The organism is Oscillatoria salina IIICB1, from assembly GCF_020144665.1.
Classification (GTDB): Bacteria; Cyanobacteriota; Cyanobacteriia; order Cyanobacteriales; family SIO1D9; genus IIICB1.
Genome location: NZ_JAAHBQ010000044.1, coordinates 1 through 57,671 on the forward strand (window position 1 = coordinate 1; position 57,671 = coordinate 57,671).

General features: G+C 41.2%; 45 protein-coding genes, 1 pseudogene and 1 CRISPR repeat array (1 of these 47 running past the window's edge). Of the genes and pseudogenes, 26 read left to right on the forward strand and 20 right to left on the reverse strand.

Annotated elements, in window-relative coordinates; all coding sequences use genetic code 11:
* Window positions 1-173: 173 nt before the first annotated feature.
* The 3 genes from G3T18_RS14285 to G3T18_RS14295 form a co-directional block, all read right to left on the reverse strand.
* The gene (locus G3T18_RS14285) at window positions 174-527 is read right to left on the reverse strand and encodes a DUF1257 domain-containing protein (RefSeq protein ID WP_224411239.1); all 354 of its coding nucleotides are present in this window, start codon (window positions 525-527) and stop codon (window positions 174-176) included.
* 106 nt (window positions 528-633) lie between these two features.
* The gene (gene ycf46 / locus G3T18_RS14290) at window positions 634-2,145 is read right to left on the reverse strand and encodes a stress-responsive protein Ycf46 (protein ID WP_224411282.1); all 1,512 of its coding nucleotides are present in this window, start codon (window positions 2,143-2,145) and stop codon (window positions 634-636) included.
* Between the two features lie 70 nt (window positions 2,146-2,215).
* The gene (locus G3T18_RS14295) at window positions 2,216-2,566 is read right to left on the reverse strand and encodes a hypothetical protein (protein ID WP_224411240.1); all 351 of its coding nucleotides are present in this window, start codon (window positions 2,564-2,566) and stop codon (window positions 2,216-2,218) included.
* Between the two features lie 79 nt (window positions 2,567-2,645).
* On the opposite strand from G3T18_RS14295, the gene G3T18_RS14300 reads away from it, so the two are divergent.
* On the forward strand, window positions 2,646-3,317 hold the full coding sequence (locus G3T18_RS14300; protein WP_224411241.1) for a hypothetical protein: 672 nt from the start codon (window positions 2,646-2,648) through the stop codon (window positions 3,315-3,317).
* Window positions 3,318-3,398: 81 nt separating this feature from the next.
* Here G3T18_RS14300 and G3T18_RS14305 read toward each other — a convergent pair whose 3' ends face one another.
* Both G3T18_RS14305 and G3T18_RS14310 read right to left on the reverse strand, forming a co-directional pair.
* Window positions 3,399-3,788, reverse strand: a complete 390-nt coding sequence (locus G3T18_RS14305; protein WP_224411242.1) for a RidA family protein — start codon at window positions 3,786-3,788, stop codon at window positions 3,399-3,401.
* A 2-nt stretch (window positions 3,789-3,790) separates the two neighbouring features.
* Window positions 3,791-4,225 carry an NUDIX domain-containing protein gene (locus G3T18_RS14310; RefSeq protein ID WP_224411243.1) on the reverse strand — a complete coding sequence of 145 codons (435 nt, stop codon included), beginning with the start codon at window positions 4,223-4,225 and terminating at the stop codon, window positions 3,791-3,793.
* Window positions 4,226-4,428: 203 nt separating this feature from the next.
* Between G3T18_RS14310 and G3T18_RS14315 the strand changes: the two genes are divergently transcribed.
* From G3T18_RS14315 to malQ, 3 genes are all read left to right on the forward strand, one after another.
* The gene (locus G3T18_RS14315; RefSeq protein WP_224411244.1) at window positions 4,429-5,382 is read left to right on the forward strand and encodes an NAD(P)H-dependent glycerol-3-phosphate dehydrogenase; all 954 of its coding nucleotides are present in this window, start codon (window positions 4,429-4,431) and stop codon (window positions 5,380-5,382) included.
* 40 nt (window positions 5,383-5,422) lie between these two features.
* Entirely contained in the window at window positions 5,423-6,817 is a 1,395-nt protein-coding gene (locus G3T18_RS14320; RefSeq protein WP_224411245.1) for an MFS transporter, read from the forward strand.
* A gap of 176 nt (window positions 6,818-6,993) precedes the next feature.
* On the forward strand, window positions 6,994-8,511 hold the full coding sequence (malQ, locus tag G3T18_RS14325; RefSeq protein ID WP_224411246.1) for a 4-alpha-glucanotransferase: 1,518 nt from the start codon (window positions 6,994-6,996) through the stop codon (window positions 8,509-8,511).
* Between the two features lie 14 nt (window positions 8,512-8,525).
* Here malQ and G3T18_RS14330 read toward each other — a convergent pair whose 3' ends face one another.
* Together G3T18_RS14330 and G3T18_RS14335 are read right to left on the reverse strand one after the other, a co-directional pair.
* Window positions 8,526-9,290, reverse strand: a complete 765-nt coding sequence (locus tag G3T18_RS14330; protein WP_224411247.1) for a helix-turn-helix domain-containing protein — start codon at window positions 9,288-9,290, stop codon at window positions 8,526-8,528.
* The gene (locus G3T18_RS14335; RefSeq protein WP_224411248.1) at window positions 9,287-10,078 is read right to left on the reverse strand and encodes a pseudouridine synthase; all 792 of its coding nucleotides are present in this window, start codon (window positions 10,076-10,078) and stop codon (window positions 9,287-9,289) included. The genes G3T18_RS14330 and G3T18_RS14335 overlap by 4 nt, the downstream gene beginning before the upstream one ends.
* 207 nt (window positions 10,079-10,285) lie before the next feature.
* On the opposite strand from G3T18_RS14335, the gene G3T18_RS14340 reads away from it, so the two are divergent.
* Window positions 10,286-10,981 (forward strand): LmeA family phospholipid-binding protein, encoded by a 696-nt coding sequence (locus tag G3T18_RS14340; RefSeq protein ID WP_224411249.1) that lies wholly within the window; start codon window positions 10,286-10,288, stop codon window positions 10,979-10,981.
* A gap of 124 nt (window positions 10,982-11,105) precedes the next feature.
* On the opposite strand, the gene G3T18_RS14345 is transcribed toward G3T18_RS14340, so the two are convergent.
* The 5 genes and pseudogenes from G3T18_RS14345 to G3T18_RS14365 all read right to left on the reverse strand — a co-directional run bounded on the left by G3T18_RS14345 (window position 11,106) and on the right by G3T18_RS14365 (window position 19,529).
* Window positions 11,106-12,020 (reverse strand): phosphatidate cytidylyltransferase, encoded by a 915-nt coding sequence (locus tag G3T18_RS14345; protein WP_224411250.1) that lies wholly within the window; start codon window positions 12,018-12,020, stop codon window positions 11,106-11,108.
* Window positions 12,021-12,202: 182 nt separating this feature from the next.
* Window positions 12,203-12,793, reverse strand: coding sequence for a precorrin-6Y C5,15-methyltransferase subunit CbiT (cbiT, locus tag G3T18_RS14350; protein ID WP_224411251.1), 591 nt, complete (start codon window positions 12,791-12,793; stop codon window positions 12,203-12,205).
* A 167-nt stretch (window positions 12,794-12,960) separates the two neighbouring features.
* A pseudogene (locus tag G3T18_RS14355) lies at window positions 12,961-13,466 on the reverse strand (Uma2 family endonuclease); the annotation flags it as partial.
* A gap of 241 nt (window positions 13,467-13,707) precedes the next feature.
* On the reverse strand, window positions 13,708-15,168 hold the full coding sequence (locus G3T18_RS14360; protein ID WP_224411252.1) for an aminotransferase class I/II-fold pyridoxal phosphate-dependent enzyme: 1,461 nt from the start codon (window positions 15,166-15,168) through the stop codon (window positions 13,708-13,710).
* Between the two features lie 10 nt (window positions 15,169-15,178).
* A CRISPR array of direct repeats spans window positions 15,179-19,011; the repeat unit is 37 nt; unit sequence GTTTCAATCCCTCATAGGGATTTTAGCTGATTTCAAC.
* Window positions 19,012-19,262: 251 nt separating this feature from the next.
* Window positions 19,263-19,529 (reverse strand): hypothetical protein, encoded by a 267-nt coding sequence (locus tag G3T18_RS14365; protein WP_224411253.1) that lies wholly within the window; start codon window positions 19,527-19,529, stop codon window positions 19,263-19,265.
* A gap of 216 nt (window positions 19,530-19,745) precedes the next feature.
* Here G3T18_RS14365 and G3T18_RS14370 point away from each other — a divergent pair, with 216 nt between their 5' ends.
* From G3T18_RS14370 to G3T18_RS14380, 3 genes are read left to right on the forward strand one after another with little or no spacing between them, the layout of a single operon-like run.
* Window positions 19,746-19,919: a hypothetical protein gene (locus tag G3T18_RS14370; protein WP_224411254.1), complete on the forward strand. Its 174-nt coding sequence runs from the start codon at window positions 19,746-19,748 to the stop codon at window positions 19,917-19,919.
* Between the two features lie 39 nt (window positions 19,920-19,958).
* On the forward strand, window positions 19,959-21,050 hold the full coding sequence (ychF, locus tag G3T18_RS14375; RefSeq protein WP_224411255.1) for a redox-regulated ATPase YchF: 1,092 nt from the start codon (window positions 19,959-19,961) through the stop codon (window positions 21,048-21,050).
* 26 nt (window positions 21,051-21,076) lie between these two features.
* On the forward strand, window positions 21,077-21,433 hold the full coding sequence (locus tag G3T18_RS14380; RefSeq protein ID WP_224411256.1) for a phage holin family protein: 357 nt from the start codon (window positions 21,077-21,079) through the stop codon (window positions 21,431-21,433).
* Between the two features lie 43 nt (window positions 21,434-21,476).
* On the opposite strand, the gene G3T18_RS14385 is transcribed toward G3T18_RS14380, so the two are convergent.
* A complete protein-coding gene (locus G3T18_RS14385; protein WP_224411257.1) occupies window positions 21,477-22,058 on the reverse strand; it encodes a DUF4126 domain-containing protein in 582 nt (193 codons plus the stop codon).
* 386 nt (window positions 22,059-22,444) lie between these two features.
* On the opposite strand from G3T18_RS14385, the gene G3T18_RS14390 reads away from it, so the two are divergent.
* The 6 genes from G3T18_RS14390 (at window position 22,445) to G3T18_RS14415 (ending at window position 31,516) form a co-directional block, all read left to right on the forward strand.
* A complete protein-coding gene (locus G3T18_RS14390) occupies window positions 22,445-23,569 on the forward strand; it encodes a DUF3466 family protein (protein WP_224411258.1) in 1,125 nt (374 codons plus the stop codon).
* Between the two features lie 101 nt (window positions 23,570-23,670).
* Window positions 23,671-25,095: a DUF2157 domain-containing protein gene (locus G3T18_RS14395; RefSeq protein WP_224411259.1), complete on the forward strand. Its 1,425-nt coding sequence runs from the start codon at window positions 23,671-23,673 to the stop codon at window positions 25,093-25,095.
* Window positions 25,092-25,721 carry a GDYXXLXY domain-containing protein gene (locus tag G3T18_RS14400; RefSeq protein ID WP_224411260.1) on the forward strand — a complete coding sequence of 210 codons (630 nt, stop codon included), beginning with the start codon at window positions 25,092-25,094 and terminating at the stop codon, window positions 25,719-25,721. Before G3T18_RS14395 ends, G3T18_RS14400 begins: the two co-directional genes overlap by 4 nt.
* Window positions 25,722-26,105: 384 nt before the next feature.
* A complete protein-coding gene (locus G3T18_RS14405) occupies window positions 26,106-27,326 on the forward strand; it encodes a peptidoglycan-binding protein (protein WP_224411261.1) in 1,221 nt (406 codons plus the stop codon).
* 116 nt (window positions 27,327-27,442) lie between these two features.
* The gene (gene tftA, locus G3T18_RS14410) at window positions 27,443-28,867 is read left to right on the forward strand and encodes a hormogonium tapered terminus morphoprotein TftA (protein ID WP_318013977.1); all 1,425 of its coding nucleotides are present in this window, start codon (window positions 27,443-27,445) and stop codon (window positions 28,865-28,867) included.
* A gap of 270 nt (window positions 28,868-29,137) precedes the next feature.
* Complete coding sequence (locus G3T18_RS14415) at window positions 29,138-31,516, forward strand: response regulator (RefSeq protein ID WP_224411262.1); 2,379 nt, start codon at window positions 29,138-29,140, stop codon at window positions 31,514-31,516.
* A 485-nt stretch (window positions 31,517-32,001) separates the two neighbouring features.
* On the opposite strand, the gene G3T18_RS14420 is transcribed toward G3T18_RS14415, so the two are convergent.
* Window positions 32,002-33,021 (reverse strand): EAL domain-containing protein, encoded by a 1,020-nt coding sequence (locus tag G3T18_RS14420; protein ID WP_224411263.1) that lies wholly within the window; start codon window positions 33,019-33,021, stop codon window positions 32,002-32,004.
* Window positions 33,022-33,119: 98 nt separating this feature from the next.
* Between G3T18_RS14420 and G3T18_RS14425 the strand changes: the two genes are divergently transcribed.
* The 5 genes from G3T18_RS14425 (at window position 33,120) to G3T18_RS14445 (ending at window position 45,087) form a co-directional block, all read left to right on the forward strand.
* Window positions 33,120-37,457 carry a PAS domain-containing protein gene (locus tag G3T18_RS14425; RefSeq protein ID WP_224411264.1) on the forward strand — a complete coding sequence of 1,446 codons (4,338 nt, stop codon included), beginning with the start codon at window positions 33,120-33,122 and terminating at the stop codon, window positions 37,455-37,457.
* A 135-nt stretch (window positions 37,458-37,592) separates the two neighbouring features.
* Entirely contained in the window at window positions 37,593-38,132 is a 540-nt protein-coding gene (locus G3T18_RS14430; RefSeq protein WP_224411265.1) for a response regulator, read from the forward strand.
* A gap of 406 nt (window positions 38,133-38,538) precedes the next feature.
* On the forward strand, window positions 38,539-40,056 hold the full coding sequence (locus G3T18_RS14435) for a tyrosine-type recombinase/integrase (RefSeq protein WP_224411266.1): 1,518 nt from the start codon (window positions 38,539-38,541) through the stop codon (window positions 40,054-40,056).
* A 919-nt stretch (window positions 40,057-40,975) separates the two neighbouring features.
* Window positions 40,976-41,350 (forward strand): response regulator, encoded by a 375-nt coding sequence (locus tag G3T18_RS14440; protein ID WP_224411267.1) that lies wholly within the window; start codon window positions 40,976-40,978, stop codon window positions 41,348-41,350.
* Between the two features lie 125 nt (window positions 41,351-41,475).
* Window positions 41,476-45,087, forward strand: coding sequence for a PAS domain S-box protein (locus G3T18_RS14445; RefSeq protein WP_224411268.1), 3,612 nt, complete (start codon window positions 41,476-41,478; stop codon window positions 45,085-45,087).
* 213 nt (window positions 45,088-45,300) lie between these two features.
* Here the strand turns inward: G3T18_RS14445 and G3T18_RS14450 are convergent, their stop codons facing one another.
* Together G3T18_RS14450 and cobU are read right to left on the reverse strand one after the other, a co-directional pair.
* Complete coding sequence (locus G3T18_RS14450) at window positions 45,301-45,717, reverse strand: hypothetical protein (protein WP_224411269.1); 417 nt, start codon at window positions 45,715-45,717, stop codon at window positions 45,301-45,303.
* Window positions 45,718-45,806: 89 nt separating this feature from the next.
* Window positions 45,807-46,361, reverse strand: coding sequence for a bifunctional adenosylcobinamide kinase/adenosylcobinamide-phosphate guanylyltransferase (cobU, locus tag G3T18_RS14455; protein WP_224411270.1), 555 nt, complete (start codon window positions 46,359-46,361; stop codon window positions 45,807-45,809).
* Window positions 46,362-46,379: 18 nt separating this feature from the next.
* Here cobU and G3T18_RS14460 point away from each other — a divergent pair, with 18 nt between their 5' ends.
* The 5 genes from G3T18_RS14460 (at window position 46,380) to hpsU (ending at window position 50,187) form a co-directional block, all read left to right on the forward strand.
* Window positions 46,380-46,784 (forward strand): hypothetical protein, encoded by a 405-nt coding sequence (locus tag G3T18_RS14460; protein ID WP_224411271.1) that lies wholly within the window; start codon window positions 46,380-46,382, stop codon window positions 46,782-46,784.
* Window positions 46,785-46,888: 104 nt separating this feature from the next.
* Window positions 46,889-47,563, forward strand: a complete 675-nt coding sequence (locus G3T18_RS14465; RefSeq protein WP_224411272.1) for a hypothetical protein — start codon at window positions 46,889-46,891, stop codon at window positions 47,561-47,563.
* On the forward strand, window positions 47,560-48,492 hold the full coding sequence (locus tag G3T18_RS14470) for a glycosyltransferase family 2 protein (protein ID WP_224411273.1): 933 nt from the start codon (window positions 47,560-47,562) through the stop codon (window positions 48,490-48,492). Before G3T18_RS14465 ends, G3T18_RS14470 begins: the two co-directional genes overlap by 4 nt.
* A 137-nt stretch (window positions 48,493-48,629) precedes the next feature.
* Window positions 48,630-49,592: a glycosyltransferase family 2 protein gene (locus G3T18_RS14475; protein WP_224411274.1), complete on the forward strand. Its 963-nt coding sequence runs from the start codon at window positions 48,630-48,632 to the stop codon at window positions 49,590-49,592.
* Window positions 49,576-50,187 (forward strand): hormogonium polysaccharide biosynthesis acetyltransferase HpsU, encoded by a 612-nt coding sequence (gene hpsU / locus G3T18_RS14480; protein ID WP_224411275.1) that lies wholly within the window; start codon window positions 49,576-49,578, stop codon window positions 50,185-50,187. The genes G3T18_RS14475 and hpsU overlap by 17 nt, the downstream gene beginning before the upstream one ends.
* Window positions 50,188-50,198: 11 nt before the next feature.
* On the opposite strand, the gene G3T18_RS14485 is transcribed toward hpsU, so the two are convergent.
* Complete coding sequence (locus tag G3T18_RS14485; RefSeq protein ID WP_224411276.1) at window positions 50,199-51,563, reverse strand: proton extrusion protein PcxA; 1,365 nt, start codon at window positions 51,561-51,563, stop codon at window positions 50,199-50,201.
* 145 nt (window positions 51,564-51,708) lie between these two features.
* Here G3T18_RS14485 and G3T18_RS14490 point away from each other — a divergent pair, with 145 nt between their 5' ends.
* Together G3T18_RS14490 and G3T18_RS14495 are read left to right on the forward strand one after the other, a co-directional pair.
* The gene (locus G3T18_RS14490; protein ID WP_318013978.1) at window positions 51,709-53,826 is read left to right on the forward strand and encodes a recombinase family protein; all 2,118 of its coding nucleotides are present in this window, start codon (window positions 51,709-51,711) and stop codon (window positions 53,824-53,826) included.
* Between the two features lie 371 nt (window positions 53,827-54,197).
* The gene (locus G3T18_RS14495; protein ID WP_224411277.1) at window positions 54,198-55,034 is read left to right on the forward strand and encodes a class I SAM-dependent methyltransferase; all 837 of its coding nucleotides are present in this window, start codon (window positions 54,198-54,200) and stop codon (window positions 55,032-55,034) included.
* Between the two features lie 148 nt (window positions 55,035-55,182).
* Here the strand turns inward: G3T18_RS14495 and G3T18_RS14500 are convergent, their stop codons facing one another.
* From G3T18_RS14500 to G3T18_RS14510, 3 genes are all read right to left on the reverse strand, one after another.
* The gene (locus G3T18_RS14500; protein WP_224411278.1) at window positions 55,183-55,650 is read right to left on the reverse strand and encodes a DUF29 domain-containing protein; all 468 of its coding nucleotides are present in this window, start codon (window positions 55,648-55,650) and stop codon (window positions 55,183-55,185) included.
* 29 nt (window positions 55,651-55,679) lie between these two features.
* Window positions 55,680-56,243, reverse strand: coding sequence for a Uma2 family endonuclease (locus G3T18_RS14505; RefSeq protein ID WP_224411279.1), 564 nt, complete (start codon window positions 56,241-56,243; stop codon window positions 55,680-55,682).
* A gap of 379 nt (window positions 56,244-56,622) precedes the next feature.
* Window positions 56,623-57,671: the 3' portion of a phosphoglycerate kinase gene (locus G3T18_RS14510; RefSeq protein ID WP_224411280.1), read on the reverse strand. 157 nt of this gene lie beyond the right edge of the window; 1,049 of the gene's 1,206 nt are visible here — the last part of the coding sequence; its start codon lies off the right edge, out of view; it ends in the stop codon at window positions 56,623-56,625.

A 57,671-nucleotide genomic window follows, 5' to 3' on the forward strand; every position in this document is an offset into this window, starting at 1 on the left:
AGTAAGCACAATGGCTTTGCCGGAGTGTCTAGAGGTTGCTTGGCGCAACCAAGAAGACTTTTTGTTTTCTGAATCCCTTTTCTTCTAGGAAGGGGAGTCGTCAAGCAGAAAAAAGGGTTAACCTGTGATTATTGGTTAACCCTTTTAAGCTTGGGAACGCGCATTAATTGCTCTTACTTTTGTACAACTAACTTAACGTTAGCGTTTTGCAGACCGCGTTGCTTGACTTCAGCCAAGGTTTTGTTAACGGCATACTTTTGATTGATCGAGTTGATCAACTCGGTTTGGTTGTGCTTCTTAGCAACACCCCAGAGATCGGCGATCAAGTCGAAAGTGCCATCGCTGTTGCGAGACCAGCCAAGGTCATATTCGCCATCGAGAACAGCAACGATGTCTGCACGAACGCGCTGACCATTGTAGCCGCGAACGTCAGCTTCACTCTTAACAGTAATACCCAGGTCGCGCAGAGAAGCGGTCAAGATTTCGGAATCGGCGATCTTAGTACGGAGAGTGCTGAAATGAGACATTTGGATTTCCTCCTAGAAAATGAGATTCAAAACGACAACGTTTGTTTTGGTGAAAACTGCTAGCATTTGCTAGCCTTTGCTCCCGTTGGGATCGGGAGAAAGCCTGTTAAAACTCCATGCGCTGATATTCAGCTACGGAGGCAGCCGCAGGTCTTGCTCGCTGTCTTGCCCAATCTCTCAGGGCTGTGACCTGCTCTGTCATTGTCCGGGACAGAGGTAAAGTGGCTTTTATTGCGGCGATAATATCTAGCTGCGTGAATTCGCGGTCTTGGGCGAATGCTTCGTACATGGCAGCTATGAGTGCCTGCTCTATCTCTGCTCCAGAAAAACCTTCTGATACTTTCGCAAGTTGGTCGATATCGAAACGAGCTATGTCTTCACGACGCTTGCGAAGATGAATTTTGAAAATTTCCATTCTTTCTTCTGTCGTTGGCAAATCAACGAAGAAGATTTCGTCAAAGCGACCTTTTCTTAAGAATTCCCCAGGTAGCCGTTCAACCCGGTTCGCCGTTGCCATCACAAATACGGGTGAGGTTTTTTCTTGCATCCAGGTTAAGAAGGAACCGAAGATGCGGCTTGATGTACCACCATCTGAGTCAGCCGAACCAGTGCTACCGGAAAAAGACTTATCTAATTCATCGATAAACAAAATTGCTGGCGAAATTGACTCTGCTGTTTTGAGGGCATTGCGTAAGTTAGCTTCTGACCTACCTACCATTGAGCCATCGTAGACTCTACCCATATCCAATCGTAATAGTGGCAATCCCCAGAGGCGAGATGTTGTTTTGGCGATCAGAGACTTACCGCAGCCTGGAACCCCTAAAATTAGCATTCCTTTTGGTTGAGGTAATCCGTAAGCCCTCGCTCTTTCTGTGAAAGCATTAGAACGCTGTCTCAGCCACCGCTTTAGTTCTTCTAGTCCACCGATCGAATCGATTGTTTCGTCTTCTTCGATGTATTCTAAAATACCATTGCGGCGAATTAGTTGCTTTTTCTCCGAGAGGATGACTTCTACTTCCTCTTCGGTCAAGCGTTTTGCTTGTACTTGAGCTTTGCGGTAAACTTTTTCCGCTTCATCCTTGGTCAATCCTAAAGCAGCTTTGAGCAGTTTTTCTCGTACCTCAGTGGTGAGGCGGCGATTTTTGCCCTTTTCTAACTGCTGGCTCAAAACTCGGTCTAACTCCGCCATGTCGGGCAAGGGAAAGTCGAGAACCACTACTTCTTTTTCTAGCTCGATGGGAATCTGCTGAATCGGCGACATTAAAATAATAATTTTTTCTGTGCCTTTAAAAGAAGCGATCGCATCTCGCAACCACCGAGTTGTCCCTGGTGAATCTATATATGGATGAAGGTCTTTAAATATATAAATACCTGGTTCTCGCTGTCTTACTACCCACTCGATCGCCGCTTCTGGCGATACTGTATTATGTTGGGTGACGTGGCGGGGTTGACCGTACTCTACGATGCCGTGTGTCACTGTCCATATATAGACGTGGCGATGGCTCGTTCTCATCTGGGCAATCTTGGCGATCGCTTGTTCGGCTCGTTCTTCCTCAGAAGTTACGAGGTAGATGAGGGGATATTGAGCTTGAACGAGAATACCTAGCTCTTCTTGCATAACCATCGACCTATCTTAAAACTACGTGCAATCACTGAAATCGCGAGCGAGGTCTTGCCCCAACCCCTACTCAGCAGGGAACTAATTCTTCCTCTCCTTCGGAATCGGTACTTCCTTTTACTTGTTCTCGTACCTTTTCTACCGGAAGCTCCTCAGCCAATACTCCTGGCTGATCTTTCAGGGAAACCATCTGCCCATCTTTGTTGACCAAGGCGCTGTTGCACTCAGGACAAGCATATACTTGATGGGTTTTTCCTCGATCTGCTTCTACCTCGTCTACCATCTCTGGATATTTTAAGTAGAAGACGATTGCTCTTTCTACTATTGCTGACATCGATTCTGTGTCAACCGCAGAGCGAATCTTTAGTTGGCGATGGAGTCCTGGTGGAAGATATAACGTGACTTTTTGCTTGTCTGGCATTTCACTCTCAATCTTTCTACCCAGGTTTCTTTTGTTAGCATATCGATTTGATTTCTGGCTGTCAAGCTGTTTCACCGTTATGACGGCAATATTGTTATATTTGTTTACATTTCCGGGTTGCCAAGTCGGTTCAGCGAATAAATCATCAGCACTAAATCATGATTTTCCCTTGGTAATTAAATTTCTGAAACCCTTGCAATTAAAGCACTTTGGTGATAATTTTCCCACTCGACAGGGGCGAGTTCTCATCAAGAAAATCCTTTCTGGAACTTTGTTAACATTAATTTTGTTTGGCTGTCGGAGTTCACAACTGGCGGTTTCTGGCTGGGAAATTTATCGTAACCAACGCTACAACTTTGAATTTCCCTATCCGAGTAACTGGATCGCCTTACCGATGCCCGATAATCGAGATGGACAAATTTTTCAAGATCCTAGCAACCCTAGCGTCGAAATTAGAGGTTGGGCAGGGAATAGCTTATCAGGAATTGAGATTGAGATCGATCCGCGATCGCACCACACCGATCATCAATCCATAAAAACTAAACCAGAAAACTTGATCACCGAACAAGGATTAACAGGAAAACTATATATCGAAATCGGCTCCGAGATTAGCCTCATGAAACTAACACTGTTACAAGGAGATATACAGTACAACTGGCGAGGAGAAGCCGAAAGCGAAGAATTTGCCAATTATTACCGTTTATTTGACTTTATTGCCACTCGCTACCGAGTTTTACCCCCAGAGGAGTGAGGGGGGAGACAAGGAGGAGGGGGAAGACAAACTGATAACTGTTCACTGATAACTGTTCACTGATGAACCTAATCCCCAGACTTAATCAATCATCGCAATACATTCAATTTCGACAAGAACATCTTTTGGTAAACGAGGAACTTCGACACAGGCGCGGGCGGGTGCAGTTGCTTCGTTAAAATATTGGGCATAAACTTGATTCATTGCGGCAAAATTTGGCAAATCGGTCAAAAAAACCGTAGTTTTGACGACATTTTCCCAAGTTGCGCCAGCCGCAGCCAGAACAGCTTCTAAATTCGTCATTACTTGTTTAGTTTGCTGGGTAATATCTCCCACACCGACAATTTCGCCTGTTTTGGGGTTGAGGGAAATTTGACCAGCAAGGAAGATCATTTTTCCTGTAGCCGCGATCGCTTGATTATACGGTCCAACGGGTGCAGGTGCTGCTTCAGTACGAATAACTTCTTTCATAGTTAATTTGTCAAATGAGGACGAATGCCATAATTTCGGTAACGCCAATAGTCGCGCAAAATGCGCTCGTGGTCAAAACAAAGATTTTTGGGTAACTCCCAAGAGGGAAAAATACCGAGATTTTTCGCATCGTCATTAGCTTTGGGTTCACCTTGCGCGCTAGCGAGAAAGACGACACTTAGAGTATGTTGACGAGGGTCGCGATCGGGGGCAGAGTAAACTTGGAACTGTTCGATTAGTTCCACTTGTAGGCTAACTTCTTCCTCTGCTTCCCGTTTAGCTGCGGTTTCTACCGATTCTCCGTAATCGACAAAACCGCCAGGAAGCGCCCAACCATGAGGAGGATTTTGACGTTCGATTAACACAATCGGTAGATGGGGTTTGTCAATTAGTTCGATAATGATATCGACAGTTGGGGTAGGATTTCGGTGAGCCAAAGTGTTTGGGTTCCTTTTCTGCTGAAGTGCGACCACAGGTTATTTTACCAGTTTGGGGGAATTGATAATTTTCGCGCATTCGGCGGAGCCGTTCTCGCAGAGTAGACGCTAAGACGCAAAGGAAGATCGCGAAGAAGTTCTTCTCAGGGAGAGAGTCAAAAAGTCTCGCTTCAGTTTAAATTAAAATAAACCGAAAAGTTGTGATGGTAAATAAGCGAAATGTAAATACTGCAAAGACTTTGACTGTTGTGGGGGCGGGTGCTTGGGGTTCGACTTTAGCGCAACTTGCTGCTTACAATGTTAAGGTACGATTGTGGTCGCGTAGCAGTGAAGAAAGTTTAGAGGATGCGATCGCTGGGGCGGATTTTATTTTATCAGCAGTTTCGATGCAGGGTGTGAGACCGACGATCGCTAAGTTAGAAAAGCTCGATTTGTCAGATAATCTAATTATTATTAGTGCTACAAAAGGCTTAGACCCGGTGACTACTCATACTCCTTCTTTATTGTGGCAAGAAGCTTTTCCTCAGAATGCGGTGGTTGTAATTTCGGGACCTAATTTATCTAAAGAAATTCAACAAGAATTACCTGCGGCGACGGTAGTGGCGAGTAAGAAGCAAGAGGCGGTACAACAAGTACAGGAAATTTTTGCCTCGGAGATATTTCGAGTTTATGCTAATAGCGATCCACTGGGAACCGAATTAGGTGGTACGCTCAAGAATGTAATGGCGATCGCTGCGGGTGTATGTGATGGTTTGCAATTGGGAACTAATGCTAAAGCGGCGCTTTTAACGAGGGCTTTACCTGAAATGGTTCGGATTGGCACTACTTTGGGTGCTACTGTCGAAACTTTTTTCGGTTTATCTGGTTTGGGCGATTTATTAGCCACTTGTAGCAGTTCCCTTTCCCGCAATTATCAAGTTGGCTACGGACTCGCCCAAGGGAAATCTGTAGAACAACTTTTGACAGAAATTGAGGGAACTGCTGAAGGAGTTTATACTACTAAAGTTGTTATCGATCTTGCCCAGCAACAGGATATTTCTGTGCCAATTTCCCAGCAAGTTTATTTACTTCTTGAAGGCAAAATTTCTCCTAGAGAAGCAGTTATTTCTCTTATGGAACGCGAGTTGAAATCGGAGTTTAGCGATTTATTTGCCTAAATTTTACTTGTTTTTAAATGTTCACTTAATTGAAGATTAAATGCCAACTCAGGAAAAAGAAATTACCCACGAAAAGCAAGAAAAAACCGAAAAACCAATTTTAAATTTTTTCCAGCTTTGGAATATGAGCTTTGGCTTTTTTGGTATTCAATATGGTTGGGCTTTACAGTTTGCCAATACCAGTGCTATTTATGAATATTTGGGTGCCGAACCCGAACAAATTCCGATGTTATGGTTGGCTGCTCCTTTAAGTGGCTTAATTGTCCAGCCAATTGTCGGTCATCTCAGCGATCGCACCTGGGGATTTTTAGGAAGAAGACGACCATATTTTTTAGTTGGTGCAATTCTGAGTTCGACTGCTTTAATTTTAATGCCTAATTCTTCCACGCTTTGGATGGCAGCAGGTTTGCTCTGGATTTTAGATACTTCGGTTAATATTAGCTTGGAACCTTTTCGTGCTTTTGTCGCCGATATTTTGCCTCTAAAACAGCGAACGCAGGGCTTTGCAATGCAAAGTTTTTTTATTGGTTTTGGCGCAGTTGTAGCCGCCATTTCTCCTTGGTTGTTGGCGAATTTTTTGGGCGTTACGAGAGCAGCAGATAATCAAAATGGTATTCCTTTGACGGTCAAGATTTCTTTTTATTTAGGGGCTGCTGTTTTTTTGATTACAGTGCTATGGACAATTGTAACTACTAAAGAATATCCGCCAGAAGATTTAGCAGCTTTTCGCAAAAAAAACTCAGAAAATGGCGGATTTTTCAATGGGGTAAAAGAACTTTTTCATGCTTATAAAACTATGCCAGAAACGATGAAACAATTGGGCTGGGTACAGTTTTTTACTTGGCTAGGAATGTTTTGCGTATTGTTATATTTTCCGCCCGCAGTAGCTAGATATATTTTTGGCGCGATCGATCGAACATCACCAATTTATACTTATGGTATTGAATGGGCAGGAATTTGTATTGGAGTTTATAATGGGGTTTGCTTTATTTTTTCCTTATTTTTAGCAAAAGTTACGCAATTAACAAGTAGGAAAATAACTCATGCTTTTTGCTTGTTTTGTGGGGGTGCAGCCTTGATGTCTTTACTCTTTATTCGCGATCCATATTTGTTATTTATTCCGATGATTTGTTTAGGGCTTGCTTGGGCGAGTATGCTAGCAATACCTTACTCGATTTTGGCAGATGCTTTACCTGCGGAAGAAACTGGGGTTTATCTGGGAATTTTTAATGCGTTTATCGTCATTCCCCAAATAATTGCTGCTTTAGGTTTGGGCTGGGTGATGCACAATTTTTTGGATAATAATCACTTAATGGCAGTAGTTTTAGGTGGTACTTTGATGATAGTAGCGTCACTGTTAGTTGCTGGAGTTGAGGACGTAGGTGAGGAGAAAGAAAGAGAAGTTGTCCGGGAAAAGTTGACAGGAGAAAGTTAGGTGACATACTCCCACTGTGCAATCTCTGATTACAAGGTAAATTTTTCCTTGTCTGGCGATAGAGGTGACAAACTGCTACCTCAGTGTATTAATCTAGTTGGTTGGCAGCGATCGACAATGTTTGAGTCGGTCGGCTTGACTGTTGTTCGCTAATTATTTTTTTGATAGGAAAGTGTATGGATCTTTCAAGAGCAAGCGGCATCTTATTACATCCTACTTCTTTACCCGGTCGCTTTGGCATTGGCGAGTTAGGACCGGAAGCATATCGCTTTATTGATTTTTTGGCAGAAAGTTACCAGCAAGTTTGGCAAATTTTGCCTTTGGGACCGACGGGATTTGGCAATTCTCCTTACTTATCCTATTCAGCTTTAGCAGGTAATCCTTTGCTGATCGACTTAGAATGGTTGCATTCAGAAGGACTTCTTGCAGAAGAAGATTTTGGTTTGCTACCAGAATTCGGGTGCGATCGCGTCAACTACGATTTAGTTTACGAAACCAAATTACCTTTACTCAATCAAGCTAGCTTAAATTTTCGGGCAAAAGCATCGCCATCTCAACGAGAAGCATTTGAGCAATTTTGTCAAGTTCATAGTTATTGGCTTGATGACTATGCTTTATTTATGGCAATTAAAGAAGCTCACGACGGTGCAAGCTGGCATACTTGGGATGAAGAGATTGCCAAACGCTCAACTACAGCGATCGCCAAATGGCAGTCTCGCCTGAGTGAAGAAATCTTTCGTCATAAATATCTTCAGTTTGAATTTTACCGTCAATGGTCAGAACTGAAAAACTACGCCAACGAAAAAGGGATTAAAATCTTTGGTGATATTCCCATTTACGTCGCCCATGACAGTGCCGATGTTTGGGCGCATCCCGATATTTTCTGCTTAGACAAAGAAACAGGCGAACCAGCACTCATGGCTGGCGTTCCCCCAGATTACTTTAGCGAAACAGGTCAACTGTGGGGAAATCCAGTTTATAACTGGGAGCAAATCCAAAAAAATAACTTTAAGTGGTGGATACAGCGCTTCAAAGCCACACTCGAATACGTTGACATCATCCGGATCGATCATTTTCGCGGATTTGAATCTTTTTGGGCAGTACCCCAAGGCGAAAAAGTCGCAATTAACGGCGAATGGATCGAAGCACCCGGAATAGCCTTCTTTGAAATACTGCGCGAACAATTAGGAAAACTGCCAATTGTCGCCGAAGACTTAGGAGAAATCACACCCGAAGTCGAAGCCTTACGCGATCGCTTCGATTTTCCCGGCATGAAAGTTTTACATTTTGCCTTTGACTCCGGAGTTGACAATCCTTTTTTACCCTTTAACTACACTTCGCGCAACTGTGTAATTTACACCGGAACTCACGATAACAACACCACTCTCGGCTGGTTTAACGAACGATCCCCCGAAGCCCAACAAAGAGTTTTACAATATCTTGGTTGCGTAGAGCCAGAGGGCATTAATTGGAGTTTAACCCGTCTTGCCCTTGGTTCTATAGCCAATCTAGCCATCTTTCCCTTACAAGACATTTTAGGCTTAGGAACGGAAGGCAAAATGAATACTCCAGGTAAAGAAGAAGGAAACTGGAGTTGGCGTTATCAAGCCTCTGCTTTAACGCCAGAATTGTGCCAGCGACTCAAGGATTTGACTTACCTTTATCGTCGCGCCCCTCAACAAATCACTCCCTAAATCGAGTCAGATTTTCATGACTTGGGATTAGCTTGATAAGTCACTTCCTGCACTTGATTTGGTGGACCGAGTTGCTTTGCCTTTTGGTCGTTAAAAGCAACCAAAATACCTCCAGCATTACCAGCGAGTACAGTTAATTTCTTATCTGCTACCCAAGTCCGTTGAGTACCTTCTTCGAGAGTACCTTCAAACTCGGTCTTGCCATCCGCGACAATTCGCAGCCAAGATTCGGATTTCACGGTGACACCAACCACCACAGGCTTAGATTCAGAATTAACTTGGTCTAACTTTTGTGGCAGCGTGTCAATCTGATTTTGTGGTTCGAGAGACTGCTTTTCTAATTGAACGCTATTGACCTGCAAAATAGAACGCTCAATCGTCATCGAAAGACTATTAACCGCAGCAACCACAATTACCACATATAACAGATAAAGATGTATCGGTCGCAACTGACCGAGACGAAAACTCTCCCACTTTGGCTTAATCCAGGGTTGGCTTGGGTAAATTGGAAAATCTCTGGCAAATTCTCCTCCTTTCAAGCCCAAAGCATCAGCAAATTGCTTGATTAACCCTCGAATATAAACTGGTTCCGGCAATAAATCCAGTCTGCCTTCTTCAATCGCCTTGAGCAAGCGCATCCGAATCATAGTTCTTGCTGCCACCTCATCGATGGACAATTTTTGTTCAGTGCGAATCTCGCGCAGACGAGAGCCAAGTTCTGTAAGTTTTTCGAGTTGTTCTTCTTGAGGATTAACGATTTGCTTCTTTTTTTTCTTCATACACGGTTCTCCTTGATGTCTGCTGGCATAGTTGATGATGCTAGATGGACTTGATTTTGGAGAAAACAAATTTCAAACTCTTTGAGAAAACGATAGTGACCGGATTTTACGATTGGCTCGTCCGCTAGTTGTAAACTAATCGGACCGATTGCCGTGCGATGCAGCGATCGTACTTTTAAGCCAAGTTGTTCGGCTACGCGACGAATCTGACGATTTCTACCCTCAGTTAGTACCACTTTTAAAAGTGTTTTGTCACGCGATCGTGCTCGAACTTCAACTTCTGCGGGCAAAGTTTTTTGGCCTGATAAAATTATTCCCTGTCGCCAAGCTTTTAGTACAGAATCTGGTAAATTACCTTCTACCCAGACCTGATAAGTTTTTGGCAGGTGATAGCGAGGATGGGTGAGACATAAGGTCAACTGCCCATCGTTGGTTAGTAACAAAGCTCCAGTAGAGTCGGCATCTAAGCGTCCTACGGGATGAATGCCTTGTTGATAACGTAGTTTTTTTGGTAATAGATCGATAACAGTAGTACGTCCTTGAGGATCGCGGCAAGTAGAAACTACAGATTTGGGTTTATTGAGCAAAATATAAACTAAGGTCGGGCGAGATCCAGATTTAATTAGTTTACCGTCCACTTCAAGTCGATCTTTGGTGGGATCGGCTTTTTGCCCCAACTCTACCACAGTGCCATTGAGATGCACGCGCCCTGCTGCGATCATTTTCTCAGCTTGGCGGCGCGATGCAATACCCCATTGGGAAATTATTTTTTGCACTCGTTCCTGCATGGGACTTACCTACTGTCAAGTTCTGTTGACTACAAGGAGAACAAGTCTAAGTCAAAATTGGTGACTCGGACTTACTATGTACAAATATTACACCGAATATCTTCTGCCTTTTTATCGGGTTAGGGGTGAGATTTTTCTTGATTTTGGGCAAATCGCCTGAATACAAGAATCGAATTAGTCTTCTCTAAGAACTGAGAGCGAACTTAGATGATTGATAAGTTACTAAATCGGGCTTTACGGCTTTGGTTACGCACGCAAGTTGAGCGGGTTGAACAGTTAGAAGTCAATGTGGGTGGGGAATCTCGCCAAATTCTTAGCGGTTATATTCCTAGTGTTTTCCTGGCAGCTAGTCAAGCTGTTTATCAAGGGCTTCATTTTTCTGAGGTGGAGGTTCTCGGTAAAAATATTCGCTTTAATCTGGCTCAGGTACTTAAACGTCAGCCTTTGCGACTTTTGGAAGCTGTTCGTGTTTATACTAAGCTACGGCTCGCACAAGCGGATCTCCAGGCTTCTTTAGAGTCTCCTTTGTTGGCTAATGCTTTGACTGATTTACTGACTGGGTTTTTAACCGCAGGTGGTAAAACTGTTTCTGCTCAATTTGGGGAAAACTGTCTTGTTATTTGGGAGGAAGTAGTCATTCAGACAGACAAGCTGACTTTCCAAGGTCAAATTACTGATGCTTCAGGTAAAGAAATATCTATCCTGATACGTGCTGGATTAGAATTGGCGAATTCTAACCAGTTACGCCTCGATCCGGTTCAGATTGATACTTCTAACTCGGATTTAGGTGTTTGCTTGTCTGAGTATCTCATTGATTTGGGGACAGAGGTTGAGATTGAACAATTAAGTTTAACTTCTGGTCAGCTTTTTCTTTGTGGCGGTTTGACTGTGATTCCTGAGTAGTTAACTGCTAAAAGTTACTAGTTGAGGTTCTCGGGTTTACCGCTTTGTCAGCGCGATTGGGAGGAAAACCCAGCGCCGAAAGGGGCGTAGCGATCGACAGCTAGCAGTTGCGATCGCTTTTCTCTTACAATGTTTGGGGTAGGAGGGGTAAAAACAAGGTGATGAAGTAATAAACTAATGGTGCAGTGAAAACGTAACTGTCGGTTCGGTCTAAAATACCTCCGTGTCCGGGAATTAACTGTCCTGAATCTTTTAAGCCTGCGTCTCGCTTCATCATTGATTCGGTTAAATCTCCTAGCAAACTAGCAATTCCAATCAGTAATCCTAAGAGAATGCCACTCAGTTGCCAAGAATTCCAGTTGAGATACCAAGCTCCTAATTCGGCGACGATTATACTACCGAGAATGCCAAAAATTGCACCTTCTACTGTCTTTTTGGGACTGATCTCGGAAAGACGAGTGCGACCAAAAAATTTACCCATTGCATAAGCGCCGATATCTGCTGCCCAGATACAACCAAATGCTAGTAAAGTTACTGTTAGTGCTTGAGGGAAGGTGCTAAAATTTGTCCAATCTGGGGGCCAATAGCTGTTCAAAAGAAAGTTATTGCTGGCAATCTCTGTTGTGTTGCTAGCAATTAAGGTGGAGGGGGAACCGGATAAACCTACTCGCAATCTTACCCAGTAACTAGGTAGCCAGCCGCCGTAAAATAAGCCCAAAATTGAAGTCGAAATATCGGCGATGGTAGAAAGTTTCGGCTGAAATAGCAAGTAAAAACAAATAAATGTTCCTGCTACGGGAAAAACTGCATCGGTGAGGCTGGGGACGATCGCCGCAGTGATGAGTAGGATTTGAGAGACGAACATGGTAATTTTAGCCGCAGGAGCAATTCCTTTGGCGCGAACCATTCGGAAATATTCGAGTTGTCCCAAAAAGACGATGACTCCGAAGCCGAGGGTGAAGTACCACCCCCCGACGATAATCATCCCTAACGCTAGGGCGATCGCGATTATTCCACTGAGAATACGAGACCAAGGCATAGGATCAGCTATTAGAGAAAACACGGTTAATACTAAACCGATGACAATGACAGGTTAAGAAATTCTTATGAAAGGTTAACAAATTTCTTGACTTTAATTTAGCTAATTTTCAACAAATCCGAATCTGTCTCTACACTTATTCTGATGGCGCTGGGTGCGATCGCGTTTTTCCGATTCGTTGTTTAGATTTTTTCGCCGCTTAAAATAAACATCGGATCGATCGCCGCAAAGGTTTGATTAATTCCTCTTGTCTCTAAACGATTAATCGAAGACTGTACTACTTCGATGTTCCGTGCTTGTAATTCGGCGAATCCTTCAGAAAGTGCATACAAGCTTTCTAAGTTACCTGCGGTAGCGACAACTCTACCTGATGGCTGTAAGAGTTGCCAAACTGCTGTTAATATTTCCTTAACTGTTCGTCCGCCTTCAAAGCAGACTCGGTGGGGTAATGGTTTAATTTCTGCGAGACAGTCTGGGGCGTTACCTTCGATTACTTTCACGTTGGTGACGTTGAAGCGATCGCAGTTACGCCGAATTAGGTTAGCTACTTCGGGATCTCTTTCTACAGCCACGATCTGTGTTTGCGGACAAAGTAAAGCAATTTCGATCGGGATAGTACCAGTACCTGCGCCAATATCCCACAAAACTGATTTTGCTTCCATCCGTAAAGAAGAAATTAGCAATAAGCGTACTTCTCGCTTACTTAATGGTATACCGGGCAAACGCTCGAAAAGTTCGTCGGGTATGCCAGGGGTGACGTATTGCCAGAGCATAAGAAAATTTAGTAATTAGTTAAGTTATTAAATGCAGTCTCGCTTGCTGATATTTCTTTACTCAGCTAGACCAAGCTAAAATGCCAGAAAGCGAGCAAGATGCTCGCACTACACAAGTTTAACTGGATTAATCATTGCTTAGTTATAACTTCCGTGAATCGTCAATTAATTTCTTCTTCAGACAAGCCGAAGCGAATACCTAAGCGGGGACTAACCCAATTATCCATCGGATCGATCGCTTCTAAACGTGCCGAAGAGCGTAACCAACCACTTGTGTCATTTTCTGGGGATCGTAGATATAATATTCTTCGACACCGTAGCGATCGTAAAACATCAGTTTTTTGTTCATTTCTGTCTCAGTATTACCAGGAGAAAGGATTTCCCAGACTACCTGCGGAGCAATATTCCCTTCCTTCCACTGCTGATAGGAACCTCTGTCGCCTTTACTAACTCCAAAGGCTACCATAACATCGGGAGCTTGACGAATTTTATTATTTCCTTCTACTGAATACCAAAGCAAGTCTCCACCAACAAAAACCCTGGCATCATTAGCAAATAACCACTGTAAGTTATAGTAAATGACTGTAATCCACCGAAACTGGATTGTATTATCTGCAATTGGTTTACCATCGCTATCGGGATAAATTATCTCTGGTTTGGTTTCCAAAACCATCACTATTTCCCTCGTAATTTTTCTTTTAATTTAATAGTTATTATAAATTATTGCCGAGATTTTTTATCCGATGTTTCTCTAGGCTTATTTGGCGTAGCAAATATTTTTTATGAGAAATCAACTAATGCCATAACTTATACTTTATTAGGTAATTAAAACTAAGAAATAGTCTATTTTTTCGGAAATCACCTGTATGTTTAAATGATACTCAAGTCAAATTTTAGGTGAATTTTAAGTAATTTTAGACAAAAACAATAGACACTTTTTTAAGACTAGAATCGCTACATCCTGTAATATTACCACCGGATTCTACAACTGTTTCTAAGTAATTAATTGCCGATACTGTAATTATTTCTCCTGGCATTAAAACCGGAATTCCTGGCGGATAAGGACAAATAGTTTCGGCACTTATGCAGCCAATTGTTTCTGCTATAGGTAAACTTTTTTTCGTCGCAAAATATGCTTCGCGAGGCGACATTGCCAGCTTAGTTTGGGGAAATTCAGGGATAAAAACAGTCTGATTTTCTTTCCCTTGATATTCTTTGCTTAAAGTAGTAAATCCTTGAACTAATTTATCTATGTCTGTTGCTGTGTTACCCAAGCTAATAATAAAAGTTAGATGTTTCTGCATGGGTAATTCCGCAGTTACGCCGAGTTTTTTATGTAAAATTTCGTCGGTTTCAAAGCCTGTCAAACCTAACTGAGTAACTAACACTGTTAATCTAGTTTTATCTAAAGTTTCAAAACCAAGTTTAGCTTGTTTAATTGGTTCGACAATTGCTAAATTTTCCAGTTGCTTTAGATGCTTTCTAGCATCATCAGCTAAAGATAATGTTTTTGACATTAATTCTTGACCAAATAATGCCATTTGTTGTCGGGCGGCATCGAGGGAAGCTAGTAATAAATAATTGGGACTGGTAGACTGTAAAAGTTGTAAAGCTTTGCTTATTTTTTGAGCATCAATTAAGTTACTTTTCAGGTGTAACATCGATGCTTGTGTCATGGCGCCTAAAATTTTATGAGTTGACTGTACTGCTAAATCGGCTCCGGCGGCAAGGGCGGAAATAGGTAATTCTGGGTGAAAGGCAAAATGTGCGCCGTGGGCTTCGTCTACGAGTAAGGGGATATGATATTGGTGACAGAGTGTGGCGATCGCCCGAACATCTCCACAAATTCCGTGATAGGTTGGGTAAACCATCATTACAGCTTTTGTCTCCGGATGCTCGTTTAAGATGGCTTCTAGGGCTTCTGGGGCGATACTCAGCGCAAGATCGGTGGTAGGATCGTATTCTGGGTTAATGAAAATTGGCACTGCCCCGGAAAGGATTAAAGCCGCGATCGCTGATTGATGTATATTTCTCGGTAAGATAATCTTATCGCCAGCGCCGCAGGTAGCCAAAATTGCTGCCATCACGCCGCAAGTCGAACCATTGACAAGAAACCAAGTTTGTGATGCACCAAAAGCCTCGGCTGCTAATGCTTGGGCTTCGGCAATTACTCCTTCGGGGGCAAATAAGTTATCTAATTCGGGTAATTCGGGTAAATCTGCCTGAAATACGGCTTTTCCGACTAATTCTGCTAGGGGTTGAGAAATACCTTGTCCCCGTTTGTGTCCTGGGGCGTAAAATGCAGCATGGGGTTTATTTGCTAATTCTCGTAGTTTAGCTAAGATTGGTGTTTTGCTTTGCTTGGCTTCTGGCATAAGTTGAAGCGTTTCAATCCCTCATAGGGATTTTAGCTGATTTCAACCCATGTGTGAAGCTACCGAGGTAATCGGCGCTATGTGTGGGTTTCAATCCCTCATAGGGATTTTAGCTGATTTCAACTAGCGGTCACTGTAGAAAATCGGTTTCTATCAGTGTTTCAATCCCTCATAGGGATTTTAGCTGATTTCAACCCCGACCGCCACCCCAGTAATTACAAGCCTTTCAGCTAAAGTTTCAATCCCTCATAGGGATTTTAGCTGATTTCAACCAGCAAAATTAGATCCGGATCTGCTCTCATTGTTGAGGTTTCAATCCCTCATAGGGATTTTAGCTGATTTCAACCTTTATTATTTTCAACTTGTCTGACTAGATCCAGGTTTCAATCCCTCATAGGGATTTTAGCTGATTTCAACAATATATAAGTGGGCAAAGGTTTGAACTGGCAATGTTTCAATCCCTCATAGGGATTTTAGCTGATTTCAACCCTATTGAGGAAATTTTCGTTAATTATGAATTGGTTGTTTCAATCCCTCATAGGGATTTTAGCTGATTTCAACGTTTCTCAAGAAAGGCGATCGCATAGCTGTTAGTGGTTTCAATCCCTCATAGGGATTTTAGCTGATTTCAACGCGATCGCTCTTATTTATCCTCCTTATTCAAAAAAAATGTTTCAATCCCTCATAGGGATTTTAGCTGATTTCAACGGTGATTATTCTAATTCATCATTCAAGTAAAGCCGTTTCAATCCCTCATAGGGATTTTAGCTGATTTCAACCTGATCGAGAAATTATTTCTCCGACTTTATTTTATTATGAGGTGTTTCAATCCCTCATAGGGATTTTAGCTGATTTCAACTAATAATACCTGATGTTTTAGCGGATAATCTGGTGTTTCAATCCCTCATAGGGATTTTAGCTGATTTCAACTTTTACAGCTAGGCGATCGCCGATCGTGTACTTAGTTTCAATCCCTCATAGGGATTTTAGCTGATTTCAACAGTTAACAAAGAGGTAGTATGTCATTTCAAAAACATGTTTCAATCCCTCATAGGGATTTTAGCTGATTTCAACAAGCGATCGCCAAACTAGAGACTATCCAGGAATCAGTCGTTTCAATCCCTCATAGGGATTTTAGCTGATTTCAACTAGTAATCTTCTTGACCATAGTTAATCCTTTGTTTGTTTCAATCCCTCATAGGGATTTTAGCTGATTTCAACAACTCTGTGGTAAACAAAAAGTTTATTTTAGGTCTTGTTTCAATCCCTCATAGGGATTTTAGCTGATTTCAACTTAAACCTGTAAAAGCCTTTAGTTTCCTGGTCACTGTTTCAATCCCTCATAGGGATTTTAGCTGATTTCAACGCTATCAGATTGTTCATGGCTGGATCATCTAGAGTTGTTTCAATCCCTCATAGGGATTTTAGCTGATTTCAACTCTTTTGCTTGATGCCATCTTAAATACCTCGATTGTTTCAATCCCTCATAGGGATTTTAGCTGATTTCAACTAGTAACGCACAATAAGTCTATCGCCTTTTACCTCGTTTCAATCCCTCATAGGGATTTTAGCTGATTTCAACATATTTTGGTTGTACACTCAGTTAAACTATTTCGTTTCAATCCCTCATAGGGATTTTAGCTGATTTCAACATTCCTGCATCAAGATACCCGGTCATAACTGTTTATCGCGTTTCAATCCCTCATAGGGATTTTAGCTGATTTCAACTTTCATTTAACACGGCGATCGATTCTATCTCACTAGTTTCAATCCCTCATAGGGATTTTAGCTGATTTCAACTTGGATAAGCCGATAAAAGCTTATTCCATAACTCGTTTCAATCCCTCATAGGGATTTTAGCTGATTTCAACGCTTTTAAAACTTGCGATCGCTATCGATTCTCTAAATGTTTCAATCCCTCATAGGGATTTTAGCTGATTTCAACATGCTAATGCAAAAGGCAGAATTGTCGATTTTGAAGTTTCAATCCCTCATAGGGATTTTAGCTGATTTCAACGCATTTCTGCCAGTAGATTAATTCATCCTCTAGTGTTTCAATCCCTCATAGGGATTTTAGCTGATTTCAACAACTTAGAAAGAGCTTTATTTGTTGGTGATGCCTCGTTTCAATCCCTCATAGGGATTTTAGCTGATTTCAACGGATTGTGATAAGCCACTATCGGATAAAGAAAGTGCCCGTTTCAATCCCTCATAGGGATTTTAGCTGATTTCAACATTGATTCGATATTGCGTCCAATTCAGTTAGTAAATGTTTCAATCCCTCATAGGGATTTTAGCTGATTTCAACAATTGAGATTTTACCAAGATCGGCGATCGCCCGATCGCCTAACTGTGTTTCAATCCCTCATAGGGATTTTAGCTGATTTCAACATCCGTTTTACGATCAACTAATCCCTAATCAATTTTCGCGTTTCAATCCCTCATAGGGATTTTAGCTGATTTCAACTTCCAGCCAGCGCTGCATAATCTCCTGGGTGAGTTCCGTTTCAATCCCTCATAGGGATTTTAGCTGATTTCAACAATGGGAAACTTCTTCCTCCTCTGGGTCAACATAGTTTCAATCCCTCATAGGGATTTTAGCTGATTTCAACAAAAAAATGGCAAACCCTAATCAATCTGCTTACGTTTCAATCCCTCATAGGGATTTTAGCTGATTTCAACTGTAATTTGCAGTAATCAGCGAGGCGTTAAATTTGGTGTTTCAATCCCTCATAGGGATTTTAGCTGATTTCAACTTTGAAAATATATCTCTAAAGTCAGCTATGGAGTGGCTTAGTTTCAATCCCTCATAGGGATTTTAGCTGATTTCAACAGGGCGATCGACATAATGCACTGTGGCACTACCGGTTTCAATCCCTCATAGGGATTTTAGCTGATTTCAACGATCACAGCCTTTTTCTGAATCGCAGCTTTGATGGTGTTTCAATCCCTCATAGGGATTTTAGCTGATTTCAACAGATCGCTTACTAATTAACTTACTAACTTGCTTTGTTTCAATCCCTCATAGGGATTTTAGCTGATTTCAACATACTTGAATGCTAGATAAGCCCCACCTATTGCCGCGTTTCAATCCCTCATAGGGATTTTAGCTGATTTCAACATCAAAAAGTTTATCGCAATCATCAACTGAATAAAGTTTCAATCCCTCATAGGGATTTTAGCTGATTTCAACGCTGAAAGCCCTTATTGGTTAATGGGTAATTGAAATGTTTCAATCCCTCATAGGGATTTTAGCTGATTTCAACCATGCCCCGAACATATCATTTGACCTAAATAATGCAGTTTCAATCCCTCATAGGGATTTTAGCTGATTTCAACTCTTCAAGCGATTTGCACTTACTCACTGAGTCACGTTTCAATCCCTCATAGGGATTTTAGCTGATTTCAACAGCTTTTCTGATCTGTTGTCCTAGTCCCGTGATATCGTTTCAATCCCTCATAGGGATTTTAGCTGATTTCAACTAGTTAACGACACCAACAAGGTTCAAAAATTGTAGTTTCAATCCCTCATAGGGATTTTAGCTGATTTCAACTTAAATCTATCAGTTGAGTCGATTAAATCTTTTCAGTTTCAATCCCTCATAGGGATTTTAGCTGATTTCAACCATAAATTCTATCCGCTTTCCGATCTGCTTTTCTGAAGTTTCAATCCCTCATAGGGATTTTAGCTGATTTCAACAGCGATTTTAAAGCTGCCGATATTATAAAAGTCACGTTTCAATCCCTCATAGGGATTTTAGCTGATTTCAACTATTTTCCCTTAGTTGATTAATTTTTTTATCGATGTTTCAATCCCTCATAGGGATTTTAGCTGATTTCAACAAACTGCGGGCTTTGGAAACCGTTGATATATTTAGTTTTCGAGGTTCATTTCTGCGAATCTGTTTGAATTGTATCATTTGGCGAAGGAAATAGCAAGCCCAAATCGCTGAAAACCTTACCAAATAAGGGTTGCGGATCGTTTTTAACCAAAAAATACTTCTAAGCATTGCACTACATAGGTTCCAGCGATTTTTTTCTCTTAGCGATTTTGTACACCTACCCATCCGCAGATTAAAGGCAAATTTTCCCGGCTAGAAACCGCCATCGCAACCGCCTGCGTCTCCGCCGCCACCTGCGTCTCCGCCGCCACATTCGCCACCACTTGCTTCGCCACCGCTAAAGCCACCAAAGTCGCCACCACCTTCACCGCCGTCGCGAGCATCGGAATTCCAAAAGTAACTACTAGAAGTATAGTTATTTCTGCCTTGGCGTTGACTTCCCTTGGTCTTGGAAGAGTTGCTGGCGATCGCCACAATCGCGACAAAACCAATTATCATTAATATTACTAAAAATCCCATCGGAATTATTTGTTTACTTACTATCTACCCAAAGCAAAATTGCTCGAAATATCAAAGCAATTTTTTCTAGTCTGACATTGATTTTCTGGCGTTGCAGGGAGATAGGGTAAAGATGTAAAACTTCTTTAAATTAAACAACTCTCTACAAAGAGAGATGACATTGAAGATCGTGCTATTTAATCTGGTAGCGTCGCAAGTAGAGAGCGATATCGCCCTATGAAGAGTTTAATTACGACTCCGAAACCCCAACCGACGCCAACTCCAGTCCCTCAACCGACGCCAACTCCGAAACCCCAACCAACCCCAACACCGATACCGCAACCTGTTCCGACACCGACTCCTCAACCAGTTCCCACACCAGAACCGCAACCAATTCCCGAACCGAAATAAAATAGTTTAGGATGGTTTACGAACCTTGTTAAGACTAATATGCTGAGAGCTGGAATTGTCGGACTACCTAATGTTGGTAAATCTACCTTATTTAATGCTTTAGTTGCTAACGCGAAGGCGGATGCAGCTAATTTTCCTTTTTGTACTATTGAACCAAATGTGGGTGTGGTTGCTGTCCCGGATGAACGTTTGAATGTCTTAGCAAAAATTTCTGATTCTCAGCAAATTGTCCCGACTCGCATTGAATTTGTGGATATTGCAGGTTTGGTGAAAGGTGCGAGTCAGGGAGAAGGTTTGGGAAATCAATTTTTGGCTAATATTCGGGAAGTGGATGCGATCGTTCATGTGGTACGTTGTTTTGATGATGAGAATATTATCCATGTTTCCGGTTCTGTCGATCCTGGGCGAGATATTGAGGTAATAAATTTAGAACTTGCTTTGGCAGATTTGGCTCAAGTTGAGCGCCGAATTGAACGAGTACGCAAGCAAGCGCGGGCGAATAAAGATGCTCAAGTAGAATTGGAATTATTACAAAGAATTAGTGCAGCTTTAAATGAAGGTAAATCGGCGCGTCAGGTGAGTTTAACTGACGAGGAAGAGGTTACGGTTAAGCCTCTCGGTTTACTGACGAAAAAACCAATTATTTATGCAGCTAATGTTGCGGAAGACGATTTAGCAACGGGGAATGATTGGGTTGAGGAAGTTCGCCAAGTAGCTAAGCAAGAAAATGCCAAAGTTGTTGTAGTTTCGGCACAAGTGGAAGCGGAGTTAGTTGAGATTCCAGAAGAGGAAAGAGCCGATTATTTAGAATCTCTGGGTGTTGAAGAAGGTGGCTTGAAATCATTAATTGGTGCAACTTATGAGTTGTTAGGTTTGCGGACTTATTTAACCACAGGAGAAAAGGAAACTCGCGCTTGGACGATTAATGCTGGAATGAAGGCACCACAAGCAGCAGGAGTGATTCATACTGATTTTGAACGCGGTTTTATTCGTGCAGAAACGGTGGCTTATGAGGATTTGGTTGCGGCTGGTTCGATGGCTGCGGCACGAGAAAAAGGTTTACTTCGTAGTGAAGGAAAAGATTATGTTGTCCAAGAGGGTGATGTAATGTTGTTTCGATTTAATGTTTAATTAACCTCAAAGGAGGATTGACAAAAATGAATTCTCTCGTCGGTTTGCTGATTGCTTGGTTGGTTACGGCGGTGGCTTTATTAATTGTTTCTAAGCTACCTACTGGTGTGGAAATTGATACTTTTAATAAGGCTTTGATTTCCGCAGCAGTTTTTGGCTTGTTAAATGCTTTAGTGCGTCCGATTTTGTTCGTGGTAACTTTTCCAATTACGCTGTTAACATTGGGGCTTTTCTTGATTATTCTGAATGCGATTATTTTTGGTTTAGCAGCTTATTTTGTCCACGGTTTTCGCTTGCGTTGGGGTGTTTGGAGTGCTTTGATTGGTTCAATTGCGTTGGGAATTATTAATTCTTTAATCTATAAGCTAATTGGGGCTTTATAGGAAGAAGAAAAGGGCGATTGATTTAGTTCAATCGCCTAATTTTTTAACTCGATGTTTGGGCTTGTTTGAGTTTGGAGAGTAAAATTGAAAGTCGGATAATAGCAAAACAAAGTAAGCTGATTACTAGAATACCAGCTAAGAGTGGTAAGGCGATCGCCAAAATTGATAAGCCTGTGGAGGTGACTAATTCAATTGTGGCAAAAATTGGATTCCCTAAGCCTCCTGTTGTCCCCGTAGACGCAATCCGGGTAAAATTACTGAGTATTTCGACAATCCCAGCCGCACCACCACCTGCGATCGCGGCTACTGTCCATTGTACCCACGGATCTACTTCTGTCCCTAATGTAGAAGCTGTAATCAGCATACCAGCTACTACGGCTGTTGGAGCGGCGATCGCATCCAGGAAATGATCCAACACTGGAACGTAATAAGCGACAATCTCGACGACAGTGGCGATCGCAAAAGCAATCAATGCTGGATAAGTTCCCATCCAAGCAAATTCTGGCGCTAATGTCAAGTGTCCGTAGATCGCGGCTAAACTCATCACCAGTGGTGGTACAAATACCCGAAAACCACAAGCGGTACTTAAACTAACACCGAGACAAATTGCTAAAAAAGTTTCCATATTTTTCTACTTAAATTCTCTCTAATCCCTCGTTGGCTACAAATATAAAGTTTCGGTAAAGCTTAACTATAGCCGAAAATGAGTTAGTTCTTGACATCCTCATTTTCGGAAAACCTTGCTAGCATAGGCTTCGATCGTTGTTTATTCTTCACTGTTTACTGTTCGCTGCTATAGCTTATTTATAAAGATTCAGTAAAGATATCTTTTTGCCTATTTCAATAGATCTACGGATAAGTAAAATTCAGATACATCAAGAGAAGAGAAATTTCACTTAGTAGGGAAAATTTCTCAGTTAAATAAAAATTTACATTTCATTAAACAGTTTAGTAGGCAATGTCAGATTTTGCCTACTACTAAAGAAATAAGCAATTGGAGGGATGAAAATTATGTCACTCGCACGCAAGCTGGCAATTAGTGGTTTAGTTTCCGCGATCGCTGCGATCGCTGCGATCGCTACAATTAACCCAGCAGACGCAGTATCATTATATTCAGTTACAGATTTAGGCGATTTTCGCCCCTTAGATATCAATGATTCTGGTCAAATTATCGGCATTTCTAACAATCAAAATTTCCTTTGGGAAAACGGTAATTTCACCAATTTAACTAACATTGGTGCAACCGCAATTAATAATAACGGTCAAATCGTTGGCGTAGTTAATGGCGATTTGCTTCTCCAAGAAGCCAATGGAGAAATTAAAACCTATGCTGCACCTACCTGCTTCGATACATATATTTGTCCGTATTTAGAAGCCTATGATATTAACGATAAAGGTGAGATAATTGCCAAATCTGTGAATGTACCTTTTACCTCAGATCAATTAGCTCTTAATTTTGTTGATGCAAACGGAAACTTAACTACTTTAGACTATTTTTACTATCCTTATCTGTTAGCTGGTGCTGCTTTAAATAACAATAGTCAAGTAGCTTATACTGGTATTTATCGTTATGGTAGTAATGCTTTTGTTTGGGAGGAAGATACAACTACCCAACTATCTTTTCCAGATATAAGTCAATACATTTGGGCAAAAGATATCAACGACCAAGGTAAAGTAGTTGGGTGGACAGGTTACATAGGCTACAGTAATTATTATGGAACTTATGCTAACGCTACTTTATGGGAAAATCCCCTAGAAAATCCCAATGGAGGAATTAATTTAGGTAATCTCGGCGGCGTTTATAGTGTTGCCAATGCGATTAATAATTTAGACCAAATCGTAGGAACTTCCGATACTTCTCCCGGTAGTGAATTACAAGCTTTTCTCTGGGAAAAAGGAACCATGTTTAACTTGAATAACCTACTGTTAGAAGACTTAGATTTTGATTTGTCTAGTGCATATTTAGTAAATAACCAAGGACAAATTGTTGCTAGCAGTAATGTTGATGGAGAAAATCGTTACTATTTGCTGACACCAGAAAATAATTCTAAGCCAGTACCCGAACCAAGTTCGATTTTAAGTTTATTAGCTTTTGGTAGTTTAGGTGTAGCAAGTTCGTTGCTGAAGCACAAATAATTGTTAAATTGTGTTAGGCGATCGCGGAAACTGTCACAATTATTACTCAACTGGCTAGCCGCAAAGTTAACCTAGACACATCAGTTTAGGTAATACTAGCTATGGTTACGGAAAAGTTTCGCTATCAGTTGCGTCAGGAAGCGCAATTGTGGCGATCGCAAAATTTAATCGATTCCGAGTTATACGAACATTTAGCTACTCGCTATCAATTTGCCGAGCTCGATACAGCCGCCAAAAATCGCTTTGTCATGGTATTAATCGGCTTGGGAAGTGTTCTTCTCGGCTTGGCTGCAATTACTTTTGTCGCCGCTAATTGGCAAGTTTGGAATCGAGAAGTTAAAGTTTTGTTACTGATGAGTTTGTTTGTCCTCGTCAATGGGGCAGGTTTTTATCTTTGGCGTAGTCGCCGCGATCGCTGGCAAACTCGTCTCGGACAAGGTTTACTATTATTGGGATCGCTAATTTTGGGCGCCAATATGGGGCTAATGTCCCAAATGTTTCACCAAAGTGGGTCAGTTTATCAACTGTACCTGGTGTGGGGATTAGCAGTGTTAGTAATGGCTGCTAGTTTACAGTTGACTTTGTTAGGAATGGTGGCGGTAATTCTCACTGGAATTGGCTATTGGTTAGGAGTACCAGATCTATTTCGTCCCGGACAAATTAGTATCTATGAGTTAGCTTTGCATCATATGCCTTTATTGGCAAGTTTGCTATTTATTCCCTTAGCTTATTGGTGTCGATCGCGCTGGATTTTTGGGTTAGCCGCAGTTTTGGTAACTGCTTCCCTAGAAATGAATTTAATCTGGCAAATGAATGAATTTAGCGATGTTACTTTTATGCGGGGAATAATTGCCGCGATCGCTACTGCCACACCTGGTGCTTTATTATGGGCTTATCGAGATTCTTTCTGGCTTTTTCATCCTGCTGAATCTCCTAATTTCGGTTCGATTTCTCGCGGTTTAGCTGTTTTCTTCCTCGGCTTACTCTTCTATGTCTTTTCTTTCCACTTTTTCTGGAACTATAGCCCCCAATTCTTCTTCCTCGAAGGCAAAATTACTTCGTTAGATTTGCTAACCTTGGTCGATGCTTTTATTTTGGCAGGTTTAGCTATTTTTGCTTGGGTACGACTGGGACACGAAAATCATAGTCGTTTTGGTTGGCAAATTGACCTTTCCAGCACCGTTATTGCGGCAATGATTTTAGTAAGTTCAGCGTTAATTTACTACCAAGTAACTAGCGGTGAGTTAGGCGCGATCGCAACTTTTATTTTCAATGTTTTCTTCTTCCTTATCGCCGCAGGTTCAATTCGTGAAGCCTTAACTGAAGCTCAACGTAAGGGATTTTGGTTTGGGATTGTTTTGCTAGTCTTGCAAATTTTTACCCGAATGTTTGAGTACAATACCGAATTAGTTTTTAAAGCAATTGTTCTCTTTCTCTGCGGAATCGGAATTATCGTCGCTGGACTTTGGTTCGAGCGTTATTTACGCAATTTACCCCCTAGTGCAACAGTTACAAACGAATCATGAATAACACCCAATCACCAACAAATTCTCACCCAAATTGGCGCTTTTTAGTCCCCCTAGCTTGCCAAGCTTTACTAATTTTAGCCATACCTGCACGAGCAGTTTACACGAGTGTTACTGGGGAAACTGTCGTTTTACAAACTGTACCCGTCGATCCTTACGATTTCCTGCGAGGTTATTACCAAACTCTTCGATATGATATTTCTCGTCAGGAGAATTTAGATAAACTTCCTGGTTGGGATGAGTTACCAATTCAACGTAACGGTGATTATACTTATCTCGAAGAAGGAACTCGCTTTTATGTCATCATGGAAGCACCGGAAAACTCAACCGCAACTGTTAATCAACCTCCTCCTTGGAAACCCGTTGCAGTTAGTTTAAATCATCCCGATAATTTACCTGAGAATCAAATCGCTCTCGAAGGAGAATATCGCTATGGTTGGATTGACTACGGACTAGAAAGATATTATATGCCTGAAGACCGACGAGAGGAAATTAATGCTGATATTCGGCAAGTTAATCTAAAACCAGGCGAACAAAGAGCTTTTGTGGTAGAAGTCAAAGTGGATCGTTTTGGCGATTCTGTACCCGTTAGTCTTTGGGTTGAATCTCGTAACTACCGCTTCTGAGTTGGTTGTTCTTTGATGGAAGATTGAATTTAACTAAAGGGGGGTGAAACCCTCCTTTTTTTTTCGTTGGGAAAATAGTATAATTTTGCTAACACCTTATAGGCGCACACCTTTTCCATTATTAATAATTTTATAACAAAAATGATCTAAATGTCAAGACAAAAACGGGTGTAAATATGTATTAAAAAATACAATAATTTTAGTTAAATTTGGCGGTTAAGGCGGCTGGATCTCGCGGAGAAAAAGTTGTCAAAAAAACTTCGATCAACAATTTGTAAAATTTTTGCTCGCGTGTTACCAAAAAAAGGTATAGGTGGTTAATGAGTCTAAAGAAACTGAAAGCGATCGCCGAACATAACCCAAAATCTTACCCAAGAAAAACCAATGGAATTAACCCTCAAAGTTATTCGAGATACTGTTTTCAAACAGCAACCAATAGACAGCACCCAGATCGAAGATCCCAACGACAAATATGAAATCGATGCCGGAGCAGAGCTAGTTCTGCATAGTTGGGCAAATCTCGCCGAAGAAGAAGGACACCTCCGGGTTGCCTTCCTCGAAAATACTTTTAACGGGAGAAATACCTGGTACGCTTATATCGGTCACGTAGAAATTTGGCAAGACGACACCAAAATCTTTCCCGACCCACCACCACCGCCACCACCGCCCGTCTCAATCTTAGTCAAAGACGTAAAAGCTTGTACCACGTCCGTAGTCAAAAAATTAGACAGGCAAATCATCGAAGAGATGAATCAAATTATCCCCAACGCCCTCGTCAATTTTGAAGACTTAAACGTCCTCAACGGACCTGCGGTTTGGGCGCTACTGCAACCACCAGCTAAAGCCGCATTACAAAGGGCGATTCAAGACCGAGGTTTGCCGATGACAATCAACTCAGCTTATCGAACGATCGCTCAACAATTAATTCTCTACAACCATTATCGCAACCGTCGGTGTGGCATACCCGTTGCAGCTTATCCTTCCCGAAGCAACCACCAAAGCGGTTTAGCCATTGATATCCAAGATTACTGGAGTTGGCGACCTTATCTGGAAAGACGCGGTTGGCGATGGCTAGGTCCTCACGATCCAGTACACTTTGACTATGTAGGTGGAGGAACTCGCGATATTCGTTCTCTAGCGGTGTTAGCTTTCCAGAGAGTTTGGAACAAATACAACATCAACAATCGCATCGCTGAAGATGGCGATTACGGTCCGATCACCAATAGCAAACTAAACTATAGTCCCATTGAAGGTTTTGGTACTTCCATTCGTCCCGACAACGGAGGAGACATACCTTACCGAATCTTGCGTCTCAGCGATCCCTTTATGCAAGGTCCCGACGTGAGTATCGTCCAAAAAGCGTTAGCAGATGCCGGATTTAACCTGATTGTCGATGGACTTTATGGACCAGGTACTCAAACAGCAGTCAAGCAATTCCAAAGTCGAAAAGGTTTGGAAGTTGACGGTATTGTTGGACCTGCAACTCGCGCCCAACTGGGATTATCCGGGAATAAACAAGTCGGACAAAGTTCTTTTGTCTCGGTCGATCTAATCAGTCAAACACAGGAAATAAGCCCGATTCAGGAGCAAAATTTTGAATCATAATGCGATCGCAACAGCAGGGTTTGGCTACGAAAAGACTTCCTCAAATTGACGGAAACCCCTATGATTTTGTAAGTTTTCCAGCTAGTAACTGTAAATTTTACCGGGGGCAAAGTATTTTGAACATCACAGTTGAAGGTGTAACCGCAGATTACCTAACTCCAGAAGCTTTGGAATTTCTGGAGTATGTTGAAGAACTAATCGCCCAGAAAGCTAATCGAGGTAAACAAATGGGACGGATATTTATTTCAGCAGGTCACGATTTAAGAGATCCAGGAGCAACAGCTTTAGGAACCACAGAATCGTTGGAAATGAGAAAAACCCGCGATTTAATTGTTCAAGAATTAAAAAAGCTAGGAATAGAATATCTCTCTGTTCCTGATACTCTTTCCTTAAGCCAAACAATTCGCTGGATCAATGCTAATTCACTTCCAGGAGATGTTGCTTTAGAAATTCATGGTAACGCTTTTAACGGTAACGTTCGAGGTGCAGAAATTTTTTATATTGCTACTAACTTTCAGCGTCGCCAAGATGCCCAATTAATGCTTGATGCGTTACTGGATGCAGTTCCCGAACTTCCCAGTCGTGGCGTGAAAGCAGATACGTCCTCTCAATATAGAAGCGGTTTAGGTTTTTGTCGCCAAGTAGCAGTTGCTTCTCTGTTGATGGAATTATGTTTCATTGATAATCGTCAAGACTTGGATTTGTTGCAAAGAAAGCGCGATCAATTTGCCAAAGGAATTGTCAAAGGTTTAATCGAATGGAGTGGGCAAACACCAAAATATCCTGAGTATCCAGTAATCAATATTCGCATCAAGGATAACGATTATTTAGAAAAGGGGATTTTGGTTAATAACAATTCTTTTATTCCTACCGATCTCGCAGAATTGTTAGGTTTTCAGGTCACGGATAAACCAGAAATTCGCCAAATTAGTTACGGTGGAATTGTCTATTTTAAGGCGGTAGACCTTCAGCAATTTAATGTGGCTGTTAGTTGGGAAAATCCTACTAGAACGGTAATTCTCAACACAATTACTCACACTGAAGTAGAAGCCCTCGATCAAATTATGCGCGATGGTATAGCAACAGAAACACAGTTAAAAACACTTCTTGATGAAATTAATCCTGAAGCTTTGCAAAAGTTTGCTGATTTACCGAAACTATACATCGAAGAAGCAGACATTGAAAATGTGAATCACGATGTTGCTTTTTGTCAGATGTGTTTAGAAACTAATTATTTGCGGTTTGGTGGTAGGGTAAAACCAGAGCAAAATAATTTCTGTGGTTTAGGTGCAATTGATGGTAATGCAAATGGGGCTTCTTTCAGCGATCGCCGCACTGGAGTAAAAGCTCATATCGAGCATCTGAAAGCTTATGCAAGTACAGATTTGATTGTGCAGCAGCCAATCGTCGATCCTCGTTTTAAGTACGTTCCGCGAGGTGTAGCGCCCTCAGTGTACGATTTAGCAAGGCGTTGGAACCCAGATCCCGAATACGGTGAAAAAATCATGATGTTAGTCAAGCGACTACACGGAGTGTTCTAAACCGAATGGCGATCGCCTTGAGTAAAATTGTGAGTGTGTGGCGATCGCTACTTCATTTCTCATCAGAATCCGATCGACTCTCAACTAGAATTTGCCAAGCTTAATAACCCCGAAGAAACTCAACTCTTGCACAGATAGCTCTGGAGCGAGGCAAATTTTTCCGAAAAGCCTCAAAACGTTCACAAGTTTTTCACAAAGCTTAGGTTAAGATATCACTTCATGACTTAATTTAAAGCGACGTTGCTAGCAACGTAGTCTGAGATTTGATTTATGAGAATATTGTTAGTAGAAGATGACGAAATACTTGCTCAAAGCCTTAACACGGCCTTAAGCGAACAAAATTATGTAGTTGACATCGCCAGAGATGGAGAAGAAGGTTGGGAATACGCTCAAGCCTTTACCTATGACTTAATCTTGTTAGATGTCAGCTTACCCAAGCTCAACGGAATTGCTTTGTGTCGGCGGTTGCGAAAGGAAAATTATCATAGTCCAATTTTGCTGTTAACAGCCAGAGATGCTAGTGAAGATAAAGTAGCAGGGTTAGATGCAGGAGCAGATGATTATGTCGTCAAACCTTGTACGATCGCCGAGTTATTTGCTCGCCTTCGCGCTTTGTTACGACGACGCAGCGCTTCTGGTGCGCCTCTGTTAGAGTGGGGAGAACTGCGTTTAGATCCGAGTTCTTGTGAAGTTACTTATCAAGGAACAGCCGTCAATGTTTCGCCCACCGAGTATGGCTTGTTGGAGCTATTAATGCGCAATCCGAAGCGAGTTTTTACCAAAAGTGCGATTCTCGAACATTTGTGGTCATTTGAAGATCCTCCCAACGAAGATACAGTACGAGCGCATATTAAAGGTTTGCGACGCAAGTTAAAAAAAGCCAATGCAGGTGACGCGATCGAAACTGTGTATGGTGTCGGTTATCGTCTGAAACCTTTATCAGAAAGTGAAGTATCGAAGCAAGATCGGACATTGAGAGCGGTAGCTGAAGCTTGGAAAAAATTTAAAGAGCCGATTTTAGCGCGTGTAGAGACAATCGCCGCAGCGAGCTCAGCATTAGCTTCTGAAAGTTTGAGCGAACAACTGCGGCAAAAAGCAGAACAAGAAGCTCATAAATTGGCGGGATCGCTGGGAATGTTTGGTTTTAGCGAAGGCTCTCATCTCGCGCGCGAAATTGAAACTTGGTTGATTAAATTAGGGGCGAAAAATTCGGGATTGGGTAATCTTGACAGTAGCGATCGCGCGACTAAACCGATCTCGCTTCTAGGAACAGATTTGCAAATCGAGGATTTACAAGCCTTGATAATGCGGTTGCGTCAAGAGATCGAACAACCAGCACCCACCACCTCAGATCCTCAACAAACAATAGTTATCGCAGAAGATTTGCCCGATGCTCCCTTAGTATTGCTAGTTGACGACGATCGCGCCTTAAACAATCAGTTACAACAAGAAGCTTTAAACTGGAATCTACGCCTGGAAGTAGTAGAAACTATCGAGCAAGCCAAAGCCTATCTCGCTCGAAAAGTGCCCAATTTGGTAATTCTCGATCTGATTTTTCCCCCGAATCCTCATGAAGGTTTATTGTTACTCGAAGAACTCACCCAACAATATAGCGAACTACCTGTGTTAGTGTTTACCATGCGCGATGACTTTCACGATCGCGTCGCTGTTGCTCGTTTGGGGGGGAAAGCCTTTCTGGCTAAACCTGTGGCTGCAACCCAAGTTTTAGAAGCCGCAGTAGATTTGTTGCAAAATCAACGTACTAAAGAAGCTACTATCCTCGCTGTTGACGACGATCCGATTATTCTTCAGACTTTAAAACAAATCTTGACTCCTTGGGGAATTGAATTATGCACTGTACAAAATCCCCTCAAATTTTGGGAAATTTTTGAAAAAACTAGCCCAGATTTATTGATTCTCGATGTAGATATGCCCGACATTGATGGACTCGAACTTTGTCAAGTAGTGCGTGGCGATCGTACCTGGCATGGTATACCAATTTTATTTCTTTCTGCTCATCGCTCTCGCGAAGTTATTAATCAAATTTATGAAGCAGGTGCAGATGACTACATCGCTAAACCAATCGTCGAACCCGAATTAGTCGCCCGCATTTTTAACCGACTAGAACGTACCCGACTACTACGTAGTTTAGCTGAAACCGACGCCCTGACTGGAGTTGCTAATCGTTACCGCTCGACAAGAGAACTAAATCGCTATTTTCGTCTTGCCCAACGTTACCAGCAACCAATTTCTTTAGCACTCCTCGATTTAGATAATTTTAAGAATGTTAACGATCGCTATGGTTACGCTACAGGCGATCGGGTTTTACAGAGAATTGGACAAATTTTGCGTCTCAATTTCAAAAGTGAAGATATTGTTGCTCGTTGGTACGGACAACAATTTGTCATCGGAATGTATGGTTTGAATCAATTAGAAGCCAAACAACGACTTGAAGAAATTTTAGAACTTATTCATCAAGAAATTTTTCTGGTCGCAGGCAAAGAACCCCTGCAAGTTACACTTAGTATAGGAGTAGCAGAATATCCTCAACATGGGATTGAGCTAGATAAATTATATCGAGCTGCGGACGCAGCTTTGGTTCGAGCTAAACACTTTGGCAGTTCGGGAATTGTTCTCTACAGTTTTTAACTGCCTGTTTAATCTAGTGCGTAAAACGTAACAAATACGCTTTAGCATATCTTTGTGAATTGAGTTGAGACATTTTACTTTACTTAAAGTAAAAATAACACTTTGTTCCTCATCACTGAGTCGATCGCACTCGTGAATTTTCGCATAAATTTTGTAAAGAGCTTCAGCAAGCTGAATCTTCTCCTCTTGAGATAAATTCTGATCCTCGATGTTCATAGTGCTTGCCTCAAATTATTACTTTTTCTACAGTAATTTAAAAATGTGAAAATCTTGGGAAGGTTAGTAATTTTCTTAGTTTTAGTCTACTAATTCCAGTAAACCACAGGAAAAGTTAATTAACTCAATTTCTTCTTAAAAAAATCTAAATTTTTTGCCAGTTTTGTTAACTTAAATACACTTGACAACCTAAATATTCAATAAGTTTTAAGCTTTCACTCAATTTGGCGATCGCCAAATCAGAAATCCACCAAATCAACTACTCATTACTAACAGCAAACTGGATTTAGCAGTAAAAGTTCCGCTTTTTCCGCATCTACAGGCTCAGAAAAAAAATATCCCTGCATTAGCTTGCAGCCGAGGAGTTTAAGTTGTGCTAACTGAGTAGCATTTTCCACTCCTTCAGTAATAGTTTGAACGCCCAAACTACGAGCAATAATTTCAATACTCCGAATCAAATCCCATTGGTGCTGTGAAACAAAAGAACGGTCAATCTTTAAAGAATCTATCGAGAGCTGATATAAGCGAGAAAGACAAGAATAACCAGTACCAAAATCATCAAGATAAATTTTAATACCTAAATCCTTAAGTTGTCCCAAAGCCGCGATCGCCTCTTCTGAATCACCCAAAGCCGAACTTTCCGTAACTTCCAACCTTAAAGTTTCCGGAAAAATATCCATCTCTTGACAAATAAGTTCGACTCGTTTCACAAAATTTCCATCCAGCAATTGAGACGTAGAAACATTTACACTAACCGTCAAAGCCTGCTTTCTCGGAAACTTATTTTGCCACTGACGCAACTGAAAACAAGCTTCCCTTAGTACCCAAATTCCTAACTCATGAATTAGTAAAGTTTTTTCCGCGATCGGAATAAACTCAACTGGAGACACCAAACCACGTCTCGGATGTCGCCATCGCAGTAAAGCCTCAAATCCAGTAATAGTTTCACTTTCTACACACACAATCGGCTGATAGAAAACCTCAAACTCTTGATTTTTCCAAGCGGAGAGCAAATCAACTTCCAACAGCAGACGATCCATCTCAGCACGGGAAATAATCTCCAACAAGGAAATATCTTCCTCATTAAATGCCGCCGATAGCCGCACCAAACGATCTGCATTCTTCGCCGCAATTTGCAACAATAGTTGACCCTTCTCGGTTTGGGGATCGAGTTTGCCAGTGAGCAACAAACCCAGTGCTGCTTTAATTGATGTTAAAGGAGAACGCAGTTGATAGCTCAAAATGCTCGTAGAGTTATCTGGCTCGATTTGTTCATCAATCATTTTCATGCTGGTAGCTCGCTAGAAAGTAGAGTGAAGTTAAATGAAATTAGTTCATTTGAGAAAATTGTAATTAAACTATTGTGAAAAACTTGGGAAGAAGCCAAATGAATCAATCAAATGATTCCACCAGAGGAACTATCATCGTTGTTGACGATAACCCAGACAATCTCAACCTCTTAGTTAACACTCTCAGCGAGGAAGGATACCACGTTCGTGCCGCCGTCAGTGGGAAACTAGCCATTTCCAGCGCTCAGACAGTACCTCCAGATTTAATTTTATTGGATATCCTCATGCCAGAGATCGATGGCTATGAAATTTGTCAACAATTAAAGTCAGACGATCGCACTCGCGATATTCCCATAATTTTTATCAGCGCTTTAGATGATGCAATCGATAAAGCCAAAGGTTTTGAAGTCGGAGGAGTTGACTATATTTCTAAACCCTTCCAACATCTAGAAGTTATCGCTCGCGTCGAAAATCAATTGCGTCTCCGCATGGCACAAAAACAACTCCAAGAGCAAAATTTACAGTTAGAAAATTTTAGCAAGAACCTCAAAGAATTACATCGACTAAACACTACCGATTACTCAGACTTTAACCAGCTTAGTGCAGATTATTTACAAACTGGATGTAAAATTCTCGGTTTTACGACAGGAGTTATTAGTAAAGTTACTGGCAATATTTGTAAAATAGAGGCTGTTGCCTCTGAACAAGAATGTTTTCAACCTCAACAAGAATTTGATTTTAGCAATACTTTTTGCGCTGAAGTAGTTAAACAAGGTAAATCAGTTGCTTATAGTCACCCAATAAATAGTCCCTCATTGTGGCAACATCCAGTAAATAAAGATTTACAGATACAGTCTTATCTCGGTACTCCGATTTGGGTAAACGAGCGAATTTATGGCACGCTTAATTTTTCTTCTCCGGAAGTTAGAAAACAATATTTTAATATTCACGAGCGCGAATTTATTGAATTAATGGCAGAAAGTCTCGGAAAGTATATCCTCGCTCTCGATACAGAAAATAAACGCAAAAAAGCAGAAGAAGAAACTAAACTTTTGCTTAATGTTACTCAAGCTATTAATGCAGCAGCAGATTTTGAAACAGCCTTACAAGCTGCTTTAGAGCAAGTATGTGAAGCTAGTGGTTGGAGTTACGGTGAGGCATGGATACCAAATAATAATCAAACATTTTTAGAATGCAGTCCCGCCTGGTATTACCATAATCTGACCCAAAAAAATCCTGCGTCTGTCGCTAATATTAAAAAGTTTCGTCAGTCGAGTAAAAATTTGACGTTTGTTCCTAATCAAGGAGTAGTCGGACGAGTTTGGCAGCAAGGAAAAGCCGAGTTTATAGAGAATATTCAACCCGATAGTGATTTTGATTACCAGCAAAAATTACTTATAGAAATATGTGGAATAAAAGCTAGTTTGGCTGTGCCAATAGTGGTTAAAAAGAAAATCAATTTAAACTTAGAACAAATGGAAGAAAAACAAGTTTTAGCAGTCTTGGTTTTCTTTTTATTAGCAGAAAATTTACCGAAAACCCCTCCGGAAAAAGAGCGCTTAGTAGAATTAGTTTCAGCCGTAGCTACTCAATTAGGTGCAGTTATTCAGCATAAACAAACTGAAGCCGAACTCTGCTCTTTATTTCAAGCAATGGATGATTTAATTTTTGTTTACGATCGCCACGGGATTTGTTTGAAAGCTGTTACTAATAAACCAGAACTTTTAGTCAATCATGTTGAGGGGAAAATTAATCACTCTATTTATAATAACTTGCCGCTAGATGTCGCCGACTTACATCTAGCGGCTATTCAAAGAACTTTAGAAACAAAAGCAACCCAAACGATTGAATATAGCTTGTTAATTAATAATCAATTAAAATGGTTTTCCGGAAAAATTTCTCCTCTCTCGTCAACCAAAGTAATGTTAGTCGCAAGAGATATTAGCGATCGCAAACTGATCGAGCAAAAACTACAGACTAATGAAGCAGAGATGCGGGGAATTTTTGAGTCAATGACCGATATTGTTTTGACGCTCGATCTTCAAAAAACAAATGTTCAAGTAATGCCCACTAACTATCAACATTTAGATCGGTCAGAATTTGACCTTCTGACGGAGACAGTACAGCGATTTTATAGCAACAAAAATTCAGGAGAATTATCTTTTTGGCAACCAGCACGTCAAGCAATCGAAAAACAACAAACAGTTAGTTTTGAATACAGTTTAAATGTGAATAACCAACTAGTTTGGTTTAATGCGAGTATTTCTCCTTTACCAGGTAATTTAGCCATTTGGGTAGCCAGAGATATCAGCGATCGCGTTAAAGCTGAGTTAGAATTACAACAATTAGCCTCTGAGTTGGAACAACGAGTAAAAAAACGTACTGCTCAACTTCAACAAGCTAATCAAACTTTAAAATTAGAAATTAACGAACGGATTCTTACCCAAATCGAATTAGTCAAATCAGAAGCTCGTTTTCGCCTCGCGGTTGAGAACATTCCGGATATATTTATTATTTATGACAAACAGTTGCGATTTGAGTTCATTAATGCTAAAGGTTTAGAAATAATTGGTAAGTCAGCCTTAGAATTAATTGGGCTTACAGATCGAGAAATTTTTCCGGCGGATATCACCTCAAATTATCTACCTTTGCTCAACGAAGCAGTAGTAACTCGCCAGCTTCAACGAGGAGAAATTACTGTTAATTTCCCTTCTGTTGGCGAACGGACAATGACCTTTGCTTACGTGCCACTTTTAGACGAACATGGAGAGATTTATCAAATTCTAGGTATTAGCCACGATATTACCGATCGCATCCAAGCTGAATCTAAGTTACAAACAGCTTATCAACGATTGCAGTTACTTTCAGAATTAACCCTAAAAATTCGTCAATCTCTCGATTTAGAAGAAATCTTACAAACCACCGTTACCGAAGTACAAAAGCTACTAGCAGCCGAGCGGGTTTTAATCGTGGCGATCGGTCAAGAAAAACCAGCTTCCATCGTCCAAGAAGTTGTAATTCCAGGATTTCCCAGTTTACAAAACCAACAACTCGATTCTCCCTCCTCAAAAAGCGATCGCATGGAAGAATTTCTCCAAGGAGAATGTATTATTGTTAATGACGTGCAAGAGTTAAACATCTCTTCAGCCCAACTCAGTTTCTTATCAAAAATAAAAATTCGCGCCAAGCTAGTCGTCCCAATTTTTATTCAAAATAGTATTTGGGGTGGTTTAATAATTCATCAATGTAATTCTCCCCGCCAATGGCAAGCAGAAGAAATCGAAATACTTCAGCAACTTGCCGACCAAATTGGCATTGCCGTCGCCCAAGCACAATTACTCGAACATTTAGAAGAAAAAGTCGCCGAACGTACCGCCGAATTGCGCCATAGCGAGAAACAACTGCGTTTAATTACCGATGCTTTACCTATGCGAATTTGTTATGTTGATGCCCAAGAACGCTATCGATTTAACAATAAAGCTTATGAAGAATGGTTCGGATTGCCATTAGATACAATTACCGGATGCAAGAAAAAGGATATTTTAGGGGAAACGTATTATCAGCAAATTAAACAATATATCGCTGCCGCACTATCGGGAGAACGAGTGACCTTTGAATTCCAAGAACCAGAAATTAACGGCAAAAACCGTTATGTCAGTATTACCTATATTCCCGATCTCGATCCCGAAGAACGAGCGATCGGCTTTTTTGGCGTCGCCATCGATTTAAGCGATCGCAAAGCGATCGAACAAATGAAAGATGAATTTATCTCCGTCGCTAGTCATGAATTGCGCACTCCCTTAACTTCTATTCGCGGTTCCCTGGGTTTGATCGCCACTGGGCGTCTTGGCGAACTGTCCTCGCGAGGACAGCGAATGTTAGAAATTGCAGTTAATAATACCGATCGCCTTCATCGTTTGATTAATGATATTCTCGACCTCGCACGGATCGAATCTGGTAGAGTAGAAATGGTCAAGGAAAAGTGCAATGCTGTGGATTTAATTACTCAAGCCGCAGAAGCTATGCAGTCAATGGCACATCAGGAAAATATTACTCTCCACCTAGAAATTGAACGATCGCCAATAGATATTTGCGCCGATCCCGATCAAATTTTGCAAACTCTAACTAATTTAATTAGTAATGCGATTAAATTTTCTCATGGGGGAGGAACTGTTTGGATCGGCGTTACTAACCAAGGCGAAGAAATCTTATTTCAAGTCAGAGATACCGGACGAGGTATTCCGGCTGACAAACTAGAAGCTATTTTTGGACGCTTCCAACAAGTTGATGCTTCCGACTCTCGGGAAAAAAGCGGTACTGGTTTAGGTTTACCTATTTGTCGCGAAATTGTTCAGCGACATGGCGGCAAAATTTGGGTGGAAAGCGAACTCAATGTTGGTAGTACCTTTTACTTTACTTTACCCACGCAAGATTAATTAAGAGATCTGAAAAGATGAGGCAATGAGAAGGACTCGTAGCTATCAAAATTAATTATTTTGTTTCACAAGTTTTTCACAGACTTCTTTTAGACTGGAGACTTAAGTTACCTATTCAAAACTTGACAAAAAAATATGTTAATGATATTAAATGAAGAGTTTTGCGAAACGAAAACTTGCTCTACTAGCAACAGTCGGTACCGTGCAAAAACAGCAAAAAATCAAATTGACAACCCGAACGAGCGACGATTACCTCGCAAGCAAATTTTGTTAATCGATCCCGAAGAGGACTTGCGAGAAGTAATTAAAACTGGGCTAGAATTAACAACTAACTGGAACATATTGACAACTCACGATAGTCATAATGGTTTGCATTTAGCTGTTAACGAGCAGCCCAACGCAATTTTAATTAATATCGAGAAAAAAGATTTAGGGCAGATTGGTTTGTTGTGGCAACTCAGACAAAGCCAGCAACTGCGACAAATCCCCATTATTTTATTGCTCGATCGCATTCGGCTCTCAGACCGAAAGTGCTTAAATAAACTAGAAATAGCAGGCGCGATCGCCAAACCCTTTGACATGGTAAACTTAGGGCAACAAATTGCTTCTTTTTTACGCTGGGACTGCTATACCATTACTCATCAGAGTTACATAAAAAAAGTACATAAGGATTGAGTGACCAAGAATAATGGGTTTCAAGCCCCGTCCTTATAGGACGGCTTTGATGCTATTCTAAGAAAGTAGCCTGGTACAGACAGGATTCGTCGGTACTGTCTTAAGTTGACGACGTAAAGCGATACCAGTACATGAGGCGCGAACAACCTCTTAAAAAACGCACCGGACTCGACAGAGTACCGAAAACCAGTGGTTAAGAAATTTGCTTTTTCGAGTATCGTGGGGCGCACGAGAATTTACGCTTGGGGAGATATATCCCACTGGAACTAATTGCCGCTCTTGATAAAATTGCTTTTTTGTTAATTTGTCAAGGGAGGGGTCGAATCGGCGAGACTGATTCCTTTTAGTTGTAAGGAGTGTCGTTGAACCAAGAATCCCCGCGCCTTTAGGCAGGGGAGCGTCAAAAATGAGTAAGACAATCAAGCCCTCAGAAGTACACAGAGATGGTAGTTACAACATCCCTCACTTGGTAGCAGAGGCTAACGAACGTCTCACCCAAATCGGTAAATACGGCAGCACGGCAAAACTAGTAATCAAAAAAGGTACGCTGCAAATCCAGTACAGCCACCCAACGCGATTAGGTAGTAACGGTAAAGCCAAACGGATGTCAGTTACTAACTCTTGGGGCGGTGCTAATACTCCCATCAACACGCGACATCTCGTAGAAGCCGAATCTGTAGCAACTAAAATTACTCAAGCTTTAACGAGTGGCACCTATAGCGACGAATGGAAAGACGAGTTAATCGGACGCAAACCGAAGACGCGCCAACAATCAACAACCACAGCAACCACCGAACAGAAGCTAACCTTTCATGACGCCTGGGAGGTAATTAATAACGACTGGGAAGGACGTAAAAAGAAACTTAAAAATCCAAACGCTACTTACTATCAAGGTTTTTCACGCTTTGAATCTTGGCAAAATGACGATAGCGAATTTACCCTTAAATCCTTAGCACATTGGTTAGTTACTAGCAAGTTGAACGGAAAAATGAAGATAAACCATCTCGCCGTGATAAAACGAAATCTAGCCCTCTTTGATGTGCCACAACAAATCACAAACTGGGTAGAAAAGGAAGCTAGTTTAACTGAGGTAAGTAAGCAGAAAACCCGCCTTCCTGATGACAAGGAAATTGAGGAAACTTGGCAGATGCTTCATGAGGCAAAAGTAGCAAACCTAGCCCGTAAATATCACACAGATAAAAACGCAAGAAATCTATATCTGTACGGAATATTGGCTATTTACGGCTTGAGAATTCATGAGGTATTTTCAATAATGAACTGGGATAACCCGGTGATTATTCGCAATGGTGAGTTTATCGCAGTAAATGATGACAGTGATGATGACCCAACAGAAACGATTAAATACCAAGGGAACGACAAGATAATCCCTGCTATTAATGACCCAACTAACACTGAGAAAATCCTAGTAATTGAAAAAGGGAAAACTGGTAAACGTTTAGCGTTACCATTCATGCCTAAAGGTAAGAATTGGTTTGAAACTTTCAACCTAGTTGACAAAACTTTTAACGAGATAAAGCCTCATTACAAGAATTCATCAGCTAAAAACAAGTACGGACAAAACCCATCAAGAAACTTCTGTAAATGGTTAAAAGACCAAGATGTTGAATTCACTGCTCACAAGCTACGCCACGCTTGCAATATCAGAATGCACCAAGCAGGCTTAAACCACCTCGCGATCGCTAATAGCCTCGGTCACACTGTGGCAATGAACCAAAGCACCTACCTACGTTACCAAGGTCAAGAAAGCAAACTAGAAGGCTTACAATCTGCATTAAATGACCTACGAGGTAAACAGAATGAAATAGACACCTTAAAGACTGAAAACGAGCGATTAAAAACAGAGAACGAGCAGTTAAAGTTAGAAGTTCAAAGGCTGAAGTTAGAGAAACAATACCAGAATTAACTAACTGAGACTAGCTGAAACAACTGACGAGAGGGGATGAACCCTCTTTTTTAATGCCACCATGAGATAGCCAATAGTACCTTATATAGCAGAGAACGAATTAGTTAGGACATCCTCATTTTCGGAAAACCTTGCTAGCATAGGCTCTCATCACTGTTTACTGTTTACTGCTATACTTCATCCCGAACCCCTGAGAGTTACTGTTTTAGAGAATACCAGTGACTACTGGAAAGGATACTGGAAGTAACCAAACTTATTTAGTTAGAGCTTGTCAGAAGACGAAATGAGGGTGTAATGTAAAAGTGTAATTACGTAATTACAGTAATTAAGTACAGGTGTAATTTACGTAATTACCAAAAAAAATGGGTTTAAAGCCTCGCTGTTCTACGGCGACTTTGATTGAAAAGAAACTAGAAAGTTAGTACAATAGTTGATCGCGAGTAAAACGAAAATCTACGTGATGAATCGCTCTAGTAGGTCGAAAACCCGGTAAGTAAGAAACAACGGTTAGATTGGGTCTAACGGCAGTATGACTAAACCACTGCAAGCTTTCTTCAGAGCGAGGAGCGTACTAAACTAGCTGAGTGATGGATGTTTGAAAGCATAAAACTAAAAAAAGTAAGCGCAATATATGCGGCTATATGTCAACATATTGAGCGTCTAGAGGCAACTTGACTGTGCCTGCAAGAGGAAAGAGAACTACTTGTGAATCCCCTCCCTTTAGCAACGCGGAGGGAGGGGAGTAGTCAAATAATTACACTTTCGCTAAGGAAGATTTAGATGAACTATAATCCTGTTACCAAAGAGGAAGTCTTCGCAGTTTGTGACGAGCTATGGAGTGAGGGTACTTACCCTTTTTTTACACTGGAATTTTGAACCATCTTTAAAAACACCGATTGAGAAGGGTAAACAAGAATAAATGGCGACAAAGCGAGTTTTGATTATCGACGACGAAGCCGATATTCGAGAAGTAGCTCAACTTGGGTTAGAAATAAGTCATGAGTGGGAAATACTGACAGCAGCTTCTGGACAAGAAGGACTAAAAATAGCCACAGAACAACAGCCCGATGCAATTCTTTTAGATGTCATGATGCCCGACATCGATGGACCGACAACTTGGCAAAAACTACAAGCAAATTCTACTACTAAAGATATTCCTGTAATTTTACTAACTGCGAAAGTCCAAGCCGTAGAACAGCGTCGTTATGCTCAGTTAGGAGTTAAAAGTGTTTTGACTAAACCTTTCGATCCAGTTACAATCGGCGAGGCGATCGCGCAAATTCTCGGATGGTAGCTGAAAATAGTTTTTCACACCGATACAACTAGAAGATCTGGGTTTCACAAGTTTTTCACAAAAAACAGGCATAATGAAGCTAAAAATTACCTGTTGTTAGCTTTGTTTGCGAAAAATTTTTTAATATGTACCAACAAGCCGAGGTCGATGTCAATCGGAGTCAAAACTTAGCTCATCTGCAAAGATTAGCCGATAATGTCTTGGGAATCCTTTATCAATTTCAAATCGATACCAACGGTTTGATGTCTTTTCCCTATGTTTCTGCGGGCTGTCAAGAAATATTGGGATTAGACCCCAAGCTAGTGGAAGAAGATGCCTCATTAATGGTTGATTTAATTATTCCAGAAGACCGAGAGAAATTTAGCGAATCCGTAGCTTACTCGGCTGAAACCTTAGAACCTTGGTACTGGGAAGGAAAAGTGAAGTTGCATTCTGGGGTGGTTAAATGGATTAAAGCCATGTCGCGCCCAGAACGACAACCAACGGGAGAAATTATTTGGGATGGCTGGATACTTGATATTACCGCACAAAAAAGGTCAGAAGCAGCATTACAAGCTTCCAATCAGCGCATTGCGACTATTTTATCAGGAGCAACGGAAGGCTTTTTTGCTTTAAGCGATCGCTGGTGTTTTACTTATGTCAATTCTCAGGCAGAATATCTCTTGGGTAAATCTAGCTGTGAGTTGATTGGAAGAAACATTTGGGAAGTTTATCCTGAAACAGTGGAATCAAAGTTTTATCAACAATATCACTATGCTGTAGCCAATCAAGTCAACGTTACTTTTGAAGAATTCTATCAGCCCCTAAATTCCTGGTTTCAAGTCCGTGCTTATCCTAACGGAGAAGAATTATCTGTATATGTTACTAATATAAATGCTCGCAAAAAGCTAGAAATTTCTTTAGAAGAATTAAACAAATTAAACGAAAAATTAGAGACCAAAGTTGCTGAGAGAACGAAAGAATTATCACAAAAAACCTCAGAACTAGAAGACCTTTGGTCTGCCTTTCCTGACTTGGTGTTTTGCCTGACAGCCGATGGCAAAATTCTTAGCTATCAGGCAGGCAAAGAACAGACTAAAATTTATTTGCAACCCGCAGAATTTTTAGGCAAGAAAATGGTCGAAATCTTGCCTGCTGAAGTAGGAGAAAAAATTCGCCAAGCAATGGAGATGACTTTGCTATGTCAATCTTTAGTTAGAATAGAATATTGCCTAGAAATGGAGACTGGCAAAGAATATTACGAAGGGAGATTGTTGCCCTTTGCGGAAAATCAGATAATGTTAATTGTCCGGAATATCAGCGATCGCCAAGAAGCAGAAAATAAACTCAAGGAAAGTGAAAAGCGTTACCAAACTTTAACTGAAGCTTTACCAATTTGCGTATTTTATACAGATGCTCAAGGAAATTGCCTTTATACGAACGATCGCTGGCAAAAAATTGCTGGCTTGACTCAAGAAGAGGCATTGGGAAAGGGATGGAGTAGCGCCATTCACCCCGAAGATCGAGAACGAGTATCTAGCGAATGGTATCGAGCAGCTTCGCAGAAAAAGCTTTTTAACTCAAAGTATCGCTTTCAAAATCCTGAGGGGAAAGTGAGTTGGGTCATCGGTAATGCTGTCGGTATTGATAACGAAAAGGGAGAAACAATTGGCTATGTCGGAACAATTACCGATATCAGCGATCGCCAAGAAGCAGAAATGAAACTCCAGGAAAGTGAAAAGCGTTACCAAACTTTAACTGAAGCTTCGCCAATTGGCGTATTTTATACAGATGTCCAAGGAAATTGCCTTTATACGAACGATCGCTGGCAAAAAATTGCTGGTTTAACTCAACAAGAAGCACTTGGGGACGGCTGGACTCGGGCGATTCACCCCGAAGATCGAGAACGAGTATACAAGCAATGGTATCAGACGGTCTTAGAGAAAAAGTCTTTTTACAGCGAACATCGCTTTCAACATCCTAACGGTAAAATAACTTGGACGATCGTTCAGGCTTTACCTGTCATCGATGACGAAAGAGAGACAACTGGTTATGTCGGAACAATTACCGATATCAGCGATCGCCAATTAATGGAAACCGCCTTGCGTAGAAGCGAAGAAAGATTTCGTTGTTTAATCCAAGCCACCTCACAAATTATTTGGAATACCGATCCTAATGGTCAAATCAATAGCGAACAAGCCAGTTTGTGCGCTTTTACCGGACAAACTTACGACCAAGTTGCAGGTTGGAGTTGGCTAAGTATCATTCACCCAGAAGATCGCGAACGTACTGCTGCTGAGTGGGAGAAAGCAATTGCGAATAAGAGTTTATATCAGATCGAACATCGCTTGCGGCGTTATGACAGCCAATACCGCTACATGAGCGGTCGCGCCGTACCCGTACTCAATGAAAATGGTAGCATTCGCGAATGGATTGGCTCTCATACCGATATCAGCGATCGCAAAGCGGCGGAAACAGCCCTGCAAAAAATCACCCACGATCTACAAGAAGCACAAAAACTCGCCCATATTGGTAACTGGGATTTTAACGTTACCAGTGGCGAAATTTCCTGGTCAGAAGAAGTTTTCCAGATCTACGGATTCGATCGCCAAACACAAACTCCCACCTTAAGCGAACATTTACAGCAATATCATCCTGAAGACCGAGAAACATTTCAAGGAATTCTGGCAGAGGCGATCGCCGACGGAAAACCTTACGACCTCGAACTGCGTATTTTTCACCCGAATGGTTCGCTTCGATATATCCATGTTAAAGGAGAACCAGTTAAGAACGAAAAAGGTAAAGTCGCGCGCTTATTTGGTACAGTGATGGACATTACTGACCGGAAATTGGTTGAAATTCAAGTACAAGAAAAAGCCAGAGATTTAGAAAAAACGCTGCGCGAATTAAGAGCCACCCAAGCTCAACTAATTCAAACCGAAAAAATGTCCAGTTTAGGTCAACTGGTAGCTGGAGTCGCTCACGAAATCAATAATCCAGTTAACTTTATTTATGGTAATCTCGCCCACGCCACTGAATATTGCCAAGATTTGCTTAGTGTAATTGAATTATATCGACAACACTATCCCCATCCAGTTCTCGAAATACAAAACAAACTCGAAGCAGTAGATTTTGAATTTTTGCTAACCGACTTACCTCAGTTACTCAATTCGATGGAAGTGGGTGCTAGAAGAATTAAAGAAATTGTTGCTTCCTTACGCAACTTCTCTCGCCTCAACGAAGCCGAGTTCAAAACTGTTAATATTCACGAAGGAATAGACAGTACCTTGATGATTCTGCAAAACCGAATCAAGGCAAAACCCGATCGCCCCCAAATTGAGCTCGTCAAAAACTACGGCAATCTACCCCTAGTAGAATGTTATCCAGGGCAGCTAAATCAAGTCTTGATGAATATTTTAGTTAATGCCCTCGATGTCTTAGACGATCGCGATCGATCGCGTACTTATCAAGAAATCGAGCAAAATCCTAGCTCCATCTGGATAACTACTACCCTTATCGAACCTAAAACTGCGCGCATTAGTATTAAAGATAACGGTTTTGGCATCCCCGAAAATGTCAAAAATCGTATTTTCGATCCCTTTTTTACTACTAAGTCAGTAGGGAAAGGTACAGGCTTGGGAATGTCGATCAGCTATCAAATTATTACCGAAAAACATCAAGGTCGGATTGAATGTATTTCTGAACTCGGTCAAGGTGCAGAGTTTATTATCGAGATTCCCCTACGACAAAAGGCATAGTCTGATTAAGCTAAATAACGATTCTGGCGGCAAAAAAGATCTTCAAAAACCTTCTCAAGGAAGACGATTGATTACCGCAAGATTTCTTAGCCTTTCAAAGGTAGTCAACTTTCGAGTTGTTCTACTTGCAGTTAAGCAACGGAGTTTTAATAATCGTAGATAGAGACGTTTTACACAACGTCTCTAGTCAGAGCGAGCGTCGATCTTACCTAATTAAGAGCCGAGATTACTTCTTTCTTGAATCCGAGAAAGATAAACAAAACTATCAACTGGCGATCGCGGTTTAGGTAATTCTTCATTGGGCCACAAAGGTAGGTCAATGCAAGGACAACTCAGGGGCTGCACACCTGTATTCCTCACTGGTACGGGCATTTCACAGCGAGCGCAGGAATTGATCTCCCATGCAGACGTGAGCAACTCACTAATAGTTTGTTCCGTACCTTCCAAGTAACAATCGCCACTTTCGGGAGACAGAAGATACTGCCATAATTCCTCAAATTTATGCGAGTAGCGATCGCCAATAATTACTGGTTCTGGTAAAACAGATTTACGACCATTATCAACTAAAGCTTTCTTACCTAACTGAAACCAATAGGCAAGATATTGTTTGACTTGTTCCTTGGTTGCCATAATTAATTCTCATTCCGAAAAAATTCTCTTCTTACCTTTCTATGCTACTTACCGAGCGATCCCGACAAATCTTCACCGAGTTGGAAATTTTACGAGCGAGTTGGTGGTTGAGTAGGTAGGGGTCTTCCTAAACTACTGAGATTGAGAACCATACCTCCTGTTACCAAATATACTGACTCTGCCCTGACTCCTAATTCTCTCACCAATCTTCCCAGGCGATCGCGAAATTTCCTTCCGGAAGCATAAGCAGGAACTACCCCCCAACCTGTCTCTTCTGCCACAAAAATTATTGTCCCTGCCCCCGTTTCTAAACTGGCAAATAAATCTAAATAAGTCTTTTCCCAGGTGGAATCCTCCTCAGATAACAAATTTGCTACCCAAGTGCCTAAAGAGTCCACCAACAGGCAGCTAGATGGCTCAGAAGCGCGAATTGTTGCTGTTAGTTCTCTGGGTATTTCTAAAATTTGCCAATCAGCAGGTCGTCGTTGGCAATGCTGAGCAATTCTCTCATGCCACTCGCGATCGCCTGGGTCAATTTCAGCAGTAGCAACATAAGTTACAGTTTTACCAGTTTGGATAGCTAAGTATTCTGCCCACTCACTTTTACCCGATCGCGCCGGTCCGGTGACTAAGATCGCGTCCATTTCAACAGTTATTGTTAAGTGAACTTAATCGTAACCGATCGAGCAAATTTACTCTCAGACTATGCTCCAATACAACCCGCGCTTAACTCGCCATCCGCTAAACTTGGGTTTGACGGAGCGATCGGCATTGTCAACCGGAAGCTCGTCTTAGTCGATACTGGATGCAATGGATGTATAGGATTCTTCTTACTCGATGTAGCTCAACCCATAACGAGCGCAGAGGCTTTCCAGCTTGGCTCGAAGGGAAAAAATTCGGACTTGAACGAAGTTCTGATTGTTGGGTTTGCCCATGTTGGTATTTTGCTTCAATATTGGGTTATAGCCCACAACAATCGTCCCCATCTTTTTACTTTTGGCGATCGTTCAGCTTCAGTCGAACAGTTTAGCTCAGCAACATGGGAGCGCCCCGCTAGATACACATGACTCTAGTGAACTCTCTAATCTATTGTCAACTAAAGTTGGAGGCGGCGTTTCCTGGACCGCGCTTGTTTTCAACTAGAGCAGGAGAGGAAACGCCGTAAATACAGATGGAACCTGAATTGGAACAAAAACAGACCACTGACGAGAAGTTAACACCACAACTCCCTGCCACAAATACCCAGGGAGATTCTAACACTGAGAGCGCCAATCTAGAATTATCTTTTTCAATTACTTCAACTTCAACAACCGTTAATAAGTCTTTTGGTAAAACTCCGTCTTTACCAAAACTGAAAGCTGCCAAAATCAGCTCTCACCGTCACGATGCTAATCCATCTTTAGCCGTAAACTTATTACACGAGATTGAAGCAACTGTTACAGGTTGGCAAGAAGATTTGCAACTGACAGTCCGCAAAATTCAAGATATTTATTTAGAAGGACCGATCGTCGATGGTTGGTTAGAATCTCATCCGCGCAAACCCGATGAGGGTGGGGCTGAAGTTCGCAAAGCCAGTAGCGATCGCCTAATGGATTATGTCGAGGAATTAAGTAATGATGGTGTTGCCTACCAAAGCCCCCGTGCTGGCTATCGACTTTGCGGCTTAGATGAAAATGGTAAAGTATGGTCGCGTCCTTGTCCGCCCGAACAAGTGCCGAATGTCAGTGTCGCGATCGCTCGTTACCAAAAACTCCGTCAGTTGTTACTGCACAAGCATAATCTGGAAACTCGTCTTAATGAGTTAGCCGAAACCTTAGTTATTCTGCACAGTTCAATTAAAGAATGACAAATTTACCAATTTCTGCTGTAATTTGCACTCACAATCGAGAAGAATATCTCGGTGCAGCCATAGACAGCTTGTTAGAGCAAGATTTTGCCGAATATGAAGTAATAGTGGTAGATAATGCTTCGAGCGATCGCACTCGCGAAGTCGTTGAAGCTCGTTTGTCTAACCCCAAGCTAAAATACGTCTATGAATCAGTTACCGGGCTTTCTGTGGCTCGCAACACCGGAGCCAAAGAATCTTCCGGAGAAATTATTGCTTACCTTGACGACGACGCAGTTGCCAGTAAAACTTGGTTAAGCGCTTTAATTGCCGGATATCAGCAACAAGAAAAACTGGCGATCGCTGGCGGCAAAGTCACTTTAATTTTGCCACCCAAAGCAACTTATCCCCAATGGCTTTCCACTGAACTTGCTAGCTGTTTGGGAGCTTACGATTTAGGAAAGGAAGTAGTCTACATCACTAATCCCAGCTTAACTCCCAGAGGTTTAAATTACTCAATTCGGCGCAGTTTTCTCGAACAAGTAGGCGGTTTTGATGTTAATCTTGGTCGCGTCGGGAAAAATTTACTCTCCAATGAAGAAGTTTATATGACAGAACTAGCACTCAAGCGAGGTTGGCAAGTCGCTTATTTACCAAAAGCACTAGTAGCACATAATGTCGCCCCAGAAAGGTTACAACCAAGTTGGTTTTTCCGTCGCGGTTGGTGGCAAGGTGTTAGTGAATGTTATCGCCAACAACTAGCAGGTCGTCAAGATCCCACTCAACTAGTCGAAGGCACAGAACGTATAGTTCGCGGTCTTTACAAATCATTAAAATATCTTGGCGATCCCGCTTTACGCTTTGATAATCTCGTCTACGCCTATGGTCAAATTGGCTACTTAAAAACTGCACTTCAAGGATTATTTTCTCCAGCAAAACCCAAAAAATAATCTCCTCCTTTAGCGACCAGAGATAATGCCAAGATCGAGAAATGCAGTTAAGCTTATACTGAGGCGTTGTCTAGCCAAACAACTAACCTGTTTGAAACTAACTTCAAAACACTTAACCACTCACAGTTTCACCTCGGATGATTTCTACGCCTAAAATCCCCGTATCAGTGCTAATTCCTGCTAAAAACGAGGAATTCAATTTACCCACTTGTCTAGCAAGTGTCGCTAGAGCCGATGAAATTTTTGTCGTTGACTCCCAAAGTAGCGATCGCTCTTGTGAAATTGCTGCTAATCACGGTGCAAAAGTCGTTCAATTTCACTTTAACGGTCGTTGGCCCAAAAAGAAAAACTGGGCGTTGGATAATCTTCCTTTTCGCAATGAATGGGTATTAATCGTTGATTGCGACGAACGTATTCCCCCCCAACTCTGGGACGAAATTGCTACAGCGATCGCCAATCCTGAATATAATGGTTACTACCTCAACCGCAAAGTATTTTTCCTTGGTAAATGGATTCGTTTTGGCGGTAAATATCCTGACTGGAATTTACGTTTATTCAAGCATAAATGCGGTCGTTACGAAAATCTTAATACCGAAGAAATTCGGAACACAGGTGATAACGAAGTTCACGAACACGTTATTTTACAAGGTAAGGTAGGATATCTCAAAGAAGATATGCTCCACGAAGATTTTCGCGATATTTACGAATGGCTAGCACGACATAATCGTTATTCAAACTGGGAAGCAAGAGTTTACTACAATTTACTTGCTGGTAAAAGCGAAGATGGGACAATCGGTGCTAATCTTTTTGGCGATGCAGTTCAACGCAAACGCTTTCTGAAAAAAATCTGGGTAAGGCTTCCATTTAAACCCATATTACGGTTTATTTTATTTTATTTTATTCGTCTCGGATTTTTAGATGGTCGCGCCGGATACATTTATGCTCGCTTACTCAGTCAATACGAATATCAAATTGGGGTCAAACTTTACGAATTGCGACAGTTTGGTGGCAAATTAAATGTTGCTAAAAATCAATCTCTAGAAACATCTCAACCTGTCGTCCAACCAGCTAATTTAATCCAAGATGAATCTAAAATCTGAGCAAAACTCTGAAGAAATTTTAAGCTGGAATGCTCTACCCTTGGTAGATTTAAGCAAATACAATCAAGCAGGTTACAGTCGTGGAAAATCAGCTTGGTTTGTCTTACTTTGGTGGTTAGTCCAAGCAATTACTTTTCCCCTAACTATTCATAACTTTAACAGCCTTCGTTGTGGGCTGTTACGCTTATTTGGAGCGAAAATTGGCAAGGGTGTGGTAATTCGCCCCACAGCACGTTTTACTTATCCTTGGAAAGTCGAAATTGGCGATTATAGTTGGATTGGTGACGATGTAGTTTTCTACAGTTTAGATAAAATTAAAGTAGGCTCTCACAGTGTCATTTCCCAAAAGTCTTATCTTTGTACTGGAAGCCACGATTTTCAAGATCCCACTTTTAAATTAATTACCCAACCGATTATTATTGGTAATGGAGTTTGGGTAGCTACTGATTGCTTTGTTGCTCCCGGAGTTAAAATTGGTTCTAATGCTGTAATTGGTGCCAGGAGCAGCGTTTTTAAAGATATTCCTCCTCAACAAGTAGCCTGGGGTAGTCCCTGCAAATCTCACTATTTAAGAAAGATAAACCCTCAATCTTAGTTTGATAAACTTTATTCATTCATATTTCGGTAAGTGGCTACTGCTGAAGGAGAAATTCGATTTAGATAACGGAAAATCCAATACTTCAAAACTGTATCTAATATCACTGGAAAAGTAGCAATAAATAAGTAGTTAAATTCCCGACTTTCTGGTAGCCCAAAGTGTAACGAAACTCCTTCTAAAATAATTTCCCAGCCATGAGGAGAGTGGTAGCCGACAAAGATATCGGTAAACAAAATAATCAGAAATGCCTTCGCTGAATCACTCAAACCATAAATAATTTCATCTAAAAAAGATTTCAAGACTAAAATTTCTCGCTTACTGATATAAATTACCCAACCAAAAGCAACTAGCGAACATAAATCAGCAAAGACATTTTCGATCGCATCAGAACCGCGATAACGATAATGGTCGGCAATTTCTACCGCTTTTTCTCTTACTTTTTCTTCTATTTCTTCGGGTGTTATATCTGGTAAGACACCAATAATTTTTTTGAATTCGAGATTTTCTTTATAAAGATGTAACTCGGTAAAAGCTTCTTCTTCATAATCGCGATTAAGAAAGATTATTTGTTGGTTTTCTTCTACCCAAATTCGGTCTACAATTGGACTAATAACAAAGGTTTTAGAAATTTGGTGAGTTAAAAGCGGGACAATAATCAGAATTAGCAAAAATTTAATTGAAATTGCTGTTTTGCTGCGCGACTTGCGAAACTTTTTAACTACCTCTTCTTCAGCGTCAGCAGATTTGGGATCGATTTCCTGCTTAATCCGACGAAATGTTCTTAAAATTGAGCGAGGTAAAACTCCAGTTTTGTCGGAAACTGTAGAAACATTCGGACTTGTTTCATGATTAACTAAAGCTGGGTTTGATTTCTCCGTAGTGATGACTTTTTCTTGTCGTCCGTTGCGAGCGGATCTAATTATTTCTTGAGGGGGTTTACTATCTCTTTTCTGGGGAACTTGAACTAGAGCAACGGCAGTTGAGCGTTTGGCGGGAAAACTCTCATATTGAGAAATTACTTCATCGATAAAATTAAGTTTTTCGATAGTAATTGCTTGTTTTTCATCAAAGAATTCTGCTCGCTCTTGAGGATAGTCATTTTGAGTTTCTGAAAGCCGGAAAAACGAGCGACTGATCTTAAATTCTGTTAATCTAATTTTGGCTTGTTTGAGACATTTTTGCACTTCAGCTTGTAAATCTAAAATCGCACTTTCGCGGTAGTCGCAATATTCCGCAGAAACGTGATGACCGTGAAAATGTTCTTCTTCGATCGCTTTAATCATCAAAACTGCACGATAAGCCTGATCTAAGGCTCTTTCTGGAGTATCCTCGAACCACTTTCTAGCATTACGGATGACGCTCTTGAGTTTCATTGAAACGTAGCTGACAAACAATAAATACAATCGGTTTAGGCAAGCTTATAGATTTAAACCTTTTTCAGGACAAAGTTCCGCTTTTGTCGGATCTATAATGCGAGTCTGTATGTGGTATAGTATCAGATTAACTAAGGAAACGGCTGTGCTAATTTTGTCTATTTGGATTAGTGGGACGACTCGCAGTGGTAAGACGACTCGCTTAGTTAGGGAGTTTCAAAAGTGGGTAAGCAACCAACGCAGTCGCTATCAAGGAGTTGCTCGCTCTGCTCAACAGCTTGCACCAGCAATTTTAGTCCTTGCTGCTAATGATGACAATCGCCGGGAGTTGGCGGATAAGTTAGCGGCGGCGGTGGAGGGAAGTTATCCGGTAATCTCGAAAACTCCTTTGGGTTTTATTTCCGATGAGGTAATGTTGTTTTTACCTTTGTTATTTGAGCGGTTGCAGGTGAAGGCGCAGTTTCCGCTAAGGTTGCGCCCGGAAACTGAGCAAGAGTTGGCGACTCGTTTGTGGCGTGAGGAGTTGGATGAGCTAGATTTACCGTTGACGGGAGTTAGTGAGTATCGTTTGATTCGGCGTACTTTGGATTTGTTACAGTTGGCTGGTGCTAGCGATACTCCGGCTGAGGATATTCCCGCGATCGCTACACAGGGTTTTTCGGGACAAGAATGGGAAACTGGGTTGGTGTCTAATCCTTTGTTTGCGGGGGAAGATGCTGGTTTGTGGCAAAAAATGGCGGGGTTGCTGTTGGAGTGGCGCAGGTGGTGTTTGCAGAGGGGTTTGCTGAGTTATGGTATTATTTATGAGCTTTATTGCCAGCATTTGTTAGCGGAACCGAGATATCAAAAGCATTTGCGACGTCGGTATCAGGCGATTTTTGCTGATGATGTGGATGATTATCCGGCGATCGCGCGTGAGTTGTTTGAGTTTTTATTGGATCAAGGTAGTTTCGGGGTGTTTACTTTTAACCCCAATGGTAAAGTTCGTTTGGGTTTGAATGCCGATCCTGATTATCTGGAGGGTTTGGCTTCTCGCTGTGAAATGGAGATGTTACCTTTACTGGATAATAGTTTGGCTCCTCGGTTGTCGGATTTGGTGTTAAATTTAGTTACCGAGCAAGGTTGGTTTGTCAATTTACCGGGTTCGATTCAGTCGATTCAAGAAATATCTCGCGCTAGTTTACTGAAAAAAACTGCCCAGGTAATTATTAAAGCTGTTCGCAGTGGTGAGGTAAAGCCGGAAGAAATTGCGGTGATTGCACCGGGTTTGGATGCGATCGCGCGTTATACTTTGATCGAACTTCTCTCTCAAGAGAATATCCCCGTTGAGCCTCTCAATGAACAACGAGCTTTATCGAGTTCGCCTTTAGTGCGATCGCTACTCACTCTCTTGGCTTTAGTTTATCCTGGTTTGGGTCGCTTTGTTGACCGGGATGGAGTCGCGGAAATGTTGGTAGTATTAAGCGATCGCGAAATCGATCCGGTTCGTGCTGGTTTGTTGGCAGATTACTGTTATGCTACTGATATTAGCCAGCCTAGTTTACTTGCTGTCGAATCTTTTCCCAGATGGGATCGTTTAGGACATCAAGCAACTACCGCTTATCGAGAAATTGTCCAGTGGATCGAGAAAACGCGATCGCCAGAATCTCAAAGCGCAATTTCTGTCTTAGATCGAGCTATTAAACGGTTTTTACTCGATACTAATTTACCATTAGCTCAATTAGCCGCACTGCGAGAATTAATCGAAACTGCTCAACATTATTGGCAAGTAGACCGTCGTTTGCGGCAAAATGAAACTACTGAGCGCAACGCGATCGATACAGTGGCTCAGTTTATTACTTTACTGCGTAAAGGTACGATTTCGGCAAATCCTCATCCTTTTCGTCCTTTTGGCACAAATACCAGAAATGCCGTTACTTTAGCAACTATTTTCCAGTATCGCTCCTCGCGCCGCTCTCATCGCTGGCATTTTTGGCTCGATGCTGCGTCTCCCTTGTGGAATCGAGGCGGGGCTGCTACTTTGTTTGGTGCAGAGCTATTTCTCAAAAATTGTCCGGGACGACCTGTAACTCCAGAAGATATAATCGAAGCGGATCGTCAGCGTTTGGAACGAATTTTACACGATTTACTGGGCAGAGTTACCGAAAGAGTTTACTTGTGTCACAGTGACTTAGCTGTTAACGGTACCGAACAAACTGGACCCTTGTTAAGTTTAGTTCATGCTTCCTTACCTGTAGTTACCGAAAAGGCGATCGTGAGATGATGGGATTGGTGATTGGGGATTGGGGATTGGGGTTTTCAGTTACCAGTTATCAGTTACCAGTGAACAGTTGGGATTAGATTGTTAATGGGAGAGATTAAAGAAGGTGGAATTAGAATAACTGGGGATTTGAGGGTAAACTGTTCACTGATAACTGTTCACTGTTCACTGATAACTGTTCACTGATAACTATCAACTTAATCAATTCTTCACAGAAGATTCCCCTAGTTATCAAGAAAAAATTCTATAATGCAAATAATCCCTCGTTAGTTAGGAAAAAATTATTCAATTGAGATCGAACTCTTCGGATATAAACTGAAACCGCGCTAGTAATCATTTTCCTTATCACAAAAGAAAATTTAGGAGAATAGCAGATGAATACTCTCGAAAATTTTTACTTGAATGATGGCATTTATTTCCTCGAAAAACAGCAAGATACTGCTGGTAAAATTGGTAAGGAAAAGTGGGATGAAATTGCTTCAGGATGGGTAAAAACAGGTTACGGCGCTCAACAACCAGGAGGGATTTGGGTAGAGTTTCCCATCGGGCGACACTTTGATACTATTCTTGATATTGGTTGCGGCTATGGAAGACACGCAATTTATCTTGCTCAAACCAAAGAAATGACCTGTAATAACTATTATGGGATTGATATTTCGGAGAATATGTTACGGCGTTTGTTGCATTGCAAAGAAGAATTAAATTTCTTTCCCGATGCGAAAATGAATATCATTTGTATGCCTTGTCGCGAACTTCCTTTAGCTGATAATTCAGTAGATTTTGTCATGTCTAGTAGCGTGTTTATGCACTTATCAGCAGCCGATGTCAAAACTATTATGTCGGAAATTTACCGAGTTATTAAGCCAGGAGGTATTTTTATATTTAATGATTCTTTTCATAACAAAAAATCTCCCACTCATGTCTTAGATAATCTGGTTAAAAGCCTTCCTTTGTTAAAAGAAAAAACTCGTAAAAGTAATCAGTATTCCTACCAAGAAATAGACAAATTAATCAAGAATTCTGAGTTGCCGAATAAGTGTGGAAGTTACACAATTGTTCCCAATCATTACGAAGCCGTACCAGGTAAACTACACAAATATATTCCTTTGGGCAAAAAAATTGACCATGCGTTAATTAAATCAGCTTCACCTCAATTGACGAAAGATGTATTGGCGGCTAGTTATACGGTTTACAGTGATAATTTTAAGTAGGATTTGGTAACTAATTTGCAGTAATTATTCACTCAAGCTTCATTTTAGGGTTGTCTTGAAAGTAAGTTGCGATCGCGCTAATTTCAATTGATTTTAGTTAGGAGTAAAAAAAAGGCGATCGCCAAATATTTTTTCTCTTCTTAAGCTATCAAATACTATCTTTTCCTGGTAAAAAATTAGCATCAAAAACTTGCATTAATGTGTAAGGAGATACTTCGGGAAATGTTTCTTTTGGTAGTTCAGTTTCCGCCGTAGCTTGAGCAATTGCATCAGCATAACATTGAGAAAATACTGTTTCCAAATAAGCCTTTAGTGAAGGAGAATCTTGCAAAGATTCGCGAATGCGTCGCCGATGTTCGACAATACTACCTTTCCAGCTACTACTTCTTAATTCTGGCTGATATTGCCACTTCAGGAAATGAGTTAAAACCACAATTAAGTTACTTTTTAAACTCCGGCGTTCTCTCTTTCCCATGTCTTCAATTTCATCGATTAAATTGTCCCAATCGATAGCTGAATAATCTTGATTGCGTAATTTTTCGAGAGTGGTTTCAATCCATTTTAGATAATCTATTTCGTAAAGTTGTCGTAGTTGAGTTTCTAGTTTTTTAGTCATCTTGGGACTTGTAATATTGCCAATTTAATTTATAATTTTAGCCAGCCAAATAGCTGTCCTAATGTTAACTGAAAGTTAGTAACAAAATCTGGAATAGGTAAATCGTCTGATTCAGCTTCAAAAATTTCCGGTTGGTTTCCGGGAGGGTATACTAAGAGCGATCGCGTTTCTGGATCGATCAGCCAACCTAAGTGACTACCGTGGCTCAAACAGTGTAAAATCTTCCCAGTAACTTTTGTTTGGCTTCGATCTGGAGATAAAATTTCAATAACCCAATCGGGTGCAAACTGAAAAACATTCGCTACATAGCCATTTTCGTCTTTAGGAATTCGATCCCATCTAAACACGCTAACATCGGGGACGATCGAATATCCAGCGAAAGTACAAGTTAATTCAGGAAAAGCTAAGGCAATTCTAGAATTTTCGGCTACCTTATTAATAGTAGTTACTAATTGACTTCGTAACATACTATGTTTTCCTTGCGGCATTGGTTTCTGGATAATTTTACCATTGATGTATTCGCTAGCGGGCTTAGTTTCCGGTAATTTGAGAAACTCCGCTAAAGTTAGGGTTTTTGAGGGAGATGTAACCATCGGTAAGAGACTCCAACTTACTCATAACTATATATTAATTGGTCGAAATTAAACTGATCCTAAGTTGCACTTAAATATAGTAGGGGTATAGAGACTAAAATATTTAATTCAATGAAATATCTAGATACAACTTCTTTTTCATTTAAGGTTACTTTATCCTGATTCATTTAAGGTTACGTCATCCTGAGCGAAGCGAAGGATGACATTTTTGCACATTACCGTCTTCTAATACCGTTTTCATAAATAAATGCTACATATACAAGCGAATAAATCTAGCTTTTGCATAGAGAAAACTAGCCCGCGCGGATTTCTTAACGAGTTAATCCGCACAGGCTGATGTATCCCCTAAAATTATTTTTCAAGGGCGAAATAAGGTAATTTAAGCTTCATCCAAAGCAACAATTCCGGGTAATTCCTTCCCTTCAAGTAACTCTAAGGAAGCACCACCACCAGTAGAAATGTGACTCATTTGTTCTGCGACACCAACTTTTTCCACCGCAGCCACAGAATCACCACCACCGATAATTGTAGTTGCACCTTTTTTGGTAAGATCGGCAAGAGTGCGCGCGATCGCTTCAGTCCCCACAGCAAATTTATCGAACTCGAATACCCCCATCGGACCATTCCAAATTACTGTCTTACAATCAGACAAAGCATCGCTAAAAGTCTTCACTGAGTCGGGACCAATATCTAAACCCATCCAACCATCAGGAATATTTTCCGCACTCACAGTTTGCGAGTCAGCATCCGGTTTAAAATCGTTAGCGACTACCACATCTGTAGGAAGCAACAACTCGACACCTTTTTCCTTTGCTTTTGCTTCCAAAGTCTTCGCCAAATCTAGCTTATCTTCTTCCACCAACGACTTACCGACACTCAAACCACGAGCTTTATAAAAAGTAAAAATCATTCCACCGCCGATCAAAAGTTTGTCACATTTATCCAACAAAGTTTCGATCACGCCAATTTTACTAGAAACTTTAGAACCGCCGATAATTGCTGCTAAAGGACGCTGAGGTTCTTCAATCGCACCTTTGAGATACTCAAGTTCCTTCTCAATTAAATATCCTCCCACAGACGGGCTAAGATATTTAGTAACTCCTTCGGTAGAAGCATGAGCGCGGTGAGCAGTACCGAAAGCATCATTAACGTAAACATCAGCATTAGCTGCTAACTGTTTAGCGAATTCGGGGTCGTTTTTCTCCTCTTCCGCGTGGAAACGAAGATTTTCCAACAAAGCTACCTGACCATTTTCTAGTGCCGTAATTTGACGCGCAACTGAGTCTCCCACGCAGTCATCGCACATAGTTACTTCTTGTCCTAGTAACTCCGAAAGCCGCTTGGCGACAGGAGTTAAGCGAAGATTTTCTTTAACCTGTCCCTTGGGACGACCCATGTGGCTGCACAAAATTACCTTAGCACCTTTCT

Excerpts from the sequence above, each read along its gene's own strand:
- G3T18_RS14285 (WP_224411239.1), bottom strand. The coding sequence starts at position 527 with ATGTCTCATTTCAGCACTCTCCGTACTAAGATCGCCGATTCCGAAATC.
- ycf46 (WP_224411282.1), bottom strand. The coding sequence starts at position 2,145 with ATGCAAGAAGAGCTAGGTATTCTCGTTCAAGCTCAATATCCCCTCATC.
- G3T18_RS14295 (WP_224411240.1), bottom strand. The coding sequence starts at position 2,566 with ATGCCAGACAAGCAAAAAGTCACGTTATATCTTCCACCAGGACTCCAT.
- G3T18_RS14300 (WP_224411241.1), top strand. The coding sequence starts at position 2,646 with ATGACGGCAATATTGTTATATTTGTTTACATTTCCGGGTTGCCAAGTC.
- G3T18_RS14305 (WP_224411242.1), bottom strand. The coding sequence starts at position 3,788 with ATGAAAGAAGTTATTCGTACTGAAGCAGCACCTGCACCCGTTGGACCG.
- G3T18_RS14315 (WP_224411244.1), top strand. The coding sequence starts at position 4,429 with ATGGTAAATAAGCGAAATGTAAATACTGCAAAGACTTTGACTGTTGTG.
- G3T18_RS14320 (WP_224411245.1), top strand. The coding sequence starts at position 5,423 with ATGCCAACTCAGGAAAAAGAAATTACCCACGAAAAGCAAGAAAAAACC.
- malQ (WP_224411246.1), top strand. The coding sequence starts at position 6,994 with ATGGATCTTTCAAGAGCAAGCGGCATCTTATTACATCCTACTTCTTTA.
- G3T18_RS14330 (WP_224411247.1), bottom strand. The coding sequence starts at position 9,290 with ATGAAGAAAAAAAAGAAGCAAATCGTTAATCCTCAAGAAGAACAACTC.
- G3T18_RS14335 (WP_224411248.1), bottom strand. The coding sequence starts at position 10,078 with ATGCAGGAACGAGTGCAAAAAATAATTTCCCAATGGGGTATTGCATCG.
- G3T18_RS14340 (WP_224411249.1), top strand. The coding sequence starts at position 10,286 with ATGATTGATAAGTTACTAAATCGGGCTTTACGGCTTTGGTTACGCACG.
- G3T18_RS14345 (WP_224411250.1), bottom strand. The coding sequence starts at position 12,020 with ATGCCTTGGTCTCGTATTCTCAGTGGAATAATCGCGATCGCCCTAGCG.
- cbiT (WP_224411251.1), bottom strand. The coding sequence starts at position 12,793 with ATGCTCTGGCAATACGTCACCCCTGGCATACCCGACGAACTTTTCGAG.
- G3T18_RS14360 (WP_224411252.1), bottom strand. The coding sequence starts at position 15,168 with ATGCCAGAAGCCAAGCAAAGCAAAACACCAATCTTAGCTAAACTACGA.
- G3T18_RS14365 (WP_224411253.1), bottom strand. The coding sequence starts at position 19,529 with ATGGGATTTTTAGTAATATTAATGATAATTGGTTTTGTCGCGATTGTG.
- G3T18_RS14370 (WP_224411254.1), top strand. The coding sequence starts at position 19,746 with ATGAAGAGTTTAATTACGACTCCGAAACCCCAACCGACGCCAACTCCA.
- ychF (WP_224411255.1), top strand. The coding sequence starts at position 19,959 with ATGCTGAGAGCTGGAATTGTCGGACTACCTAATGTTGGTAAATCTACC.
- G3T18_RS14380 (WP_224411256.1), top strand. The coding sequence starts at position 21,077 with ATGAATTCTCTCGTCGGTTTGCTGATTGCTTGGTTGGTTACGGCGGTG.
- G3T18_RS14385 (WP_224411257.1), bottom strand. The coding sequence starts at position 22,058 with ATGGAAACTTTTTTAGCAATTTGTCTCGGTGTTAGTTTAAGTACCGCT.
- G3T18_RS14390 (WP_224411258.1), top strand. The coding sequence starts at position 22,445 with ATGTCACTCGCACGCAAGCTGGCAATTAGTGGTTTAGTTTCCGCGATC.
- G3T18_RS14395 (WP_224411259.1), top strand. The coding sequence starts at position 23,671 with ATGGTTACGGAAAAGTTTCGCTATCAGTTGCGTCAGGAAGCGCAATTG.
- G3T18_RS14400 (WP_224411260.1), top strand. The coding sequence starts at position 25,092 with ATGAATAACACCCAATCACCAACAAATTCTCACCCAAATTGGCGCTTT.
- G3T18_RS14405 (WP_224411261.1), top strand. The coding sequence starts at position 26,106 with ATGGAATTAACCCTCAAAGTTATTCGAGATACTGTTTTCAAACAGCAA.
- G3T18_RS14415 (WP_224411262.1), top strand. The coding sequence starts at position 29,138 with ATGAGAATATTGTTAGTAGAAGATGACGAAATACTTGCTCAAAGCCTT.
- G3T18_RS14420 (WP_224411263.1), bottom strand. The coding sequence starts at position 33,021 with ATGAAAATGATTGATGAACAAATCGAGCCAGATAACTCTACGAGCATT.
- G3T18_RS14425 (WP_224411264.1), top strand. The coding sequence starts at position 33,120 with ATGAATCAATCAAATGATTCCACCAGAGGAACTATCATCGTTGTTGAC.
- G3T18_RS14430 (WP_224411265.1), top strand. The coding sequence starts at position 37,593 with ATGTTAATGATATTAAATGAAGAGTTTTGCGAAACGAAAACTTGCTCT.
- G3T18_RS14435 (WP_224411266.1), top strand. The coding sequence starts at position 38,539 with ATGAGTAAGACAATCAAGCCCTCAGAAGTACACAGAGATGGTAGTTAC.
- G3T18_RS14440 (WP_224411267.1), top strand. The coding sequence starts at position 40,976 with ATGGCGACAAAGCGAGTTTTGATTATCGACGACGAAGCCGATATTCGA.
- G3T18_RS14445 (WP_224411268.1), top strand. The coding sequence starts at position 41,476 with ATGTACCAACAAGCCGAGGTCGATGTCAATCGGAGTCAAAACTTAGCT.
- G3T18_RS14450 (WP_224411269.1), bottom strand. The coding sequence starts at position 45,717 with ATGGCAACCAAGGAACAAGTCAAACAATATCTTGCCTATTGGTTTCAG.
- cobU (WP_224411270.1), bottom strand. The coding sequence starts at position 46,361 with ATGGACGCGATCTTAGTCACCGGACCGGCGCGATCGGGTAAAAGTGAG.
- G3T18_RS14465 (WP_224411272.1), top strand. The coding sequence starts at position 46,889 with ATGGAACCTGAATTGGAACAAAAACAGACCACTGACGAGAAGTTAACA.
- G3T18_RS14470 (WP_224411273.1), top strand. The coding sequence starts at position 47,560 with ATGACAAATTTACCAATTTCTGCTGTAATTTGCACTCACAATCGAGAA.
- G3T18_RS14475 (WP_224411274.1), top strand. The coding sequence starts at position 48,630 with ATGATTTCTACGCCTAAAATCCCCGTATCAGTGCTAATTCCTGCTAAA.
- hpsU (WP_224411275.1), top strand. The coding sequence starts at position 49,576 with ATGAATCTAAAATCTGAGCAAAACTCTGAAGAAATTTTAAGCTGGAAT.
- G3T18_RS14485 (WP_224411276.1), bottom strand. The coding sequence starts at position 51,563 with ATGAAACTCAAGAGCGTCATCCGTAATGCTAGAAAGTGGTTCGAGGAT.
- G3T18_RS14495 (WP_224411277.1), top strand. The coding sequence starts at position 54,198 with ATGAATACTCTCGAAAATTTTTACTTGAATGATGGCATTTATTTCCTC.
- G3T18_RS14500 (WP_224411278.1), bottom strand. The coding sequence starts at position 55,650 with ATGACTAAAAAACTAGAAACTCAACTACGACAACTTTACGAAATAGAT.
- G3T18_RS14505 (WP_224411279.1), bottom strand. The coding sequence starts at position 56,243 with ATGGTTACATCTCCCTCAAAAACCCTAACTTTAGCGGAGTTTCTCAAA.